The following is a 49,813-nucleotide window of genomic DNA, read 5'->3' as shown; positions in this document are numbered from 1 at the left end:
GCGCGTCGTCGTCGACGCCCCCGGGTGGGCCGGCCGCCGGGCGCCTGTTGTATCCAGGCGTCGGGCGGCTGTCGTTGTTGGAACGGGATTGTACCTCCGGCTTAAAGTTATCCACAAAGGATAAGTCTGTGGATAACCTGTGGGCAAGTTGTGGGTTGCGGTGGACAACCGATGGTGTCCGTTGTTCGAAAACCCAATGGTGGAAAGGGTTTCCGTGGGGTAGCCCAGGCCGCACAAGCTGTTGGGGAAAACTTTCTGGAAAGTGGACTTCTCTGCGCGGAGGGTGTTTATCCCCAGACAATGCGGCTTGACAGGCGCGTCAAACATCGCTTAAATGGCGGGTTCTGCGATGCGCGGCAGGGGAGCGCACGCTTGTTCGCGTCAGACGCGGTGCCGGGGTGCGTCCCGGCGCGCCTGATCCGGTCGGGCTCGTCGATCCAGACGCCCGGTTCCCGGCAACGCCCTCGACTTGAACAACTCAGCGCACGGCGGTCTGCGTGGGCGGTTTCCCTAACGAATCGACACCAGGTCTGGCCCGCGCCCGGCCCGGCGCGTGCGGCGACGTCCGCACCCATTAACCAGAGAGTGCATCATGAAACGTACCTATCAACCTTCCGTTACCCGTCGCAAGCGCACCCACGGTTTCCGTGTCCGCATGAAGACCCGCGGTGGCCGTGCCGTGCTGAACGCACGCCGCGCCAAGGGCCGCAAGCGCCTGGCCATCTAAGACTGCCGCGCCGTGCGGTGGCCTGACGGCTGTCGCCAACGGTGTTCGCGGCAATTCGGCGATGGGCCCGCACGCCTACCCCAAGGCCGCAAGGCTTGTGAAAACGGATGAGTTCTCATCCGTTTTTGCTTTGCGGCCGGTCCGGCGTAGCCGTCACTTCGTGCTCTACGTGCGGGCCAATGGCCATCCCCAGGCGCGCCTGGGGATCGTGATCGGCAAGAAGTTCGCCCGTCGCGCCGTCGAGCGCAACCTGATCAAGCGTCAGTGCCGCGAGCTGTTCCGCTTGCGGCAGGCTGCCCTGGGCGGCCGCGACGTGCTGATCCGCCTGCAGACCAAGTTTCCGCGCGAAGACGTGCCCACCGTGGCCGCCTTCAAGCGCCTCTGCCGGGAAGAGCTCTCGTACCTGTTCGAGATCGCGGCGCGCCCGCTGCCCGCGCCACCGGTGCCCGGCCCTGCCGCCGCGCCGGTTCCCTCCGACGGAGCCGCGCCATGACGCGCGTGCTGCTGTTCCTGCTGCGTGTCTACAAGGTGGCGTTCAGCCCCTTCGTCGGCGCGCAATGCCGCTTCCTGCCGACCTGCTCCGACTACGCGCGCGACGCTGTGCTCACCCACGGGCCGGCGATCGGCAGCTACCTTGCGGCAAAACGCCTGTGCCGCTGTCATCCGTTCGCGCAAGGCGGGTATGATCCTGTGCCGCCCGCCGCTGGCGACGCTGCGCTGCGCTCCACCGATTCCGCATCGACCGAGACGACCGCAGCCGACGCACCGGCCGCGCGGCCGTCGATTCACCTTCCCAGACCGTAATCCGACATGGATATCAAACGCACCATTCTCTGGGTGATCTTCTCGCTGTCGGTTGTCCTGCTGTTCGACAACTGGCAACGCGCGAACGGCCACCAGTCGATGTTCTTCCCGACGCCGCAGACGGCCACCACGACCGCCGCCGCACCGGGCGGTACGCCCGCGGGCGATGTGCCCAAGGCCGCCGCGCCGGCCGCCGCCGGCAGCCAGGCGGCCCCGGCCACCGGTGCCGTCTCGCAGACGCCGGCTTCGGAAAAGATCGTCGTCACGACGGACGTGATCCGCGCGACGGTGGATACGGCCGGTGCCATCGTCACCAAGCTCGAGCTGCTGACGCAGAAGGACCACGACGGCAACCCGATGGTGCTGTTCGACCGCAGCCTGGAGCGTACCTATCTGGCGCGCTCGGGCCTGATCGGCGGCGATTTCCCGAACCACACCACGGTGTTCACGGCGTCCGCCGGCCCGCGTGACCTGGGCGCCGGCGGCGAAGTCTCGCTCACGCTCACCGCCGACAAGGGCGGCGCCAAGCTGGCCAAGACCTACGTCTTCAAGCGCGGCAGCTACGTGATCGACACGCGCTTCGACGTGACCAACGACGGTGCCGCGCCGATCAACCCGACGCTGTACATGGAACTGGCGCGCGACGGCGGCGCGGTGGAGCAATCGCGCTTCTACAGCACGTTCACCGGCCCGGCCGTCTACACCGACACCGACCACTATCACAAGATCACCTTCGCCGACATCGACAAGAGCAAGGCACACGTGCCGGCCCCGACCGACAGCGGCTGGGTGGCAATGGTGCAGCACTACTTTGCATCGGCATGGATTCCGGCGGCCAGCGCCAAGCGCGAGTTCTACGTCGACCGCATCGACACCAACTTCTACCGCGTCGGCATGCAGCAGGCGCTGGGCACGGTGGCGCCGGGCGCGAGCGTGTCGGCCACGGCACGCCTGTTCGCCGGTCCGCAGGAAGAGCGCATGCTCGAGGGCATCACCCCGGGCCTGGAACTGGTGAAGGACTACGGCTGGCTGACCATCATCGCCAAGCCTCTGTTCTGGCTGCTCGAGAAGATCCACAAGCTGCTGGGCAACTGGGGCTGGTCGATCGTGGCGCTGACCGTGCTGGTCAAGCTGGTGTTCTTCCCGCTGTCGGCCACCAGCTACCGCTCGATGGCCAAGATGAAGGACCTGCAGCCGCGCATGACGGCCATCCGCGAGCGCCACAAGGGCGACCCGCAGAAGATGAACCAGGAGATGATGACGCTGTATCGCACCGAGAAGGTCAATCCGCTCGGCGGCTGCCTGCCGATCGTGATCCAGATCCCGGTGTTCATCGCGCTGTACTGGGTGCTGCTGTCGTCCGTGGAAATGCGCGGCGCGCCGTGGCTGGGCTGGGTGCACGACCTGGCCTCGCCGGACCCGTTCTACATCCTGCCGATCCTGATGGCCGTGTCGATGTTCGTGCAGACCCGCCTGAACCCGACCCCGCCGGACCCCGTGCAGGCCAAGATGATGATGTTCATGCCGATCGCGTTCTCGGTGATGTTCTTCTTCTTCCCGGCCGGCCTGGTGCTGTACTGGGTGGTCAACAACTGCCTGTCGATCGCGCAGCAGTGGTCGATCAACCGCATGCTGGGCACCAATAAGAAGGCCGCGGCCGCCAAGTAAGGCCGATCGGCCGCAGCAGGAAGGGCACCCTCGGGTGCCCTTTTTTCATGCCGGTGCGCGGCGGGCTGTCGTGCATCGTATCGAATGGACGCTGACACTTGCGCGTGCGGCTGCCGCACAATACCGCCCATGACCGCCTCTTCCCACGCCATGACTTCGCCGACTGTTTCCGATGCGGCCTCCGCGCCGATCCGTACCGTGCCCATCGCGGCGATCGCCACGGCGCCCGGGCGCGGCGGCATCGGCGTCGTGCGGGTGTCCGGCCCGGATGTGCGCGCCGTGATGCAGGCCGTGTGCGGGCGCCTCTTGCCGCCGCGCCAGGCAACCTACCTCCCCTTCCTCGACGCCGATGGCGCGGCCATTGATCGGGGCATCGCGCTGTGGTTTCCGGCGCCGCATTCCTACACCGGCGAGGATGTGCTCGAGCTGCAGGGCCACGGCGGCCCGGTGGTGATGCAGCTGCTGCTGTCGTGCTGCCTGCGGGCCGGCCACGGCATCGGCCTGCGCGTGGCCGAGCCCGGCGAGTTTACGCGCCGCGCCTTCCTCAACGACAAGCTGGACCTGGCCCAGGCCGAAGCCGTCGCCGACCTGATCGAGGCCAGCACCGAAGCCGCCGCGCGCTCGGCCGCGCGTTCGCTCGACGGCGTGTTCTCGCAGACCGTGCATGCGCTGGTCGAGCGCGTGATCCACCTGCGCATGCTGGTGGAGGCGACGCTGGATTTTCCCGAGGAGGAAATCGACTTCCTCGAAGCCGCCGACGCGCGCGGCCAGCTCGCCGACATCCGCGCACGGCTGGACGGTGTGCTGGCGCAGGCGCGCCAGGGGGCGCTGCTGCGCGAGGGCCTGCACGTGGTGCTGGCCGGGCAGCCCAACGTCGGCAAGTCGTCCCTGCTCAATGCGCTGGCCGGCGCCGAACTCGCCATCGTCACGCCCATCGCCGGCACCACGCGCGACAAGGTGCAGCAGACCATTCAGATCGAGGGCATTCCCCTCAACATCGTCGATACCGCCGGCCTGCGCGACACCGAAGACGAAGTCGAGCGCATCGGCATCGAACGCACCTGGGCCGCCATCGCCCGCGCAGACGTCGTGCTGCATCTGCTGGATGCGGCCGACTACCGTGCCCACGGCCTGTCCGCCGAAGATGCCGCCATCGACGCCCGCATCGCCGAGCACGTGCCGTCGGGCGTGCCCACGCTGCGCGTCATCAACAAGATCGACCTGGCGGGCGCGGCTGTCCCGGGCCGCGTCGATGCGCAGCCTCCCGAGGTCTGGCTGTCGGCGCGCGACGGCAGCGGCATCGAGTTGCTGCGTGCGGCGCTGCTGGAGATCGCCGGCTGGCAAGGCGGCGGCGAAGGCCTGTATCTGGCGCGCGAGCGGCACCTGTCGGCGCTGCGCTCGGCCAGGGAGCACCTGACCATCGCCGCCGATCACGCGGACCAGCGGGCCCAGTCGCTCGACCTGTTTGCCGAGGAATTGCGGCTGGCGCAGGAAGCGTTGAACAGCATCACGGGGGCGTTTTCCAGTGATGATTTGTTGGGGGTGATTTTTAGCCGGTTTTGTATTGGAAAGTAGTGAGCTGATGCAGCTCGGAGGACGACGGGCGCGGTTCGGGTGGCGTCTACCCGTCCGTTTCGACGGCTGCGTCAGCGTCTGGAAGATCGATGCGTGCACTGTTCATCTGCAGCCGCAACCGGCTGCGCAGTCCCACCGCGGAATCCATATTCGCGCACTGGCCGAATGTCGACACCGATTCGGCAGGCCTGGCGCCCGATGCCGACGTCCCACTGACGGCCGATCAGCTCGAGTGGGCAGAGGTCATTTTCGTCATGGAGCGCTCCCACCGCCGGCGCCTGTCTCAGCGGTTTGGTCCGTGGCTGCGTGGCAAGCGGGTCGTCTGCCTGGATATCCCCGACGACTACGCGTTCATGCAGCCCGAGCTGGTCGCGTTGCTGGAGCGACGTGCGGGCCCGTATCTGCGGTCGTGAAAGGCGTTCGTCGCAGCGGCTTGTCGGCGCCATGCCGTGGGCGACCTGTTGACGGTGCGCTCACGTCATTTCCTCTCAGTCACGTCTGAACTTGGCTGTTTTCGATCATGGGCCGGGGCAATGACTACACCTGGTGGCGCAAAGCTGGCGAAGCCGCCGAAGCGCTTTTCTACGCCAACGGCTGGGCTGCTCGCGCCGCCTATGCATTGGGTTTGCAAGGCCGCCTGCGGGTCGATCGCCTCGGACTTCCACGCGGGGCCGCTCACCGATCCTCGTCTGCTCGATGCGGTCGTGCGGACGATCGATGCGTTCGCGCCGCACATCTTGCTGCTGGGTGGGGATTTCGTTTCGCTGCATCACCGGCATGTCTCGTCGCTGGCGGTCCGGCTCGGCGAACTGCGTGTCCCGGCCGGCATGTTCGGTGTCTACGGCAAACGCGGCAAACCGGAGTGGGCTGCGTGGCGTGGCCGCGCGTTCAAGGCGCGCGAGCATTGCCGGTACGCAGACCGGCATGCCGCTCGGCTTCCCGATTACGCCGCGCCGCCCGCATCTCGCCGCTGTATTCGACGGCGAACAGCGCGATGATGGCCAGCACGACGCCGGCTCCCAGCAACCATTGATGGATCAGGCTCATGGCCGTGCGGCGCTTGCCGCCCAGGATTGCTCACGTCTTCAGCGTACGGTCTCGCCCGTCAAAAAGTCGTAAAGAACCATGGGCGCGAAACAAAATTCGCGTCAAGGCCGGCGGGCGTGGCGGGGTGCCTGGAAAGCCGTTCGACAAACGCCAACAGCCAGCCGGTCTATTACCGCTGGCGGAAGTCGTTTGCAACGAAAGCGGCGCCACGCGGGCGCACCGAAGCCGCGGAGAATGGCTGGAAGGCCATTGACCGCCGTGTTGCTAGCTTCTGTATCGGGAGGGTGTGAGCCGTGGCCATTGATGGGGTGTCGAGGCGCACCGCTGAGGGTGCAGGGACGACACGAGGCCGGGCTCGGCGGAACGGAGATCGATTGACTTCACGCCGCCAACGGCAGCACCCAGCTGGTGCTACCGCAACAATCGCACGATCTTAGTAGAGCTTCTTCGGCAGCATTTGCGAGCGCAGGCGTTTGCGCGTGCGCGACACGGCGGCAGCCTTCTTGCGCTTGCGCTCGGTCGTCGGCTTTTCGTAGGCGGTGCGTGCGCGCAGTTCCTTGATCAGGCCGGTGCGCTCGATTTCACGGCGGAAGCGGCGCAGCGCGACTTCGACCGGCTCGTTTTCTTTCAGGCGGATGGTGGTCATCGTGTCCCTTGCTCAATATTCGGGTTGGACGGCGAAACAGCAAAGTATATACCGCCCAGAGGGCGTGCAGTGTAGTTGAATCCGTTTACCGATGCAAGAGGCCGCAAAGTGTGGCGAAAAAGGCATTTCTCTGCCGAATTCGTGGCTTGCGCGTGGTCCGGATACTACGCCGCGCCGGCCGTTTCGGGAACGCCCGCATCCTGGCGCGTCGCAGCGCGCGCGTTCAGCGCCCTTCCCTGCTCGGTGGCCGGCCAGCTGACCCGTTTACCGAAGCATTTGCCGGTCTCACAGCAATCCGTGGCCGACGCCCGTCTTCGTATGCGCCGCTGCTGACTTTGACCCCCGCGGCGCGCCCTTTGCCGATGCCGTTGATGCGCAGCGAGATGGCCCTGCAGTACCTGGCGGCAGCAGCGGCAACCGGGCCGAGGGTGAAAAAAAGCCCGCCGGGCGGCGGGCTTGGTACTCGGCTGCGCTGGCGCGGCTTATTTGGCCGGCGTTGTCATGTCCGGCGACGCGCTGGGCGTGGTGCCCGGTGCGGCGGTCGGCCGGGCCTGCTGCGCGGCCACGGTGGTGCTGTGCTCCTGCAGGCCGCCGCCCAGCGCCGTGTACAGATCGACGGCGTTGGTCAGGCGGGCCAGGCGGGTCTGCACCAGGGTCTGGTCGGCGCTGAACAGGTCGCGCTGCGCGTCTAGCACGTCGAGGAAGCTCGACACGCCGTTGCGGTAGCGCTGGTCCGACAGGGTGAGGCGCTCGGCCGTCGCGTCGCGGAAGCGCTTCTGCGCGGCCACTTGTTCGTCCAGCGTGCCGCGCGCCACGAGGGCGTCGGACACTTCCTGGAAGGCCGTCTGGATGGTCTTCTCGTAGTTGGCCACCGCGATCTTCTGGTTGGCCTTGGTCAGGTCCAGGTTGAAGACGTTGGTGCCCCAGTTGAAGATCGGCAGCGTCAGGTTCGGCACGAACGACCACAGGCCCGTCCCGCTCTTGAACAGGTCATGCAGCGCCGTGCTGGCCGTCCCCACGTTCGACGTCAGCCCGAGGCTCGGGAAGAACGCCGCGCGCGCCACGCCGATGTTGGCGTTGGCGGCGACCAGCTTCTGCTCGGCCTGGCGGATGTCGGGGCGCTGCTCCAGCAACTCGGACGGCAGCCCGGGCGGGATGTCGGCGACGATCTTCTCTGACGACACCGTGGTCGGCGGCGGCAGGTCGGCCGGCAGCGGCGAGCCCACCAGCAGCACCAGCGCGTTGGTCGCCTGGGCGTACTGGCGCGTCAGCTGGGCCACCGACACGCGGGCCGACTCGACCAGCGTCTCGTTCTGGCGCAGGTCCAGCGCGGAGGAGGCCCCCACGTCGAAGCGCTGCTTGGCGAGCTTGTAGTAGTCCTCGCGGCCCTTGAGCGTCTGCTGGGCCAGCTCGAGCTGCTCGGCGTAGGCGCGCTCGTTCAGGTAGGCCTTGGCCACCTGCGAGATCAGGCTGATCTGCGTGGCGCGCTGGCCCTCCTCGGTGGCGAGGTAGCTGGCGCGCGCGGACGACGTCACATCGCCCACGCTGAACAGGTTGACCTGGTAGTTGCTGATACCGACACCCAACTGATACTGCTTGGTGTTGATGTCCTGGCCGGTCTGCGAGATCGACTGGGGTGTCAGGCTGCGCGTGTAGGTGGCGGTCGCGTTGATCGGCGGCAGCAGGTCGGCGATCTGCTGGCGGTATTGCGCGCGCGCCGCCTCGATATTGAGGATGGCGACGCGCAGGTCGCGGTTGTTCTCCAGCGACAGGCCGATCAGTCTCTGCAGGCGCGGGTCGGGGAAAAACTCGCGCCAGCCGAGGTCGGTGGCGCGCGGCGCGGTCTCGCCGGGCTTGGCGGTGTCCGCGGACACGCCGTAGCCGGCCGGCGCCTGCGGGTAGTCGCCGGCCACGGGGGCGGCCGGGCGCTCATAGCGCGGCGCCAGCGAACAGCCGGACAGCACGCCGGCCGCCAATAGGAGCGCCGGCAGCAGCGCGGGCAAACGGAAAGTCATGGGTTTGTGCATGTTCAGATTTCCTCGTCCAGCGGGAGGTGTGCGGCATCCAGGCGGCGCTGGCGTTCACTGCCCTTGAATATGCGGCGCACCACCACGAAGAACACGGGCACCAGCACCACGGCCAGCACCGTCGCGGTGATCATCCCGCCCATCACGCCGGTACCGATGGCGCGCTGGCTGGCGGAACTGGCGCCGGTGGCGATCGCCAGCGGCAGCACGCCCAGGATGAAGGCGAACGACGTCATGATGATCGGGCGGAACCGCAGGTGCACCGCTTCCAGTGTCGCTTCGATCAGGCCCTTGCCTTGCGCCTGCAGGTCCTTCGCGAATTCGATGATCAGGATGGCGTTCTTGGCCGACAGGCCCACCACCGCGATCAGGCCGACCTTGAAGTACACGTCGTCGGGCATGAAGCGCAGCGTCACACCCAGCAGCGCGCCGAGCACGCCCAGCGGCACCACCAGGATCACCGCGGCCGGGATCGACCAGCTCTCATACAGCGCGGCCAGCACCAGGAACACCGCCAGCAGCGACAGCGCGTACAGCGCGGGCGCCTGCGAGCCGGAGGACTTTTCCTGCAGCGACTGGCCCGTCCACTCGAAGCCGATGCCGGCCGGCAGCCTGGAGGCCAGGTGCTCCATCTCGTCCATGGCGTCGCCCGTGCTGGCGCCGGTGGCGGCGTCACCCGAGATGCGGACTGACGGATAGCCGTTGTAGCGCACCAGCTGCACCGGGCCGACCATCCAGTGACCCTTGGCGAACGCCGACATCGGCACCATGCTGCCCTGCGTGTTGCGCACGTACAGGTTCATGATGTCTTCCGGCTGCATCCGGTTGATCTTGTCCGCTTGGACGATCACCCGCTGCTGGCGGCCGTAGTTCGGGAAGTCATTCGCGTAGGCCGAGCCCAGCGCCGTCGACAGCACGTTGTTGATGTCGGCGAACGCCACGCCCAATGCGTTGGCCTTTTCGCGGTCGATGTCGACCTGGTACTGGGGCGAGTCTTCCAGGCCGTCCGGGCGCACGTTCTTCAGGACCTTGCTCTGGCCGGCCATGCCCAGGAGCTGGTTGCGCGCGGCCATCAGCGCGTCGTGGCCGAGGCCGCCGCGGTCCTGCAGGCGGAACGTGAAGCCGGTCGCGTTGCCCAGTTCCGGGATCGGCGGCGGGTTCAGCGGGAACACGATCGCATCGCGGATGCCGCCGAACAGCGCGCCGAAGGCGCGGCCGGCCACGGCGTCGGCGCTCTGGTCGGCGCCGCGCGAACTCCAGTCCTTGAGCGTGGTGAACACCAGCGCGGCGTTGGGACCGTTGCCCGAGAAGCTGAAGCCCTGCACCGCCACGATGTTCTCGACGGCCTTCTCGTGCTGGTAGTAGTTCTCGACGTGCTTGATCACCTCCAGCGTGCGGTTGGCGGATGCCGCCGGCGGCAACTGGATGTTGGTGATGATGTAGCCCTGGTCTTCGTTCGGCAGGAACGACGACGGCAGGCGCATGAACAGGAACACCACCGCGGCGATCAGCGCGCCGTAGATCACCATGTAGCGGAAGGTCTTTTTCAGCACGCGCTCCACGAGGCTCTGATAGCGGTCCGTGGTGCTGGTGAACATGCGGTTGAACCAGCCGAAGAAGCCCTTCTTCTCATGGTGCGAGCCCTTCTCGATCGGCTTGAGCAGCGTCGAGCACAGCGCGGGCGTCAGCGTCAGGGCCATCAGCGCCGAGAAGAAGATGGAGGCCACCATCGACAGCGAGAACTGGCGATAGATCGCGCCCACCGAGCCCGAGAAGAACGCCATCGGGATGAACACGGCCATCAGCACCAGCGTGATGCCGATGATGGCGCCGGTGATCTGGCCCATGGCCTTGCGAGTCGCTTCGCGCGGGGGCAGGCCCTCCTGGCTCATGATCCGCTCGACGTTTTCCACCACCACGATGGCGTCGTCGACGAGGATACCGATCGCCAGCACCAGGCCGAACATGGTCAGCACGTTGATCGAGAAGCCCAGCGCGTTCATGGTGGCGAAGGCGCCCAGCAGCGAGATCGGCACCACGATCGACGGGATCAGGGTGTAGCGGATGTTCTGCAGGAACACCAGCATCACCAGGAACACCAGCGCCATGGCCTCGAACAGCGTCTTGACCACTTCCTCGATCGAGATCTGCACGAACTTGGAGGTGTCGTACGGGATCTTGTACTCGACGCCGGCAGGGAAGTACTTGGAGAGCTCGTCGAGCTTGGCCTTGACCGCCTTGGCCGTGCCCAGCGCGTTGCCCGTCGGCGAGAGCTGCACGCCGATGGCCGAGATCGGCTGGCCGTTGATCCGCGCGGAAGTCGCGTAGGTCTGGCCGCCCAGCTCCAGGCGCGCCACGTCCTTGATGCGCACCTGCGAGCCGTCCGGCTTGGACACCAGCACGATGTTGCCGAACTGCTCGGTGGTCGTCATCTGCCCTTCCACCACCACCGTCGCCGCGATGGGCTGGTCGGAGGTGGACGGCAGGTCGCCCAGCGTGCCGGCCGAGACCAGTGCGTTCTGGTTGCGGATGGCGTTGTAGACGTCGGTCGGCGTCAGCTTGTAGCCGACCAGCTTGGCCGGGTCGATCCAGATGCGCATCGCGCGCTCGGTGCCGAACAGCACGGCCTGGCCGACGCCGGGCACGCGCTTGACTTCGTTGAGCACGTTGCGCGAGATGTAGTCGCCCAGGGCGACCGGGTCCATCTTGCCGTCCTTCGAGATCAGCGTGGCGAACAGCAGGAAGTTGGAGCGGGTCTTGTCGACCTGCACGCCCTGCTGCGTCACCGACGACGGCAGGCGCGCTTCCACGCGCTTGAGGCGGTTCTGCACGTCCACCTGCGCCAGCGCCGGATCGGTGCCGGGCTTGAACGTCACGGTGATGGTGGCCTGGCCGTTACCGGCCTGGCTGACCGACTCGATATAGAGCAGGCCGTCCGCACCGTTCATTTCCTGCTCGATGATACTGGTGACGGCGTCGTCCAGCGTCTTGGCGCTCGCGCCAGGGTAGGTTGCCGTGATGATGATCGAGGGCGGCGCGATGGTCGGGTACTGCGCGATCGGCAACTGGGTGATCGAGATGGCCCCAGCCACGATGATGAACAGCGCGAGCACCCAGGCAAAGACCGGGCGATCGATAAAAAACTTTGCCATGCGATGGCTCCTTGTTTACTGCGGCTTACTGCTTGGCTGCGGGGGCGCTGGCGGCAGCACCCTGACCCTGCGCGCCGCCGGCCTGCCACGCCACCGGCTTGACCGGCGCGCCCGGCCGGACTTTCTGCAGGCCGTCGACGATCACCTTGTCACCGGCTTTCAGGCCGCTGGAGACGATCCAATCCGTGCCGACGGCGCGATCGGCCTGGACCGGGCGTGGGGCGACCTTGCCTTCCGCGTCGACGATCATCACCGAGGCGCCGTCCGCGCCGCGCGACACGGCCTGCTGCGGCACCGTGATGGCCTGCTGGTCGACCGCCTGCTCCAGCCGCGCGCGCACGTACATGCCCGGCAGCAGGGTGCGCTCGGCGTTCGGGAAGATCGCGCGCAGCGTGATCGAGCCGGTGGTCTGGTCCACCGTCAGGTCGGAGAAGTACAGCTTGCCCGTCTGCGCGTAGACGCGGCCGTCCTCGGTCACCAGCGTGACCTTGGCGGCGGTGTCGCCCGCGGCCGCCAGCTTGCCGGCCTTGAGCGCTTCCTGCAGGCGCATCACTTCGGTGCTCGACTGGGTGAAGGTCAGGTAGATCGGGTCGATCTGCTGCACGGTCGCCAGCAGCGTGGCGTCGCTGCCCTGGCCGACCAGCGCGCCTTCGGTGACCTGCGCCAGGCCTGCGCGGCCCGAAATGGGTGAAGTGACGGTGGCGTAGCCGAGGTTGAGCTTGGCGGTCTCCACGGCCGCGCGCGCCGCGCCGACGTCGGCGGTGGCCTGCTTGGCGGCGGCGACGGCGTCGTCGTAGTCCTGCTTGCTGATGGCATTGGTGGCGACCAGCGGCTTGTAGCGCTCGGCCTTGAGCTGCGCCTGGGTCTGCGTGGCTTCGGCGCGGGCCAGCTGAGCCTTGGCGCTATCGAGCGAAGCCTGGTATTGCGCCGGATCGATGCGGAAGAGCACGTCGTTCGCCTTCACATCGCTGCCTTCCTGGTACGTGCGCTTGAGCACGATGCCGGCCACCCGTGCACGCACCTGCGCCACGCGCGTGGCTTCCAGGCGGCCCGGCAACTCGGTGGTCAGGCCCACCGAGTGCGGCTGCACGGTCACGACACCGACCTCCGTCGGCGGCATGCCGCCGCCCGGCCCTTGTGCCTGCTTGTTGCCGCAGGCTGCAAGCGCCACGACCGTGAGCCCGGCAGCAGCGAGTTGGTGATAACGGCGGGTGTTCGACATAGATGACCCCATGTGGCGATAAGCGGTGTGCCCGGGCGGCGCACTAACAAATGCACCGCGGGTAGGGTCCGGGCGACCTGAAAACACGATCCGAAAACGTTCGATGCTAGCCGTAACCGGCGGCATGCGATACGGCTATTGCGACGAAGTCGCAACAAAACGGCCGCTACTGCTGGAATCACGGCGCGGTTTGCTGCTGCGCTCCATCCGTCCGATGTGATCGGCCCATGCGCAGCGGGCGCGGCAATGGGCAAGTCACGGAGTGCGCGCTATTATAGATACGTTCGCGCATGTATGTATAAACGCCATCCTTACGGAATGGGCCTTTGTTGACACTTTGTCCGGCTTCGTTGCAATGGCGGCAGCATGCGGGGTGGCGGCAGATTGGCCTGCGCGTCGGCTGTGTCGGCGTGGGCGGGCGCTCAAGCGTTGTGCAATGCGCAACAGTCAGTTGTCAGTATTTGTGCGCTGCACAAAAGCGGAACGAAAGCTGCCGGCCGTGCTGGAGCCGGCTTCCCGAAGGGCATCATGGTCAGACGAACCAAGGAAGAAGCGCTGGAAACGCGCAACCGCATCCTCGACGCGGCGGAAGAGGTGTTCTATGTGCGTGGCGTGGCGCGCACGTCGCTATCCGACATCGCGCAGGCGGCCGGTGTCACGCGCGGCGCCATCTACTGGCATTTCCGCAACAAGGCCGATGTGTTCGCCGCCATGTGCGAGCGCGTCAAGCTGCCGATGGAGACCCTGTGCTCGCCGCTGGGCGTCGAACCCAACGATCCGCTGGGCGAGCTGCGCAATGTGGCCAATTTCGTGCTGCAGCAGCTGGTGGAAGACATGCACTGGCGCCGGGTCTTCGAGATCATGTTCAACAAGTGCGAGTTCGTGGAGGACACGAGCCCGATCCTCAAGCGCCAGCAGGAGTCCTTCGAGGAGGGGCTTGCACGCCTGACCCACATCATCGGGCAGGCGGCCCGGCGCGGGCAGTTGCCGCCCGACCTGGATGTGCCGCTGGCGGTGGCGCATTTCCACGCCTCGTTCGGCGGCATCATGGGCGACTACCTGTTCTATCCGGACGCCTCCAGCCTCGCCGTCAAGCGCGAGCGCTTCGTCGATGCCTGCATCGACACGCTCAAGTACTCGCCCGCGCTGCGCCTGGCGCAGCCCGTCGTCGCCGAGGCTTGTGCATGACCCTGCCCGCCTTCGACCAGATGGTGTTCGCCGGCGGCGGCAATCGCTGCTGGTGGCAGGCCGGCTGGTGGGACACCGTGCAGCCCGGGCTGGGCCTGCGGCCGCGCGTGATCGCCGGCATCTCGGCGGGGGCGTCGACGGCCTGCATGCTGCACGCATGGAATGCCGCGGACCTGATGGCGTACTACGCCGAAGCCCTGCGCGGCAACACCCGCAATGCCCACTGGGGCAACCTGCTGCGCGGCGAGCGTGTGTTCCCGCACTACGGCATGTACCGTGCGGCGCTGCTGACGGTGTTCGGCGAGGGCCGCCTCGCGCGGCTCGGCCAGGCGCCCGAGATCCGCGTCGGCCTGGCGCACATCCCGCGCTGGATGGGCGCGCGCACTGCGGTTGCGGCCGGGCTGATCGCATACAACGTCGAGAAGCACATTCGCAAGACGCTGCACCCGACGCTGGGCCGGCGCCTGGGCTTCCGGCCGGAATTCGTGCGTGCCCAGGACTGCGCCACGCCGGATGCGCTGGCCGACCTGCTGCTGCAATCGGCCTCCACCCCGCCCTTCACCCCAGTGCTGCGGCGCGGCGGCCGGCCGGTGCTGGACGGCGGCATGGTGGACAACGTTCCGGTGCAAGCACTCGATCCCACGCCCGGTGACGTGCTGGTGCTGGTCACGCGCCTGTACCCGCGGCCGACCTACTTCCGCATCGACGCCCCGGTCGAGGGCGGCGTGCAGCGCCGCTTTTACGTGCAGCCCTCGCGCAAGGTGCCGATTGCCAGCTGGGACTACACCAGGCCGGAGGCCATGCGCGACGCCTACCTGCTGGGCCGTCATGACGGCGAAACCTTCCTGCGCGAACTTCCACGCGGGTTTGCCGCGCTGATCGCCGCTTAGCGTGCGGTCCGCCGCAGCCGGTGGCGGGCGCGTGGCTTGCCGGGGCCGGGCGAGCCCGCCGACACGGCGTCATGGCGTCGCCGGTCGAACCCGACGGACGCCGCATGCGCGCACATTCCGCTGTTTCCTTTGATCTGATCGTGATCGGCGCCGGCTCGGCCGGCCTGGCCGCCGCCCGCCGCGCCGCGCAGCTTGGCGCGCGCACCCTGCTGATCGATCGCGCCGAAGTGGGCGGTACCGGTGTCAACCGCGGCTGCATGCCCAAGAAGCTGCTGGGCTACGGCGCCGCCTGGTCGCAGTCGGCCAGCCGTTGCCTGCACACCGCCGCGGCCCATGGCCGTGACGCCTGGCAGGATGCCGCGGCCCGCATCCGCACCGAGGTCGGGCGGCTGCACGGGGTTTATCGCGCGCATCTGGCCGAAGCGGGCGTGCAATGGCTGGCCGGCTCAGCGTCGCTGCGCGGGCGCGGCGCGCTCCGGCTGCTGACCGACGCCGGCAAGCGCACCATGCGCGCGCGCCAGATCGTGCTGGCGACGGGTGCCCGGCCGCAACCGCTGCCGGTGCCCGGCGCCGAGCTCGCCTGCACGCCGGAGGACGTGCTCACCTGGGACGCGCTCCCCGCCTCGCTGGCGATCGTCGGGGGCGGCGTGATCGCGGTGGAGATGGCTTCGACGCTGGTGCGCTTCGGCGTGCGCGTCACGCTGCTGGTGCACGATCCGCGCGTGCTGCCGGATTTCGATGTGGCCCTGTCGGAGGCGGCGTTCCGGGCGCTGGCGGCGCATGGCGTCGACGTCGTGCCGGATGCCGATGTGGTGCGCGTGGAGCGCGACGCCGTCAATGGCGACGGCGTGGCCGTCTACGTGGCCGGGCCGGACGGTACCGCTGCACGCGTGGTGCGCGCGCAGCGCGTGATGGCCGCCATCGGCCGTGCGCCGGCCACGGATGGGCTCGGCCTGGAGGCGGCCGGGGTCACGCTCGATGCGCGTGGCCATATTGCGGTGGATCGGCACTTCCGTACCCGCGCGCGCGGCGTGCATGCCATCGGCGATGTCAGCGGCAGCCCGCAACTGACGCCGGTGGCCGTCGCGCAGGGCCGCTATGTCGCCGAGCGGCTGTTCGGCAAGGGCGCCAAGCTGCCCGACATGGAGCATGTGCCGATGGCGGTGTTCTGCGAGCCGGCCATCGCCGCTGTCGGCCTGACCGAGGCCCAGGCGCGCGAGCGCTGGCCGGACCGACCGGAGCGGGACGCGCGTCCCGTGGCCGAGCGCATCGACGTGGTCGAGCGCCGCTTCGTCTCGCTGGAACAGCGCTTTGCCGGCACCGGTGCCGAGTCACTGATCAAGCTGGTCTGCAATGCACGCAGCGGGCGCGTGCTGGGCGCGCACGTGATGGACAACGCCGCGCCTGAGATCGTGCAGGCGCTGGCGGTGGCCGTGCGCATGGGCGTGCGGCTCAAGCACCTGCGGAGCACGGTCGGCCTGCATCCGACCGTGGCGGAGGAACTGCTCTGCATCTGAGCCCGGCCGACGGGGCGCCGATGCGGCATCGGCCCGTTTCCCGGCAGCTTGGCGTGCTGCTATTCAATTTTCCTGATGGCACTCTCCAAATCCATGCAGCCTAGTCGTGCGTGGGTGGCGCAGAATGGTGGCACCAAGTTCAGGAAATTTGACATGCTTCCCGTGCTCTATCTCTCCCATGGGTCGCCGATGCTGGCGGCTGATCCCGGTCCTGTCGGCGCGGCCCTGGCGGCGCTCGGGCGAGACGTGGCGGCGCTGTCGCCGCGTGCCATCGTGGTGGTGTCGCCGCACTGGATGACACGCCGCCCCGCCGTGACGGCACGCCCGCAGCAGGAGGCGTGGCACGATTTCGGCGGCTTCCCGCCGCAGCTGTACGCACTGGAATACGCCCCGCCGGGTGCGCCCGTGCTGGCCGAGCGCATCCGCACGCTGATCGACGGCAATATCGTGCCCGGGCTGGAGGAGCAGGCGTCCACCGTGCTCGACCCGCGCCAGCCGCTCGACCATGGCGCGTGGATTCCGCTGATGCTGATGCTGCCCGAGGCGACCATCCCGGTGGTGCAGGTCTCGCTGATGCCGGGCCTGTCGCCGGCCTGCCAGATGGCGATGGGCCGCACGCTCGCGCCGCTGCGCGACGAAGGCGTGCTGATCATCGGCTCCGGGAGCTTCACGCACAACCTGCGGGCGCTGATGCGCGGCGCCGGCATGGCACAGCACGGGGTGCCGGTCGAGCCGTGGGTGGAGGCCTTCCGTGAATGGATGGTCGAAGCCATGACCGAAGGCATCCGCACCGGCGATTTCGCCACCTTCTGCGACTACCGCGCGCGGGCGCCGCATGCCGCCCACGCCCACCCGACCGACGAGCACCTGATGCCGCTGTACGTGGCCCTGGGTGCCGCCATGGGCCAGCCGGAGCAGGCCACGCCGGGCGGCGTGCAGGCCCGGCACGTGGTCGACACCGTCACCTACGGCGCGCTGGCGATGGACAGCTTCCGCTTCGACGGCGCGGGCGCCAACCAGCCGCAGCTGCGCGCCGCGGCCTGACTCCGGGGCCGCGCGACGGCTGACCTCAGGCGCGGATCAGCGCCGGCGCCAGCGCGGTCGGGTTGGCCACGCTGTCGACATTCCCCTGCAGGATGTCGAGGATGTTCTGGAAGGCGATGCCGAAGTACATCTCGTAGCTTTCGCGCTCCACGTAGCCGATGTGCGGCGTGCAGATGCAGTTCTCCATGCGCAGCAGCGTGTGGCCCTGCAGGATGGGCTCGGTCTCGAACACGTCGATGGCCGCCATGCCCGGGCGGCCGCGGTTGAGCGCCGTCACCATGCCGTTCTCTTCGACCAGTTCGGCGCGGCTGGTGTTGACGAACAGCGCGGTCGGCTTCATGCGGGTCAGGTCCGCCACGGTGACGATGCCGCGCGTCTCGTCGTTCAGGCGCAGGTGGACGGACAGCACGTCGGACTGCTCGAACAGCGCGTCCTTCGACTCGGCCACGGCAAAGCCGTCGGCGCGGGCGCGCTCCTTCGAGTTCTCGCGCCCCCACACCAGGACGTTCATGCCGAAGGCGCGGCCGTAGCCGGCCACCAGCTGGCCGATCTTGCCGTAGCCGAAGATGCCCAGCGTCTGCCCCTTCAGCACGCGGCCGATGCCGAAGTTGGGCGGCATCGTGGTCGATTTCAGCCCCGACTGCTGCCACGCGCCATGCTTGAGGCTGGCAACGTACTGCGGGATGCGGCGCTGCGCGGCCATCACCAGCGCCCAGGTCAGCTCGGCCGGCGCCACCGGGGAGCCCTTGCCTTCCAGCACGACGACGCCCTTGTCGGTGCAGGCCTCCAGGTCGATGTGCCCGCCGGCGTCGCGTGACACGCGACCGGTCTGGCTGATGATCTTGAGCTTGGGCAGCCGGTCAAGCAACTGGCGCGTCACACGGGTGCGCTCGCGGATCAGCACGATGGCTTCCACGTCGGCCACCCGTGCGGCCAATTGCCCCACGCCTTTGACGGTGTTGTTGAATACTTTGACTTCGTGGTCTTGCAGCAGGCTGAAGCAATCCAGCTTGCGAACGGCGTCTTGGTAGTCGTCCAGTACGGCAATCTTCATCGACATCTCACTTCGGACAATGGTGCGCAGCAAAAAACAGCGGTCCCTTGCGGTGGTATTCTTCCCATCCCTCGTCGCATGACAATCTTGCACGACGTTCGGATTGCCCGCCGCGGGCACGCAAATTGCGCAGCCCCGCTTGTGACGAGTCCTATTTTTGTGTGTGTCGTCACTTTAGCGCACGCGGCCACCGCCGCCCGGAAAAATCCCCGTTCCCGTCGCGCTTCGCTTTGTAACTGAATGTGAAATCAGCACGGCCGCCGTTCCTCCACCCGTCTCGCCTCTTCGCCTGGAAACCGCTGATCCGGCACGCTCGCGCTGTGCCGTCGATCGCTTTCCGGTCCGCTGACGCGGGGGTGTGCCTGGCCTGCCGTGTGGATCTTCCACCGCTTTCCTTTTCACTTCCATTGGAGTTTGAGTCATGAATCAACCCGTGATGCAGGGTGTTCCCGCATTGAACGTGCCCGCCTATGTGAAACACGCGCGGCTGGTGGCGTGGGTCAGCGAGATCGCTGCGCTCACCAAGCCGGAGCGCGTGGTCTGGTGCGATGGCTCGCAGGAGGAATACGACCGCCTGTGCGCCGAGATGGTCGCCGCCGGCACGCTCAAGCAGCTCAATCCCGCCAAGCGCAAGAACTCGTACCTGGCGCTGTCCGACCCCTCGGACGTGGCGCGTGTGGAGGATCGGACCTTCATCTGCTCGCAGAAGCAGGAAGACGCGGGCCCGACCAACAACTGGACCGCCCCGGCCGAGATGCGCCAGACGCTGAACGGCCTGTTCGACGGTTGCATGCGCGGTCGCACGCTGTACGTGGTGCCGTTCTCGATGGGCCCGCTGGGCTCGCCGATCGCGCACATCGGCGTGGAGCTGTCCGACAGCCCGTATGTGGCCGTCAACATGCGCATCATGACCCGCATGGGCCGTGCCGTGTACGACGTGCTGGGCGCCGACGGCGAGTTCGTGCCGTGCGTGCATACCGTCGGCAAGCCGCTGGCCGCGGGTGAACAGGATGTGCCGTGGCCGTGCAACCCGACCAAGTACATCGTGCACTTCCCGGAAACGCGCGAGATCTGGTCGTTCGGCTCGGGCTACGGCGGCAACGCGCTGCTGGGCAAGAAGTGCTTCGCGCTGCGGATCGCTTCCACCATGGGCCGCGACCAGGGCTGGCTGGCCGAGCACATGCTGATCCTGGGCGTGACCTCGCCCGAGGGCAAGACCTACCACGTGGCCGCGGCCTTCCCGTCGGCCTGCGGCAAGACCAACTTCGCGATGCTGATTCCGCCGGCCGGCTTCGACGGCTGGAAGGTCACCACCATCGGCGACGACATCGCCTGGATCAAGCCGCGCCAGGACGCCAACGGTCAGACGCGCCTGTACGCCATCAACCCGGAAGCCGGTTTCTTCGGTGTGGCGCCGGGCACGGGCGAGAAGACCAACTTCAACGCGATGGCCACGCTCAAGGAAAACGTCATCTTCACCAACGTCGCGCTTACCGATGACGGCGACGTGTGGTGGGAAGGCATGACCGACACGCCGCCCGCGCACCTGACCGACTGGCAAGGCCAGGACTGGACCCCGGCGATCGCCAAGGAAACCGGCCGCAAGGCCGCGCACCCGAACTCGCGCTTCACGGCGCCGGCTGCGCAGTGCCCGTCGATCGATCCGGAGTGGGACAACCCGGCCGGCGTGGCCATCGATGCGTTCATCTTTGGCGGCCGCCGCTCGACCACCGTGCCGCTGGTGACCGAAGCGCGCGACTGGACCGAAGGCGTGTACATGGCCGCCACGATGGGCTCGGAAACCACCGCCGCCGCCGTCGGCCAGCAGGGCGTGGTGCGCCGCGATCCGTTCGCCATGCTGCCGTTCTGCGGCTACAACATGGCCGACTATTTCGCGCACTGGCTCAAGCTGGGCGACCAGCTGGCCAAGAGCGGCGCCGAGCTGCCGAAGATCTTCTGCGTCAACTGGTTCCGCAAGGATGAGCAGGGCCGCTTCGTGTGGCCGGGCTTCGGCGAGAACATGCGCGTGCTGAAGTGGATGATCGACCGGATCGAAGGCCAGGCTCGCGGCGACGAGCATGTCTTTGGCGTGTCGCCGCGCTACGAGGAGCTGCGCTGGGATGGGCTGGACTTCTCCGCCGAGCAGTTCGCCAAGGTGATCTCGCTGGATGCGCAGGCCTGGCAGCAGGAACTGACGCTGCACGCCGAGCTGTTCGCCCAGCTGGCGCATCACCTGCCGCAGGCGCTGCCGGAAGCCAAGGCACGTCTGGAGGCCCGCCTGCAGGGCTGATCGCCGATCGCTGCCGGATAGATGGGCTGAGCCCGCGCGTTGCGCGGGCTTTTTTTTTGCCTGGCCCGCCCTTTTTTTGGGCAGTAATACGAAAGGCTTAGATTTCTCGAATTACCCCTTTTAAGCAAAAAAGATTGCTTGATTTAAGTTTCGTAAAAGTGAGTTGTAAAGATTCCCGTATTGGCGCCGGGAATTCATTATGGTTCAAAGAGCATAATAAAAGACTGGTTATGCATTTTACGAATCCTTAAGGCGGTGGATTCGTGGAAAGCCGCGCCGGATAAGGGTTTGTGAAGTGCGTGTGTCAGCCGTATTGGTCTCGGTGGACATTTCTCAACAAGATGATGAAAATGTAAAAAATCCTACTGACGAATGCAGAGTGGATTCTTATAATTTCGAAAAACTGGTTTTCGCCATTCTAGAATCCAAGGATGAAAACCGGACAACAGACTCGGATCAGGGAAGGCGGGTCAAGTCTTCGAGCGGATGGGCCATGCGCCTGTCCCCCGGTGCGCGGGGGCGCGCCGGCCGATAGGCGGGTGCCGTCACGGTCGCTGTGCAAACGATTGTATGCGCGGCGGCATCGGCATCCGTGCCTCGGGACCCAATCACCCGTCCGAGTCACCCTGGTGGTCACGGTCAGACCGCGGACCGTCGTCGACGGGACAGGCAGCATTTCGACGACCTCCCGACGGCCCGCAAGGGCCGGCGGACTGCCGTGGACATGCGGGCGAACGCGCAACGCCCGCATGGCTTCATAACAACGCGCACCGCAGACAGAAGAGCGCGGCCTCAGGCCGCTCGCCGGATATTTGTCGGCTGGGTTAGACGGGAGGTTTTACAAGTGGGCATTCAGATCTTGCTGGTTGAACAGGACCAGGCTGAGGGGGAGCGACTGTCGTTGTCCCTGCGCGATGGCGGACACCACGCCCAGCGCGTCGACAGTCCGGCGCAGGCGCAGGCCGCGATGCAGGCATCGCAGCCGGACCTGCTGCTGATGGAGTGGAACTGGCCGGAATGCGAGTCGATCGACATGCTGCTGGTCCTGCGTGCCAGCGCGCACACGCGCAGCCTGCCGGTCATCGTGCTGTCGCGCCACGGCGACGCGCGCGCCAAGATCGCGGCACTCGATGCCGGCGCCGACGATTACGTGGTCAAGCCCTGCGATGTGGGCGAGCTGCATGCCCGCATTCGTGCCGTGCTGCGCCGCCGCTCGCCGCAGCAGGGGGACGAGATCCTGCAGATCAACGGCCTGCGGCTTGACCCGCTCACGCTGGGCGTGACCGCGCAGACGGACGAGGGGCCGCGGCCGATCGCGCTGAGCCCGCTGGAATTCCGCCTGCTGCATTTCCTGGTGGCGCATCCGCAGCGCGTGCATTCGCGCACCCAGCTGCTCGACCGCGTCTGGGGCAACCAGGTCTTCGTGGGCGAACGCACGGTCGATGTGCACGTCCGCAAACTGCGCGTGGCGCTGGAGGGCACGCTGTGCGATGGCCTGATCCAGACCGTGCGCGGCGGCGGTTATCGCCTGCTGGTCGGCAATGGTGTCCACCAGGGGCCATCCGGCGAGGCGATCGACGCGCAATTCGAGGTCGCGGCGCGCGAGCATGATGAGTCTTCGGCTTATGAAGGCCCTTCGGCCCGTACCCGCGCTGCCCGGGAGCCGGCCCGCCTGAACGCCTGAGCTGAGCGCCGGTTTGGCCAACAAGACAGGATCGTATCGACAACGCCCTTCGCCTCGCAGGCCGCGAGATGAAGGGCGTTGGCGTGTTTATTTGTGTCAAGCAATCAATATCGAGGGGAATCGATGATGAAGTGGTGGTGGAGCGGCATGGTGCTGGCCGGACTGGCCGTGGGCGCGCAGGCGCAGGAAATGACGCCGGGTCAGTGGGAAGGGCAGATGTCGTTCAGCATCAATGGGAAGCCGGTTTCCATGCCCGACGAGCAGGGCCGGCAGCATGCTTCCGTCACGCATACCGACTGCATCGCACCCAAGGATGCGGCCGACGTCCGCGCGGCCTTCGAGCGTTCGTTCGTCCGCGACATGCCGGGGTGCCGCATCACCCGCTGGAGCCACACGCTTGGCACGCTGAAGGTCGCCGTGTCGTGCGACGCCACGCACACGGGCGGTCCGGGCACCATGGAAGCGAGCGGCCCGCTGTCGGCGACGCGCTTCGACATTGCCGGCACCAGCCGGGTCCAGCATCCGCAGTTCGGTCCGGTGACCAGCGGATTCCGTTATCAGGGCCGCTACCTGGGCGCCTGCAAGTCGTAACCCGGCACGGTGTGCCAGACCAGCGCGGCCGGCCTGTGCAGACAGTGCCGGCCGCTGCTTTTGCCGGGCGCGGTCAGCGCTGGTGCGCGCGCCAGCGCCTGAACCATTCCAGTCCTTCGCTGGTGCCGGCGCGCGGCCGGTATTCGCAGCCGACCCAGCCGCGGTAGCCGAGCGCATCCATCAGCGCGAAGAGGTGCGGATAGTTCAGCTCGCCCTCGTCCGGCTCGTGGCGATCGGGGACGCCCGCGATCTGCACGTGGCCGATGCCGTCGATGTACTCGCGCAGCTTGACCGACAGGTCGCCCTCCATGATCTGCGCGTGATACAGGTCAAACTGCACCTTCAGGTTGGGCGCGCCGACTTCCCGGCAGACCGCGTGCGCCTGGGCCTGGTGCGTGAGGAAGAAGCCCGGCATGTCGCGCGTGTTGATCGGCTCCAGCACGATGGTGATGCCGGCGCTGGCCGCCTCGCGCGCCGCATGGGCGAGGTTCTGCACGTAGGTGGCGTGGTGGCGGGCACGATCGTCGTGCGGGCCGATCAGGCCGGCCACGACGTGCACGCGCGTATTGCCGAGCGCCTGTGCGTAGTCGAGCGCGGTGGCGATGCCGCGCTTGAATTCGTCTTCGCGGCCGGGCAGCGAGGCGATGCCGCGCTCGCCGCCCGCCCAGTCGCCCGGCGGTGCGTTGAACAGCGCCTGTGCGAGGCCGTTGTCGTCCAGCCGCGTTCGCAGCTCGGTCTTGTCGTAGTCGTAAGGGAACAGGAATTCCACGCCTTCGAACCCATCGCGCGCGGCGGCGGTGAAGCGGTCGAGGAACGCATGTTCCGGGTACATCATCGTCAGGTTGGCGGCAAAGCGTGGCATGACAGGGGCTCCTCGGATCGGGTGGCGGCGATGGGCTGATGAGCGGCGAGCCTCAGCGCTCCTTGCCCGCTTCCACCGCGAACTTCACCAGCTCGGCCTGCCCTTCGATGCCCAGCTTGCGCTTGAGGTTCAGGCGGTGCGATTCGACGGTGCGCACCGATAGGCCGAGCTCATCGGCGATGCGCTTGTTCGACCACCCCTGCGCGACGCCGTCGAGGATGTCGCGCTCGCGCGGCGTGAGCGCCTCCGCCGGCGTGGGGGCCACGGCCTGCTCGGCCATGCGCATCGCCAGCTGAGCGCTGTAGAACGGGCGTCCGGCGAGTACCGCGTCGATCGCTTCGACCAGCTCGCGGGCGGGCGCGTCCTTCAGCACATAGCCGCGCGCGCCGGCACGCATGACCTGCCGCACGTATTCCAGGTTGTCGTGCATCGACAGTACCAGCACGGCGATCTCGGGAAAGCGCTCGCCGAATTGCTCGGTCAGCGCGATGCCGTTCATGCCGCGCATGCCGATGTCCATCAGTACGAGGTCGGGTGACAGGGTCCGGGCGGCCTCCAGTGCGCCATCGGCCTCGCCCGCTTCGCCCACCACGGCGAAGTGCGGCACGGCCTCGAGCCGTACGCGTACGCCATCGCGCACCAGCGGGTGATCGTCGACCAGCAGAAGTTTGACGGGCGTGTTCATGCGGACGGGGAAGCGGAAACGGAAGCGGATGAGGACGCGGCGGCCGAGGCCAGCCGGGCGATCACGAGATGCGGCAACGCCACGCCGACTTCGGTGCCGTGCGGGCCGGAGACGATGGTACAGGTGCCGCCCAGGGCGGCCATGCGCTCGCGCATGTTGCGCAGGCCGATGCCGTGCTCGGGGTCGACCTGGACCGATTCCACGTCGAAGCCCGGGCCGTTGTCGCGGATCGACAGGCGCACCGCATCGAGATCGTTCTCGAGCAGCAGGCCGATGCGCGTGGCGCCCGTGGCGTGGCGCTCGATGTTGGAGACCGCCTCCTGCGCGATGCGGAAGAAGGCCGTGTTGCACGCGTCCGGCAACTGCACCGGCGGGCCGGCGGTCTCCAGGGTGATGGCGAAGCCGGGCTGGCGGTCTTCGTGGGCTTCGCGGGTCTCGCGCACCAGCAGCTCCAGCGCGGCGGCCAGGCCGAGATCGTCCAGCAGCGCGGGGCGCAGGTTGTGCGATACGCGCCGCACCTCGCCCAGCGCCCCGTTGAGGCGGTCCAGCGCCCGGCGCAGCATGCCGGCGGCCTTGTCGGTCGCGGGCGCGCCCGGTGGCGTCGCGTGGCCGGGCGGCGGCTCCAGGTGGCCGTGCGCGGTTTCGAGCAGCAGCTTGGTCGAGACCAGCACCTGGCTGATGCCGTCGTGCAGCTCGCGCGACACGCGCGCGCGCTCGTCCTCCTGCGAGTGCACCACCTGCTGCGCCAGCTGGCGCAGCTTGGCATCGGCCTCGCGGTGGTCGCTCACGTTGAGCGCCAGCCCGCTGCCGGCCACCAGCAGGATGCACACCGCGGCGATGGCGACGACCCACGCCAGGGTCTGATCGATATTGGCCTGCGCGCGCCGGTCGATCTCGCGCAGGGTCTGCTCGACATCGTCCAGGTACAGGCCGGTGCCGACCATCCAGCCCCATTGGGGAATCGGCTCCACATAGCCGAGCTTGGCCACGCTCTGGTGGCTGGAGGGCTTGTCCCACAGGTAGCGCACGAAGCCGCCGCCGGTCTGCGCGGCGGCCACCAGTCTCTGGATGGTGGGCTGGCCGCGCGCGTCGGTCAGGCTCCACAGGTCGCGGCCGACCAGTTCGGGCTGGCGCGGATGCATCAGGTTGCGGCCGCGCAGGTCATAGAGGAAGAAGTAGCCGTCCGGCCCGAAATCCAGGCGGGCCAGCGTCCGCATGGCTTCGTCGCGGGTGGCCTGGTCGCTGCGGCCGGAGGCCAGCAGCGGCGCGATCGCGCTGCGCGCCAGCTTCACGTGGGCGCGCAGCTCGGCCTCCTTGGCCTGCAGGTAGGCCGATTCCACCAGTTGCCGCTCGTGCTGCGCCAGGGCGATCGACTGGTGCCGCACGGTCAGCATGATCGCCAGCATGGCGATGGTCAGCGGCGCGACGGCGAGCAGCAGGATCTTTTGGCGAAGCTTCATGACGGACGCGCTGGGATCGTGCACCGCAGCACGACAGCGCGATTGCGCAATCTACAATGCATGGGAAAGGGGTCTGCGTAGTACTACGGAGCAGTGCTGCGTAGTTCTCCGCTTGTGGTGCAGGGCCAGGCTGGCAAATACTACACGGCCTCCCCGTCGACAGATAGGCGGGGAGACCATGCTTGCGGCCGCGCAAACGAAACCGGGGAACGGATTTCGCCTTGTGTCAGGCACGCCGGCCGGCAGGGGTGAACCAACACCCCGCATCCAGCAACTTCGACCAAGGTTCGAGGAGACCGACATGAGCTTCGTCAGGCAACACCTGATCTGGCTGGTTGTCGCCATTCTTGGCGCGTTTGCCTTTGCCACCGTCGCGCTTGCGCGCGGGGAGGCGGTCAGCGCGCTGTGGGTGGTGGTGGCCGCCGTATGCATCTACCTGATCGCATACCGTTACTACAGCCGCTACATCGCCGACAAGGTGCTCGGCCTGGACGGCACTCGCAAGACGCCGGCCTGGCGTCACAACGACGGGCTCGATTACGTTCCCACCAACAAGTACGTGCTGTTCGGCCACCACTTCGCGGCCATCGCCGGCGCCGGCCCGCTGGTCGGCCCCGTGCTCGCCGCGCAGATGGGCTACCTGCCGGGCATGCTGTGGATCCTGGCCGGCGTCGTGTTCGCCGGCGCGGTGCAGGACTTCATCGTGCTGTTCATCTCCAGCCGCCGCGACGGCCGCTCGCTGGGCGACCTGGTGAAATCGGAGATGGGCACGGTGCCCGGCCTGATCGCGCTGTTCGGCGCGTTCCTCATCATGATCATCATCCTCGCCGTGCTGGCGCTGATCGTGGTGAAGGCGCTGGCCGGTTCGCCGTGGGGCACCTTCACGGTGGCGGCGACGATCCCGGTCGCCATCTTCATGGGCCTGTATGTGCGCTTCATCCGCCCGGGCCGGGTCGGCGAGGTGTCCATCATCGGCTTCGTGCTGCTGATGCTCGCCATCATCGGCGGGCAGGCCGTGCACGAGAGCGCCACGCTGGCGCCGCTGTTCACATACGACGGCAAGGCGCTGACCTGGATGCTGATCGGCTACGGCTTCGTCGCCTCGGTGCTGCCGGTGTGGCTGCTGCTGGCGCCGCGTGACTATCTGTCGACCTTCCTGAAGATCGGCACCATCATGGCGCTGGCGATCGGCATCCTGATCGTCGCGCCGCAGATGCAGATGCCGTCGCTGACGCAGTTCGCGGCGGGCAACGGTCCGGTGTGGTCGGGCAACCTGTTCCCGTTCCTGTTCATCACCATCGCGTGCGGCGCGGTGTCGGGCTTCCACTCGCTGATCTCGTCGGGCACCACGCCCAAGATGCTGGAGAACGAACTCCAAGCGCGCTTCATCGGCTACGGCGCGATGCTGATGGAATCGTTCGTCGCCATCATGGCGCTGGTGGCCGCCTCGGTCATCAACCCGGGCGTGTACTTTGCGATGAACGCGCCGGCCGCGCTGGTGGGCACCACCGCCGACGCGGTGGCGCAGACGCTGTCGACGTGGGGCTTCGTCGTCACGCCGGACGTGCTGCTGCAGACCGCCAAGGACGTCGGCGAGAACACCATCCTGGCCCGTGCGGGCGGCGCGCCGACGTTGGCGGTCGGCATGGCGCACATCCTGCACCAGGTGGTGGGCGGCCAGGCCATGATGGCGTTCTGGTACCACTTCGCCATCCTGTTCGAGGCGCTCTTCATCCTGACCGCCGTGGACGCGGGCACGCGTGCCGGCCGCTTCATGCTGCAGGATCTGCTGGGCACCTTCGTGCCGGCCCTCAAGCGCACCGAGTCGCTGACGGCCAACCTGATCGCCACGGCGGCGACCGTCGCGCTGTGGGGCTACTTCCTGTACCAGGGCGTGGTCGATCCGCTGGGCGGCATCAATACGCTGTGGCCGCTGTTCGGCATCTCCAACCAGATGCTGGCGGCGATCGCGCTGACGCTGGGCACCTGCGTGCTGATCAAGATGAAGCGCGACCGCTACGTCTGGGTGACGCTGCTGCCGACCGCGTGGCTGCTGGTCTGCACGCTGACGGCCGGCTGGCAGAAGCTGTTCCACCCGGATCCGAAGATCGGCTTCCTGTCGCACGCCAACAAGTTTGCCGACGCCATTGCCGCCGGCAAGCTGCTGGCCCCGGCCAAGTCGATGGCGCAGATGCAGCAGATCGTGCTGAACGATCGCATCGATGCCTTCCTGTGCGGCCTGTTCGTGCTGGTGGTCGTCAGCATTGCCTGGTACGGCTTGCGCACCGTGCTGAAGGCGCGCACCCAGGCTCGCCCGACGGTCAACGAAACGCCGTACGAAGCGCTGGGCGCCACGCACTGACGCCCGCATCCGAGGGCGGCATGCCGCCCTCGCTCAAGGAGACACGACCATGCGCGAAGAGATCGAATCCCTCGGCCGGTACCTGGGCCAGGCGATGCGCCTGATGGTCGGCGTGCCGGACTACGACACGTATGTCCGGCACATGCAGGAAACCCATCCCGACCAGCCGGTCATGACGTACGAGGAATTCTTCCGCGAACGCCAGGACGCACGCTACAAGGGCCGCGTGGGACGGTGTTGTTGACGACGAACGTGTCGGGTAGACCCAGAGAGCAGGACGACCGCCGCGGCATGGCGACATGCCCGGCGGTTTTTTCTTGGCGGGTGCGCTACATGGCGGGGCGTGCGGCCGCGGGCGGATCGCCGTGCTTGGCGCGGTAGGTCTTCTCCACCAGCTCGCGCAGCTTGGCCAGCGCCCCGGGGTCGCCCTGCGCCGCGGCGCGGCCGTACCAGAGCTTGGCCTGTTCGATGTCCTGCGCCACCACGCCGGGCTCGCCGCGCTCGTAGTAGCTGCCGACGATGTATTGCGACGGCCCGTCGCCGGCTTCCGCCGCTTTCTTGTACCAGGTGAAGGCGCGGCCGTAGTCGCGCGGCACGCCGCGGCCGGTGAAGTAGTTGGTCGCCAGCGCGCGCTGCGCCTCGATGTGCCCGCCGGCGGCGGCGCGCTCGTACCACTTGTTGGCTTCCGGCAGGGAGCGCGGCACCAGCTCGCCGCGCTCGAACAGCTCGCCGTAGGCGAACTGCGCGTGCGTCATCTGGTTGTCGGCGGCGCGGCGCAGCCATTTGACGGCCGCCTCGGGCTGCGCGACGGTGCCTTCGCCGCGCATCAGCATCATCGCGTAGTTGAACTGGGCGAGGCGGTTGCCGCGCTGAGCGGCTTCGGCGAACTCGTCGATGGCGCGGCCGAACTCATTGTGCTCGTAGTGCGCGATGGCGATCTGCGTGAGGGCGGCGGCATCGCCCTGGGCGTCCGCCGGCGAGGTGGCGGCACGGGCCGGCGCGGTCCATTCGGCGGCCGCCAGCATGATCGCGGCCAGCGTCATCCTGGTGGTGCGCGGGGTGCCGTGCTGCTGCGTTCGCCTGCCCATCGCCCGCTCCTCTTCGCGAAGATGGGCCCAGTGTAGCGCGCCCCGCCGGTCTGCGTCGGCGCGGTGGCCGGGTCACCTGCCGGCGCGGGCGATCCGGCGCGGGCAAAAGAAAGGCCGCGGCATCGGGGGATGCCGCGGCCTTTCAAATGCGTTCAACTCTTGCGATTAATCGCCGGTTTTCTTGGCGATTTTGGCGCCGGCTTGCAGGGCATTATCCATCAGGTGAATCGCGTGGGCGGAGGCATCCTGCCAGGCGTCGCAGGCGCGCTGGGTGGCGGTAATGGTGGTGCGCATGAAGGAAATCGCCGGCTCCGAGCCCGGTACGGCCTGCTTGGCATAGTCGTCCACCCAGGCGAGGGCGATGCGGCATTGTTCATTGGCGCGCGTCTGCGCCACCTTGCGCCACTCCGCGTGCGTGCCGGCGGCGATCTGGTAGAGGTGGCGGCCATAGGCCACCAGCTTTTCCGTCGGCTGCGACACTTCGCTCTGCAGCGCGGTCAGTTCGTGCAGGCTGCGCGCGTCGAAGACCCGCTTGCCCTGCTCGGTGCTGTCTTCCAGCGAGGCGCGGACCGTCTGGAACTGCAGTTCGCTCAGCTTTTCCACGCTATTGAGCGCGGCGCCGGTCAGTTCGGCCAGGGCGTCCAGGCCGGTCTTGTGCGTGGCGGCCACGTGTTCGCTTTTCAGCATTAAGACTCTCCTTCGGGTAGGGTGCCTCGCATAATCGGGTCTCGATTATGAACGGATAGCAATGCATTGATTTACAGGATCGGCTGCGCTACGGAGTTTCGGAAATCGGCCGCGCAACGTCAAGCTGGATAATCGAAAATCCGTGAATTCTGCGATAAATAAATCCGGAAACAAAATAAAAGAGGCGCCTGAGCGCCCCTTTTTGCTTCCGCCATGGCGGGCCGGATCAGCCCGCGCGCACGCGATAGACCGCCACGTTGCCGCGCCAGTTGGCCCCCCAGTGCACCGCCCTGCCCTCGTGCAGCACGACGCGGTCGAGGATCACCAGCCCGACCTTGGGCGCCAGCGCCTCGAAGTCGCGGATGGTCAGCACGCGCACGTTGGGCGTGTCGTACCACTCGTACGGCAGCGATTTCGATACCGGCATGCGCCCGCGGAAGATCGACAGCCGGTGCGGCCAGTAGCCGAAGTTCGGGAACGACACGATGCACTCGCGCCCCACCCGCAGCATCTCGCGCAGCACCTGCGCGGTGTTGTGGATGGTCTGCAGGGTCTGCGAGAGGATCACCATATCGAAGCTCTTGTCTTCGAACAGCGCCAGGCCGCCTTCCAGGTTCTGCTGGATCACGTGCAAGCCTTTCTGCGTGGCGGCCAGCACGCCGGCGTCGTCGATCTCGATGCCGTAGGCCAGCACGTCCAGCTCGTTTTGCAGTACGCGCAGCAGGCTGCCGTCGCCGCAGCCCAGGTCGAGCACGGTGGAGCGCGGTTCGATCCAGCGGGCGATGGCGCGGAAGTCGGCGCGGTCGGCCAGGATGTCGGGCACCGCCGCGGCCGTCGATGCGGCGGCGATGGCGTTGAGCGTCTGCGGGGTCATGCGCCGATCTCCTGGGCGATGCGTTCGTAATAGGCGCGCACCAGCGCGTGGTAGCGCGCGTCTTCCAGCAGGAAGGCGTCGTGGCCGTGCGGCGCGTCGATCTCGCCGTAGGTGACGGGGCGCTTGTTGTCGAGCAGCGCCTTGACCAGTTCGCGGCTGCGCGCGGGGGCGAAGCGCCAGTCGGTGGTGAAGCTGACGACGAGGTAGCTGGCCCGCGTGTGCGCCACGGCGCGGGTCAGGCTGCCCTCATAGGCCAGTGCCGGGTCGAAGTAGTCGAGCGCGCGCGTGATCAGCAGGTAGGTGTTGGCGTCGAAGTATTCGGCGAACTTGTCGCCCTGGTAGCGCAGGTAGCTTTCCACCTGGAACTCGACGTCGAACGAGAAGCGGATGTCTTCGGCCTTGAGCTCGCGGCCGAATTTCTCGGCCATGTCCTCGTCCGACAGGTAGGTGATGTGGCCGATCATGCGCGCCACGCGCAGGCCGCGCTTGGGTTTGACGTTGTGCGCGTAGTAGTCGCCGCCGTGGAAATCAGGGTCGGACAGGATCGCGCTGCGCGCCACTTCGTTGAACGCGATGTTCTGCGCCGAGAGCTTCGGCGTCGACGCCACCACCACGCAGTGCCGCACGCGCTCCGGGTACATCAGGCTCCACGCCAGGGCCTGCATGCCGCCGAGGCTGCCGCCCATCACCGCCGCGAACTGGCGGATGCCGAAGCGGTCGGCCACGCGCGCCTGGGCGTTGACCCAGTCTTCCACCGTGACCACCGGGAAGCGCGCGCCGTAGGGCTGGCCGGTTTGCGGATGCGGGCTCATCGGGCCGGTCGAGCCGAAGCACGAGCCGAGGTTGTTGACGCCGATGACGAAGAAGCGGTTGGTGTCGACCGGCTTGCCCGGCCCGACCATGTTGTCCCACCAGCCGACCTCGCCCTCGGCATGCACGCCCGCCACGTGGTGCGAGGCGTTGAGCGCGTGGCAGATGAGCACGGCGTTGGAGCGCTCGGCATTGAGCGTGCCGTAGGTCTCGACCATCAGGTCGTAGCCGACGAGCTGCGAGCCGTTGCGCAGCGGCAGCGGCTCGGCGAAGTGCATGCGCTCGGGTACCACCAGCCCGACCGAGTCGGGCGGCAGCGTGGCGGCGGGATGCCGGGGGGTGTCGGCAGCGGCCGCCGGATCTGCGGAAGCGGCGGGATCCACCTGGAGTTCTGTCATGGCGCCAAAGAAAAAACCCGACCGGCAACGCTGACAACGCAACCAATCGGGCTCTGTGTGGCGCACGGCGGACTCATGCCCCCGTTCTGACCGAACCTCTTTAGCCGCATTTGTAATGAGAGCCCGGGCACACACCGAACCGGTGATCGGCCAAGGCTCCCGCGCGCCCGCAAGCCAGTCGTCAAATCGGCGCGTCAGGAAGTGGGGATTATAGAGCAAGCGGGGGCGGACGCATCACCATGGGTTGATGCGCCCGATGCGTCCCGCGCCCGCCCGGGCTCAGCCGAGCCCGGCCATGCAGACGTACTTGATCTCCAGGTACTCGTCGATGCCGTACTTGGAGCCTTCGCGGCCCAGGCCCGATTGCTTGACGCCGCCGAACGGCGCCTCGGCCGTCGAGATCAGTCCGGTGTTGACGCCGACCATGCCGCTCTCCAGCGCTTCCGACACGCGCCACGCGCGGCCCAGGTCGCGCGTGTAGAAATACGCGGCCAGGCCGAACTCGGTGTCGTTGGCGGCGGCCACGGCTTCGTCTTCGGTGTCGAACGGGATCAGCGCGGCCAGCGGGCCGAAGGTCTCCTCGTGCGCGACCAGCATGCCGGGCCGGGCATCCACGATGACGGTCGGCTCGAAGAAGGCCCCGCCCTGGGCCGACAGCGCATGCGGCTTGCCGCCGACGAGCACGCGGGCGCCCTGCGCGACGGCGTTGTCCACGTGGGCGCGCACCTTGTCCATCGCGCGCTGGTGGATCAGCGGGCCATGCTGCACGCCCGGCTCGGCACCGTTGCCCACGCGCAGCGCGCGCACGGCCTCGCTCAGCCTGGCGGCGAAGGCGTCATAGATGCCGCGCTGCACGTAGAAGCGGTTGGCGCACACGCAGGTCTGGCCGGCGTTGCGGTATTTGGCCACCATCGCGCCTTCCACGGCGGCATCGAGATCGGCATCGTCGAACACGATGAAGGGCGCGTTGCCGCCCAGCTCCAGCGACAGCTTCTTCACGTCGTCGGCGCACTGGCGCATCAGCAGGCGGCCGACGGCCGTGGAGCCGGTGAAGCTCAACTTGCGCACGACGGGGTTGGCGGTCAGCTCGCCGCCGATGCCCTGCGCGTCGCCGGTGACGATGGACAGCAGCCCCGCCGGCACGCCCGCGCGCGCGGCCAGTTCCGCGAAGGCCAGCGCGGAGTAAGGCGTCTCCAGCGCGGGCTTGACCACCATCGCGCAGCCGGCCGCCAGCGCCGGGCCGACCTTGCGCGTCATCATCGCGATGGGGAAGTTCCACGGCGTGATCGCCGCCGTCACCCCGATCGGTTCCTTGTTGACGACGATGCGGCGGTCGCCCTGCGGCGCGGGGATGGTGTCGCCGTAGACGCGGCGGGCCTCTTCGGCAAACCACTCGATGAACGAGGCGGCATAGGCGATCTCGCCCGTGGCCTCGGGCAGCGGCTTGCCCTGCTCGGCGGTCAGGATACGGGCCAGGTCCTGCTGGTGCTCCAGCATCAGGTCGGCCAGCTTGCGCAGGATCCGGGCGCGCTCGCGCGCGGTCACCTTGCGCCAGGCGCGCTGCGCGGCCTGCGCGGCCTCGATGGCGCGGCGCGTCTCCGCGGCGCCCATCGCGGGCACCGTGCCGATCACGCGGCCGGTGGCGGGGTCGGTCACGTCGCGGGTGCTGCCGTCATCGGCATCGGTCCACGCGCCGGCCAGGAAGGCTTGCGTGCGCCACAGCGCCGGGTCGTTGAGCGTGATCGGTGCCGGTGGCAGATCGGTGCGGGTCATGGTGTCAGCCCTCCAGTGCGTGTTTCAGGATGGCAAGGCCCTCTTCGAATACCGCGTCTTCGATGGTGAGCGGGAACAGGAAGCGGATCACGTTGCCGTACACGCCGCACGATAGCAGCAGCAGGCCGGCTTCGAGCGCGCGCTGCTGCACGGTGCGGGTGAAGTCGGCATCGGGCTTGCCGTCGGGCGTGTTGAATTCAATAGCAACCATCGCGCCCACGCCGCGCACTTCGGCGATGCGCGGCTGGCCGGCCTTGGCGGCGTCGAGCGCATCGACCAGGCGCCGGCCCAGCGCGGCGGAGCGCTCGCACAGCTTTTCCTCGTCAATGATGTCGAGCACTGCGTGCGCGGCGGCCACGGCCAGCGGGTTGCCGGCGTAGGTACCGCCCAGGCCGCCGGGGGCGGGCGCGTCCATGATCTCGGCGCGGCCGGTGACGGCCGACAGCGGCAGGCCGCCGGCCAGGCCCTTGGCCATCGTCACCAGGTCGGGCAGCACGCCGGTGTGCTCCATGGCGAACAGCTTGCCGGTGCGGGCAAAGCCGGTCTGCACTTCGTCGGCGATCATCACGATGCCGTGCTCGTCGCACAGGGCGCGGAGGGCGCGCACGAAATCGGCGGGCATCTGGTAGAAGCCGCCCTCGCCCTGCACCGGCTCGAAGATGATGGCCGCGACCTGGCGCGGGTCGATGTCGGCCTTGAGCAGGCGGCCGATCGCATCGAGCGAATCCTGCGTGCTGACGCCGTGCAGCGCGATCGGTGCCGGCACGTGATAGATGCTGCCCGGGAACGGACCGAAGCCGGTCTTGTACGGCACCACCTTGCCGGTGAGCGACATGCCCATGAAGGTGCGGCCGTGGAAGGCGCCCGTCAGCGCGATCACGCCGGGGCGGCCGGTATGGGCGCGCGCGATCTTGATGGCGTTCTCCACGGCTTCGGCACCGGTGGAGAAGAATGCCGTCTTCTTGGCATGCGCGCCGGGCGTGAGCGTGTTCAGGCGCTCGGCCAGCTCGACGTACGAGGCGTACGGCACGATCTGGAAGGCGGTGTGGGTGAAGCGCTCGAGTTGCTCGCGCACGGCCTGCACCAGGCGCGGATGGCGGTGGCCGGTGTTGACCACGGCGATGCCGGCCGCGAAGTCGATGTAGCGCTTGCCTTCCACGTCCCAGAACTGGGCGTTCTCGGCGTGTTCCGCGTAGCGGTCGGTCATGACGCCGACGCCGCGCGGTGTGGCGGCCAGGCGGCGGGCGTTCCATTGGGCGTTGTGCTGGGGGTCTCGGGCGTTCATGGCGTTCGGGCGTCGGAAAAAGGTGCGATGCGGGCCAGTGTGGCAGCCATTGGCCCCGTACAATGAGACCCAATCGAGTTTTTCTAATGGAGCCAATCCGGCGCCACGCTCCTTGCCATGGCAGAACATTCCCCCGCCCATCGCGCCAGCATGCTGGTGGACTACCTGCAGCGCCGCTTCGACCGTGCCGGCCCCGGCGGCGAGCCCGACCACCGCCGCCTCTACCGCATGCTGCAGGAAGGCATCCTGCGCGACGAGCTGCAGCCCGGCACGCGCCTGCCCTCCTCGCGGCAGCTGGCGGCGGAGCTGGGCATCGCGCGCAACACCGTGATCCATGTCTACGAGCAACTGGGCGTGGAGGGCTATGTGTCGGCGGGCGTGGGCAGCGGCACCTTTGTCGCCGATACCGTGCCGGACCGGCTCGATGCCGCGCCGCCGCCGGCCGCCGCGCCCGTCAGCATCAGCGAAGCGGCGATGCCCGCGGCGCCCATGCTGTCTTCGCGCGGCCGGGCGCTGGTGCGCGATGCCGGTGCGAGCTCGCGCCAATGGGGCGCCTTCATGCCGGGCGTGCCCGAGGTGCGGATGTTTCCGGCGCGGACCTGGTCGCGGCTGCACAACCGGCTGCTGCGCAAGCCGTCGCCGGCGCTGCTGACGTACCCGGTGGGCGCCGGCTACCTGCCGCTGCGCACGGCGCTGGCCGACTACCTGCGCACCGCGCGCGGCGTGCGCTGCGAGCCGGAGCAGATCATCATCACCGCCGGCATTCACCCGTCGCTGCAGCTGATCGCGCAGTTGCTGTGCGACGCCGGCGACAGCGCGTGGATCGAAGACCCCGGCTACTGGGGCGTGCGCAGCGTGCTCACCGCGGCCGGCGTGCGCACCGTGCCGCTGCCGGTGGACGACGAGGGCATGCGCTTCGAGGCCGCCGGACGCCGCCAGCGCGGCAGGCCGCCCAAGCTGATGGTGGTGTCGCCCTCGCACCAGTACCCGCTCGGCTCGGTGATGAGCCTGGCGCGCCGCCGCCAGCTGCTGGCCACCGCGCAGGCCACCGATGCGTGGATCGTCGAGGACGACTACGACAGCGAGTTCCGCTACGGCAGCCGCCCGCTGCCGTCATTGCAGGGGCTGGACGAGGGCGGGCGCGTGCTCTACATGGGCACTTTCTCCAAGGTGCTGTTCCCCAGCCTGCGCATCGGCTACCTGGTGGTGCCGCCTGCCTTGGCCGAGGCCTTTGCGACAGGGCTGTCGGAGATGTTCCGCGGCGGGCAGATCCTGACGCAGGCAGTGCTGGCCGAGTTCATCGCCGAGGGGCATTTCGTGTCGCACATCCGGCGCATGCGCGGCGTCTATGCCGAGCGGCGCGAAACGCTGCTCGAGGCCATTCGCCGCGAGTTCGGCGAGGCGCTGCCGGTGCACGACGGCGCGTCCGGCCTGCACCTCGTGCTGGGCCTGCCGCCGGGCACCGACGATGTCGCCGTGGTGGAAGCGGCGCTGGCGCGCGATGTCGTCACACGGCCGCTGTCGCGCTATTACCAGGATGACGCGCGCCGCCAGCCCGGGCTGTTGCTTGGCTATGGGCATGTGGAGACTGAGGCGATCGGGGGGCGCTTCGCGGTGCTGGCCGAGGCGATCCGCGCGGCGGGGTGAGCCGCGTCCGGGCGCAAAAAAAGCCCCGCATGGCGGGGCGTTCCTTCGGGCGGCCGGGTCAGCCCAGCAGCACCCGCAACTGCGCCTCCGCCCCTTCCACCGGCGACCTGCGGAAGCCGCTCTTGGCGTAGCGGTGCCAGCGCCCCAGCACCACGCAGACGATCAGGTTGGCGCGCGATGCGATGTCGGCGTCGGCCGGCCAGGCGCCCTGCGTGACCGCCACGCGCAGGCTCTGCTTGAGCGAGGCCTCGATGCGGTCCATGCACTGCGCCATGCGCTCGGGCAGGCGTTCGTCCTCGCCGACCAGCGCGTCGCCCACCAGCACGCGCGTCATGCCCGGGTTCCTGTCGGCGAACGACAGCAGCATGTGGGCGATGGCGTGGGCCTGGCGCAGGCCGTGCTCTTCGCGCAGCGTGATCTGGTTGATCAGGCCGAACACGGTTTGCTCGATGAATTCGATCAGCCCCTCGAACATCTGCGCCTTGCTGGCGAAGTGCCGGTAGAGCGCGGCTTCGGAGACATCCAGCCTGGCGGCCAGACCGGCCGTGGTGATTTTTTCGCCACGCGGCTGCTCCAGCATGCTGGCCAGCGTCTGCAGGATCTGCACGCGGCGCTCACCGGGGCGCGGGCGCTTGCGGGCGGGCGTTGCGGGCGTTGCGGGTGCTTCGGCGGCTGGCTGCGGCTGCGGCTGTAGCTCGGCCGGCGGAAAGCCTGTCTGCGCGTTGCTCATGAGTTGTCGGGCCCCTCTCCCGTCCGCGCGGCTTGTCGCTAACCACGACCGTGGCGGACAAGCCTTCGTTGTAGTTGAAGCACCGATTTTACTTTCACGCTCACATAGCCGGGCCGGTTGGCGAACAAAATCGGCGCGGCGGGTTGCCGTTGTGGCGAATTTGCACGCGCGCCGAGCGCGGCGGCCTGCATCGGGTGCAGTGCATCGGCGGCCGCTGCCGGGACCACGCCGGGCGCCACGCGCCGCAGGTAGCCGGTGACCCACACCGTGCTCAACCCCAGGCGCCGGTAGCGCTTGAGGTGCGAAAGCGTGTCTTCGACCAGGATGGCGCGCGACGGCGCGATGCGTTCGCGCGCCAGCAGCCGGCGCAGCATCAGCGGATCGGGTTTGGGGCGCAGGCGCCGGTGCACCCACATGTGCTCGACGGCGATCTCGCGTGCGAAGGCGCGCCGCAGGCCGATGTGGCGCACCACCTCGCGCGCGTACGCGGCCGGAGCGTTGGTCAGCAGGATCTTGCGCCCGGGCAGCGCGCGCAGCAGCTGGGCCAGGCCGCGTTCGGCGCGTACCATGGCGCGCAGGTCGTCGAAGCGGTGGGCCTGGGCAAGGAAATCGTCGGGATCGACGCCGTGATGGCGCACCATGCCGAGGATGGTGGCGCCGTAGCGGCGCCAGTAGTCGACGCGGACCCGGCTGGCGGTGGCCTCGTCGGTGCCGAGCACGCGCGCCACGTAGGCCGTCATCAGACGGTTGATCTGCGGGAAGATCGCGTGCGAAGCGTGGTGGAGGGTGTTGTCGAGGTCGAACAGCCAGACCGGCTGCCGCCGCGGCAGGCCGGGCGCCGGAACCTCTCGCGGCCAGGCGCGCCCGGCATGGCGCGCCCGGGGCGCCCGGGCCGGGCGCATCAGTGCGAGCGGATCATCGTGCCGAACGCCTGTTCGGTCAGGATTTCCAGCAGCAGCGAATGCTCGATGCGGCCATCGATGATGTGCACCGAGTTCACGCCGCTCTTGGCGGCATCCAGCGCCGACGAAATCTTCGGCAGCATGCCGCCCGAGATGGTGCCGTCGGCGAACAGCTCGTCGATCTCGCGCGCCGACAGGTCGGTCAGCAGGTTGCCCTGCTTGTCCATCACGCCGGGGATGTTGGTCATCATCACCAGCTTCTCGGCCTTGAGGATCTCGGCCATCTTGCCGGCCACCACGTCGGCGTTGATGTTGTAGGCCTGGCCGTCGTCGGAGAAGCCGATCGGCGAGATGACGGGAATGAAGGCGTCGTCCTGCAGCGCGCGGACCACGGCCGGGTTGATGGTCTCGATATCGCCCACGAAGCCGATGTCGATGAACTGGCCGGGCTGTTCGCGGTCCGGCATCTTCAGCTTCTTGGCGCGGATCAGGCCGCCGTCCTTGCCGGTCAGGCCGACCGCCTGGCCGCCGTACTGGTTGATCAGCATGACGATGTCCTGCTGGACTTCGCCGCCGAGCACCCACTCGACCACTTCCATGGTCTCTTCATCGGTCACGCGCATGCCCTGGATGAAGGTGCCGGTCTTGCCGACCTTCTTGAGCGCATCGTCGATCTGCGGACCGCCGCCGTGCACCACCACCGGGTTCATGCCGACCAGCTTGAGCAGGATCACGTCGCGCGCGAAGCCGTGCTTGAGCTTCTCTTCCGTCATGGCGTTGCCGCCGTACTTGATGACGATGGTCTTGCCGTGGAACTTGCGGATATAGGGCAGCGCCTGCGCGAGGATCTCGGCCTTGAGCGCGGGCGCGATATGGGCGAGTTCGGGATCGAGGCCAGCAGGGTCGGGGGCGGCGGCAACAGAAGCGGTCATGACGGTGACATCCGGATTGGGCGGGGTATGATGGAACGCCGAATGTCGCGCGCTGCACAAAGCGGCGCCGCCTTTTTTCGGCAGGCGGGATTTTACAAGAAAAGCCGGCGCGGTCCCGGGCGCGATGCGCGTGTCCGGCACGATCGTTGCCGGCGGCAGACACCCGTGGGGAAACATGACCATCGCACCCGAGCAGCTCGACGCCCTGCGCCCGCACCTGCTGCGCTTTGCGCAGTTGCAGCTGCGTGATCCGGCACTGGCCGAGGACGTGGTCGCCGATACCGTCCTCGCCGTGCTGGAGCACCCCGAGCGCTTCGCCGGCAACGCCTCGCTCAAGACCTACGTGATCGGCATCCTCAAGCACAAGATCATCGACGCGATCCGCTCGGGGCGGCGCGAAGTACGCGTCTCGCTGCTTGCGGGCGGCGCATCCGACGAGACCGACCAGCGCACCGACGAGGCCGTCTTCGATGCCCTGTTCGCCGCCGACGGCCACTACCTGACGCCGCCGTCCGACTGGGGCAACCCCGATGCAGCGCTGTCGCGGCGCGAGTTCTTCGACATCCTGCAGATGTGCGTCGACCGCCTGCCGCCGCGCGTCGGCCGCGTCTTCATGATGCGCGAGTGGCTGGAGCTGGAGACGGACGAGATCTGTCAGGAATTGGAGATCACGGCGACCAATGCCTGGGCACTGCTGTACCGTGCCCGCATGCGCCTGCGCGCGTGCCTGGACCTGCACTGGTTCGGCAACCAGGGCGCGGCCGCATAACCGGGGAAGACCATGCCGAATCGTTGGGGAATGCTCACCTGCAAAGAAGCGCACCGCGTGGTGGTGAGCGGCCTGGACCGCGATCTGTCCGCCGGCGAGCGCCTGCGCCTGCGCGTGCACCTGTTCGCGTGCGATGCGTGTACCCGGTTCTCGTACCAGATGCGCTTCCTGCGGCAGGCGATGCATCGGCTGGGCCACGAAGACGACGCCGAGGGCGGTCCGCGCTGATGGCCGCGCCGGCCCCCGTCCTCGCCGCGCCGGGGCAGCCGGCGCTGGCCAATGCGGTCTGCGCGGCCTGCGGGGCGGCGCTGCGCTGCGGGGCCATTGGCGACGGCATGCAGCCGGACGCCGCCTGCTGGTGCCGGCTCGAAAAGCACCTGCCGACCGGTGCGTTGCAGTCCGGCCAGGGCTGCCTGTGCCCGCGCTGCCTGCGCGAGGCGATCGCGCGGGCCGGGGCGGCGCGCGGCTGAGCCGGCGGCGAGACGGTGCCGATGGCCGGCGCCCGTTTCGCCTATTCCTTGTCGTCTTCGTTCATCGTGCGTAGCGCGCGGCGCACATCGGCGCAGCCGCGCTGGCGTTCGGCGTGGTCGCCGTCGGTGTGGGCGCCGGCCTTGCGGCCGCGTGCCAGCGGTACCAGGATGTTGCGCGGGCGCGCGGTGCCGGCCCGCGTGGACGGCTCGATGCGGAAGGTCAGTTTCTGGCGGGTGCCAAGTGTTTTGTTGGCCATGTGGGTCTGCAGTCGGTCATGGCCCGCAGCGACACCCGCCGCGGGTCATCAGTGTTGGTGTTCGCCGCCGTGGTCGTGGTTCATGGCGGGCATGTTGCCGGCGGTCAGGTCGCGCACCTTGGCGTCGACCTTCTGCTCGACGATGCGGTGGTCGGCCAGCTCGACCTTGAGCGTGAGGGGCACGGTAGCGTCCTTGGCCAGCGGCTGCTTCAGGTCCTGCAGCATCACGTGATAGCCGCCCGGCTTGAGCTGCACGGTCTCGCCCTTGGGCAGCGGCAGCGCCGGGATGGCGCGCATGCGCATCACGTCGCCTTCCATCTTCATCTCGTGGATCTCGGCCCTGGCCGCGGCCGGCGTGGAGATGCCCACCAGCCTGGCGCCGTCGGCCGCCTGCAATGTCATGAACGCGCCGGTCGCGGTCTGGCCCGGCACGGTGCCGCGCACCCAGGCGTCCCGCACCGTCACCTGGGCCAGCGCGGCGGCGCTGGCGAACACGCCGGCGGCCAGCACGGCCAGGCGCAGGGACGATGGGATCGGATCGGTCTTCAGCATGAAAGGCTCCTGATCGGGACAAATGTGCCGCGCATTAAAGCACAGCGCTGATCGCGTGGGGCGTTGGGTGCACAATTGTGCGTCTGATTGACGCATGACGTGGCCAGAACTTGCGTGCTGGCGGCGTTTACACTTGTTCTCCATGCTCTCTACCCTGCCGCTCGCCGCTCCACCGCTCGACACGTCCAGTCTACGCCGCCTGTTCTGGCTGCGATGGAGCCTGCTGGCCACGCAGCTGATCCTGATGCTGCTGGCGCCGCTCATCTTCGGCGTGCAGCTGCCGGTGGCGGTGCTGCTGAGCGTGATGGGCGTGCACGCGCTGTTCAACCTGCTGACCGGCTGGCAAGTGCGGCGCGACCGTCCGGTGCGGCACATCGAGATCACCGTCCAGCTGCTGGTGGATCTGACCGCGCTGTCCGCGCTGCTGTATTTCACGGGCGGCGCGACCAACCCCTTCGTGTCGTTCTATCTGCCTGCGCTGGCGATCGCCGCGGCCATGCTGCCGATCGCGCATGTGGTGGGGCTGACGCTGTACGCGCTGGCGGCCTACAGCGTGATGCTGGGCAACTACATTCCGCTGGATCTGCTGGACCAGGCGGATGCGGTGCCTTATCACCTCGCCGGCATGTGGATCGACTTCGTCGCCAGCAGCGCCATGATCGCCGGGTTCACCGCGCGGCTGTCGGCGGCGCTGCGCGAGCGCGAAGCCGAACTCGCCGACGCGCGCGAGCGCCTGCTGCGCGAGCAGCGCATCGAGGCGCTGGTGTCGCAGGGCGCCAGCGTGGCGCACGAGATGGGCACGCCGCTGTCCACCGTGGCCGTCATCACCGGCGAGCTGCAGCACGACGCCCGCCAGCCCGATTCGCCGCTGGCGCCTTACCGCGAAGACCTGCGCGCCATCGAGCAGCAGCTGGAGCTGTGCCGCGCCGCGCTGGCGCGCCTGCAGCGCAAGCCGAACGACGGCACGCCCGAGCCGCTCGGCCTGTGGCTGCCGGCCTTCACGCAGACGTGGCAGCTGCGCCATCCGGACATCCGCCTGCACACCGAGAGCTCGCCGGCCGCGCAGGCGGTGGAACTGGACGCGGTCAGTGTCGGCCAGATCCTCACCATCCTGCTCGACAACGCGGCGCGCAGCCAGCAGCAGGCCGGGCGCGATCAGGTGCCGCTGCTGCTGACCGCCAGGATCGATGCCAACGTGGACACCGTGCGCGAGGCGCCCCGGCAGATCGTGCTGTCGGTGGTCGATACCGGCCTGGGCGTGCCGGACGACCTGCGCACCGCGCTCGGCCGCACGCCCGTGCCGAGCCGCCACGGCGGCCATGGCATCGGCCTCTACCTGGCGGCGACCACGGCGCGCCGGCTGGGCGGCACCGTCGAGCTGCGTTCCAACCCGCCGCAGGGCGCGATCGCAGAACTGCGGCTGCCCGCGGCGGGTCCTAATGCACAACCGGCCGCACCCGCCATCGGTGCGCCGACCCTGTTGACCTGATTGACGATCTGATGAGGCCGCGGTCAGCGCGGTCCGGAGAAACACCATGCAGCAACCCGCCCCCTTCCTGATCCTCGACGACGATGACGTGTTCGCGCAGACGCTCGCGCGTGCCCTGACCCGCCGCGGCTTCGCGCCGCAGATCGCCCATACCGGCGGCGAGGCGCTGTCGCTGGCCCGCCAGACGCCCTTCGCGTACGTGACGGTCGACCTGCACCTGGCCGCCAGCGACCGGGGCCTGATGCCGCACGGGGGCACCGATTCCGGCCTGCACTGGATCGCCCCGCTGCGCCAGGCGCTGCCCGAGGCGCGCATGCTGGTGCTGACCGGCTATGCCAGCATCGCCACCGCCGTGCAGGCGGTGAAGCTGGGCGCGGACGAATACCTGGCCAAGCCGGCCAATGTCGATTCGATCCTGCTCGCGCTGCAGGTGGGCGTGTCCGAAGCGGTGGCCGAGCAGACCATGGAGAACCCGGCGCCGCTGTCGGTGGCGCGGCTGGAGTGGGAGCACATCCAGCGCGTGCTGTCCGAGCACGGCGGCAACATCTCCGCCACCGCGCGCGCGCTGAACATGCACCGGCGCACGCTGCAGCGCAAGCTGGGCAAGCGCCCGGTGGCCAAATAGGTCGGTCCGGCTATCCGCGCCGTCTGCAACAGCAGCGGCCGCGGACAGCCGGCACGCGCCTCCGGTTCCGCTGCGCATGGCCTCGGAGCCGAAAAACTTCGTCGCCAGGCGAAGGGCTTTCGCACGCGTCTTGCGGCCAGGAACGATCTCACAGAGTCTGAAATGTCTATTCAACCGAATATGACATAGGTGTACGGATGCCTCTTACCAAGATCAATCCTTCGGCCAGCGCCGATACCACCTTGCCTGCTTCCCCTGTACCCGAGGTGGAGGCCAGCCAGGATCACCCCCCAGCGGCGCGCGCCAAGACTGCCGAGCTTTCCGCGCTGGCCAAGGCCCGTCTCAGGAACGCAGCAGGCGGGACGGTGTTTCCGCTGCGAGCGAAACTGCGCCGCGTCGCGCATCAGGTCGGCAAGGATGCGGTGCATTACCGCAACGTCCAGCATCGCCTCAACGCCCAGATGAAGCAACTGCGTCCCGAGACCGGATTCCAGGATCAGCTGCATTTCTCCGATGCGTCGCTTGCGGAAGTTGAAAGCATCCTCCGGCACATTGCCGTCAGCCCGGCGCTCCTCAGCGCATCCCGCAGCAAATCGGCCGTGACGGCGTTATTCACCAAGACGTTCCTGATGCCGCTGCTGGATGGCGGACAGTTGCGCCTCCATGAGTTCCGCTCCGGCGGCAGGGCGCAGGAAGATGAGGAGGATCCGCACCGGCACCGATGGAACCTGAAGACCGAGCATCTGAAAGGGGCCTACGTCCAGCAGGTCCACGAGGAGACGCACGCGGACGCTCCTGGCGCGCGGCTGTATCAGAAGCACCAGCTCGAGGCCACGCCCAAGGACAAGACGGAGCGCCGGTTCACGCATCTGGGCGAGGTTCACGTGCGGCAGTCGGCGACCAAGCTGTATAGCGAGGAGCAGAGGCCGCACGACTTTCCGCTCGCGGAGACGCACAGCGTGGCCGACCTGAGCCGGCATGCCGGCATGACACTGACGCTGGCGCGTACCGGCAAGGCGATCTATGCGGACTCGATCGCGTACAACGCTGGCACGGAGATCCTGACGACCGCTCCGCTGGGCCGCGCGCCGGACGAGCAGGCGTTTATCGAGCGCCTGCATCGCAGCATTGCGATCCTCCAGCTCGTGCAGTTGCAGCGCGAGCTGGAAGCGTACCTGCGGGGGAAGGCCCCGGCATCGCTGACGGCTGGCGAGCAGCGCCACCTGGAGGACGCCAAGGCGCCGAACTACTTCGAGACATCGCTGCTGCCGGCTCTGGCGACGCTCGATCTCGCGACGGCAGCCGGTCAGGCCAGCGACGAGTTCTCGCCCGAAACGGTGGCCTACCTGGACAGCGCACTCGATCGCATCAGATCGACATCGCTGCGCCAGATCATTGCTGACAACGACGCACATCTGCAGGCCGGACACTTCTGCGCCGAATTGAGCAACTTTGAGCAGCTGAAGTCCTTGATCCGGACGACCGAGTGACGACCTGAAAGGCCGGCCTGTGCCCGCTCGGCGCACGGAGCGGGCACGGCATGCGTTCGGGTTACTGCGCACCTTGCCAGCCGGATGGCGGATCCGACGCCCGCGCACACCGCGCCATGCGCGATATGGATCGCCTTGATTGCATCCGATACGACAACGGGCCGCATCGTCACCGATGCGGCCCGTTGTGCGTGACGCGGCTGTGTGGCGCGGTGCTTACAGCACGTAGCGCGACAGGTCTTCGCTGCCGGCCAGCTCGTTCAGGCGGCTGTCGACATAGGCCGCGTCGACGGTCACCGTCTCGCCCGACGACTTGTGCGCGTGGAACGACAGGTCTTCGAGCAGGCGCTCCATCACCGTGTACAGGCGGCGCGCGCCGATGTTCTCGACCTTCTCGTTGACCGAGAACGCGATCTCCGCCAGGCGGCGGATGCCGTCGTCGGCGAACACGAGCTCGACGTCTTCGGTCTTCATCAGCGCCTGGTACTGCTTGGTGAGGCTCGCGTCGGTCTGCGTCAGGATGGCCTGGAAGTCATCCACCGACAGCGAATCGAGCTCCACCCGGATCGGGAAGCGGCCCTGCAGTTCGGGGATCAGGTCGCTCGGCTTGGACAGCTGGAACGCGCCCGAGGCGATGAACAGGATGTGGTCGGTCTTGATCATCCCGTACTTGGTGCTCACGGTGGTGCCCTCCACCAGCGGCAGCAGGTCGCGCTGCACGCCCTGGCGCGACACTTCGCCGCCGCCGTGTTCGCTGCGGCTGGTGATCTTGTCGATCTCGTCGAGGAACACGATGCCGTTCTGCTCGACATTGGCGATGGCCTTGTGCTTGAGCTCCTCTTCGTTGACGAGCTTGCCGGCCTCTTCCTCCACCAGCAGCTTGAAGGCCTCGTGCACCTTCATCTTGCGGCGGTGCTTCTTGCCCTGGCCCAGGCCCGCGAACATCGAGCGGATCTGCTCGGTCATCTCTTCCATGCCCGGCGGGCCCATGATGTCCATGCCGGGCATGCCGGCCGCGACCTCGAGCTCGATCTCCTTGTCGTCGAGCTGGCCCTCGCGCAGCTTCTTGCGGAAGACCTGGCGCGCGTTGGAGTCCTTCTCCTCCGGCTGCGCGAAGCCGATGTCGCGCGGCGGCGGGATCAGCACGTCCAGCAGGCGGTCTTCGGCGGCGTCCTCGGCCTTGGCGCGCACCTTCTTCATCTCGGATTCGCGCGTCTGCTTGACGGCCATCTCGGCCAGGTCGCGCACGATGGTGTCGACGTCGCGGCCGACATAGCCGACCTCGGTGAACTTGGTCGCCTCGATCTTGATGAAGGGCGCGTCGGCCAGCTTGGCCAGGCGCCGGGCGATCTCGGTCTTGCCCACGCCGGTCGGGCCGATCATCAGGATGTTCTTGGGCGTGATCTCCTGGCGCAGCGGGTCGGCCACCTGCTGGCGGCGCCAGCGGTTGCGCAGCGCCACGGCCACGGCCTTCTTGGCCTTCTGCTGGCCGATGATGTGCTTGTCGAGTTCGGAAACGATTTCCGACGGGGTCATGGTCTCGGGCATGGATGTTCTGTCGATGCGTGCGGTCGAGCCGGGCTTATTCCAGCGTCTCGATCACGAAATTGGTGTTGGTGTAGATGCAGAGCTCGCCGGCGATCCTCAGCGATTTCTCCACCACGTCGCGCGGCGCAAGCTCGGTGTTCTCCATCAGCGCCTTGGCCGCCGACTGCGCGTACGCGCCGCCCGAGCCGATCGCGGCGATGCCGCCTTCCGGGTCCAGCACGTCGCCGTTGCCGGTGATGACCAGCGTCGATTCACGGTCGGCGACGATCAGCATGGCCTCGAGGTGGCGCAGCGCGCGGTCGGTGCGCCAGTCCTTGGCGAGGTCGACGGCGGCACGCAGCAGGTGGCCCTGGTATTTCTGCAGCTTGGCCTCGAAGCGGTCCAGCAGCGAGAACGCGTCGGCCGTGGCGCCGGCAAAGCCCACCAGCACCTTGCCGTCGTAAATGGTGCGCACCTTGCGGGCCGTGCCCTTCATCACGATGTTGCCCAGCGTGACCTGGCCGTCGCCGCCGAGCGCGACCTGGTTGCCGCGCCGCACGCTGACGATGGTGGTGCCGTGATACTGTTCCATGCGCTTGTTCCTTGGGTCCTGCAAAGACCGGGCCCCCAGCGGGCTGGTCAAAGCGTCCCATACTTGACGCCGGCCGTCAGGATTTCAAGCCTCGATTCCCGTGCGCCGCGCGTGGATTTGTGCGCCATGAGCCGCTTCGATGCGGTTAGCGCGTCACCTCGAAGGCGTGGGTGCGGTCGTCCAGGTGCGGCACCACCGTGTAGCCCTTGCGCGCCGCCCAGGCGTTGATGTTGAAGTAGAGCGGAATCACCCCGGCCTCGCGCATGCCGATCTCCGTCGCCTCCTGCAGCAGCTTCTCGCGCCTGGCGTCGTCGAGCGTCTGCAGGGCCTCGGCCAGCTTGGCGTCGAGCGCGGGGCTGGAGTAGCGGCCCCGGTTGGAGGCGCCCCAGCCGCGCGCCGGGTCGTAGGTGGCCAGCAGGGCCTTCAGGCAGGAGCTGGCCTCGCCCGTATCCGCGCCCCAGCCGGCCAGCAGGAACGAGAACTCCAGCTTGTTGGCGCGCATGAAGAACGTGGCCGACGGCATGGTCTCCACCCGGGTGGCGATGCCCACGCGCGTGAGCATCGACGCGATCGCCTGCGCGACGCGGTGGTCGTTGACGTAGCGGTTGTTGGTGGCGTGCAGCGTGATGCCGAAGCCGTCGGGGTAGCCGGCCTGGGCCAGCAGTGTCTTCGCGGCGGCCACGTCGGCCACCGGCGCCTTCAGGCCGGGCACGTGGCCGAACAGCGTGCTGTTGATGAGCTGACCGGTCGGCTCGGCCGCGCCTTCCATGACGTGGTCGGCGATGGCCTGGCGCGAGATCGCCAGCGAGATCGCCTGGCGCACGCGCACGTCCTTGAGCGGGTTCTTCGCCAGCGGCCGGCCGGCCTTGTCGGTCACGAACGGCGAGACCTCGCGCGCCGAATCCATGTGCAGGTACATCAGGCGGAACGCCGGCATCTTGAACACCGAGACCGCCGGATTGGCCGCCAGCCTTTTGATGTCGGGCGGCGGCACGCTCTCGATGACCTGCACGTCGCCGGCCAGCAGCGCGGCCACGCGCGAGGCGTCGGCGGTCAGGATGCGCAGCGTCACGCGATCCCATTGCGGCTTCTTGCCCCAGTAGGCGTCGTTGCGCGCCAGCTCCAAGCGGTCGCCCTTGGTGAACGAGACGAACTTGTACGGTCCGGTGCCGATCAGCGCGCGGCCGTTGTTGAAATCGTCGGGGCCGGCTTTCTCGGCGGCCTTCTTCGACACGATGTAGAGGGTCGACAGGTCGTTCGGCACCAGCGGGTACGGTCCGTTGGTGGTGATGCGCACGGTCAGCTTGTCGAGCGCCGTGACGTCCTTGAAGCCGCGTGTGTAGATGGTGTACGGCGACGGGCTGTTCTTGATGGTGGCCGGCCGGGCCAGCGAGTACACCACGTCGGCCGAGGTGAATTCGCTGCCGTCGTGGAACTGCACGCCGGGGCGCAGCTTGAGCTCCCACACGGTGTCGCTGACGGCCCGCCAGGAGATCGCCAGGCCGGGCCGCATGCGCATCTTGTCGTCCTTGGCGACCAGCGTCTCGAACAGGTGCTCGGCGACGTTCGCGTTGGGGGTGACGTTGTGGAAGTGCGGGTCGAGCGAGGTGATGTCGCCCGACAGGCCGACCACCAGCGTGGACGGCGGCTGCGCGTGGGCCGTGGCGGGTGCGAGCGCCATGGCAAGGGACAGCGTGGCGACCGCACTCGCGGCGCGCAGCAGACGCAGGACCAGCATGACGACTCCCCGAAATGTTAAAACGTGTTCAAGCGCTCGGGGGATTGTCGGGACCGGGCGACACCGGTGTCAATGCTGGTGAAGCGGGGGCAACCCCGATTTAGTGGGGATGACCGCAGTCGCAGTCGTCGCCGTGCTCGTGGTCGTCTTCCGCTTCGCCGTGGTCGTCGTCGAAGCCCCAGTCGGGGAACGGGTCGGGCAGCTCGGCCCAGGCCGCGGGGCCGGCGGCGAATTCGGCGTCGGTCAGCAGGCAGGCGTCCAGGCTCGCCGCCAGCGCGGCCTCGTCCAGGTCGATGCCGATGAAGACCAGTTCCTGGCGGCGGTCGCCCCACGGCGCGGGCGCGCCGTTGTCGAGCATCTTGTCGGCGATGTCGGTACGGGCTTCGTCCTCGTCGGGCCATTCGGCCGTGTCGACGGCGGCCCACCAGGCACCGGCGCCGCCGTGACGCATCACGCCGCCGGCCTGCCCCCAGCTGCCGGCCACGTCCATGCGCGGCGCCAGCCAGAAGTAGCCCTTGGAGCGCAGCACGCGGCCGTGCTCGCGCAGCCATTCGGTATGCATCAGGTCCCACAGGCGCTGCGGGTGGAAGGGCCGGCGGCGGCGGTAGACGAAGCTGCGGATGCCGAGCGCTTCGGTCTCGGCCACGTGTTCGCCGCGCAGTTCGGCCAGCCACGCGGGCGCA

General features: G+C 68.1%; 46 protein-coding genes (1 of these 46 cut by a window edge). 22 read left to right on the top strand and 24 right to left on the bottom strand.

The features are described from left to right. The first annotated feature begins 592 nt into the window (after positions 1-592). The 6 genes from rpmH (at position 593) to GO999_RS16680 (ending at position 5,187) form a co-directional block, all read left to right on the top strand. Positions 593-727, top strand: a complete 135-nt coding sequence (gene rpmH / locus GO999_RS16705) for a 50S ribosomal protein L34 (RefSeq protein ID WP_003262958.1) — start codon at positions 593-595, stop codon at positions 725-727. Positions 728-788: 61 nt separating this feature from the next. Next, positions 789-1,220: a ribonuclease P protein component gene (rnpA, locus tag GO999_RS16700; protein ID WP_016722651.1), complete on the top strand. Its 432-nt coding sequence runs from the start codon at positions 789-791 to the stop codon at positions 1,218-1,220. Then, complete coding sequence (gene yidD, locus GO999_RS16695; RefSeq protein ID WP_010999971.1) at positions 1,217-1,531, top strand: membrane protein insertion efficiency factor YidD; 315 nt, start codon at positions 1,217-1,219, stop codon at positions 1,529-1,531. Before rnpA ends, yidD begins: the two co-directional genes overlap by 4 nt. A 6-nt stretch (positions 1,532-1,537) precedes the next feature. Beyond that, on the top strand, positions 1,538-3,199 hold the full coding sequence (yidC, locus tag GO999_RS16690) for a membrane protein insertase YidC (RefSeq protein ID WP_071507849.1): 1,662 nt from the start codon (positions 1,538-1,540) through the stop codon (positions 3,197-3,199). 150 nt (positions 3,200-3,349) lie between these two features. After that, entirely contained in the window at positions 3,350-4,774 is a 1,425-nt protein-coding gene (gene mnmE / locus GO999_RS16685; protein ID WP_408004890.1) for a tRNA uridine-5-carboxymethylaminomethyl(34) synthesis GTPase MnmE, read from the top strand. 89 nt (positions 4,775-4,863) lie between these two features. Next, on the top strand, positions 4,864-5,187 hold the full coding sequence (locus GO999_RS16680; RefSeq protein WP_020750108.1) for a low molecular weight protein tyrosine phosphatase family protein: 324 nt from the start codon (positions 4,864-4,866) through the stop codon (positions 5,185-5,187). A gap of 475 nt (positions 5,188-5,662) precedes the next feature. Here GO999_RS16680 and GO999_RS16675 read toward each other — a convergent pair whose 3' ends face one another. The 5 genes from GO999_RS16675 to GO999_RS16655 all read right to left on the bottom strand — a co-directional run bounded on the left by GO999_RS16675 (position 5,663) and on the right by GO999_RS16655 (position 12,868). Further along, positions 5,663-5,821 carry a hypothetical protein gene (locus tag GO999_RS16675; RefSeq protein WP_197343214.1) on the bottom strand — a complete coding sequence of 53 codons (159 nt, stop codon included), beginning with the start codon at positions 5,819-5,821 and terminating at the stop codon, positions 5,663-5,665. A 433-nt stretch (positions 5,822-6,254) separates the two neighbouring features. After that, positions 6,255-6,467, bottom strand: a complete 213-nt coding sequence (gene rpsU / locus GO999_RS16670) for a 30S ribosomal protein S21 (protein WP_003262970.1) — start codon at positions 6,465-6,467, stop codon at positions 6,255-6,257. Between the two features lie 482 nt (positions 6,468-6,949). Then, positions 6,950-8,494 (bottom strand): efflux transporter outer membrane subunit, encoded by a 1,545-nt coding sequence (locus GO999_RS16665; protein ID WP_020829446.1) that lies wholly within the window; start codon positions 8,492-8,494, stop codon positions 6,950-6,952. Positions 8,495-8,496: 2 nt separating this feature from the next. Continuing rightward, entirely contained in the window at positions 8,497-11,646 is a 3,150-nt protein-coding gene (locus GO999_RS16660) for an efflux RND transporter permease subunit (RefSeq protein ID WP_197368619.1), read from the bottom strand. 25 nt (positions 11,647-11,671) lie between these two features. Continuing rightward, entirely contained in the window at positions 11,672-12,868 is a 1,197-nt protein-coding gene (locus GO999_RS16655) for an efflux RND transporter periplasmic adaptor subunit (protein ID WP_010999978.1), read from the bottom strand. A 528-nt stretch (positions 12,869-13,396) separates the two neighbouring features. Between GO999_RS16655 and GO999_RS16650 the strand changes: the two genes are divergently transcribed. From GO999_RS16650 to GO999_RS16635, 4 genes are all read left to right on the top strand, one after another. Further along, entirely contained in the window at positions 13,397-14,056 is a 660-nt protein-coding gene (locus tag GO999_RS16650) for a TetR family transcriptional regulator (RefSeq protein WP_010999979.1), read from the top strand. Next, positions 14,053-14,946, top strand: a complete 894-nt coding sequence (locus GO999_RS16645; RefSeq protein ID WP_020829448.1) for a patatin-like phospholipase family protein — start codon at positions 14,053-14,055, stop codon at positions 14,944-14,946. The genes GO999_RS16650 and GO999_RS16645 overlap by 4 nt, the downstream gene beginning before the upstream one ends. 104 nt (positions 14,947-15,050) lie before the next feature. Continuing rightward, positions 15,051-16,463 (top strand): dihydrolipoyl dehydrogenase family protein, encoded by a 1,413-nt coding sequence (locus GO999_RS16640; RefSeq protein WP_028860014.1) that lies wholly within the window; start codon positions 15,051-15,053, stop codon positions 16,461-16,463. A gap of 153 nt (positions 16,464-16,616) precedes the next feature. Next, positions 16,617-17,507 (top strand): DODA-type extradiol aromatic ring-opening family dioxygenase, encoded by an 891-nt coding sequence (locus GO999_RS16635; RefSeq protein ID WP_010999982.1) that lies wholly within the window; start codon positions 16,617-16,619, stop codon positions 17,505-17,507. Positions 17,508-17,532: 25 nt separating this feature from the next. On the opposite strand, the gene GO999_RS16630 is transcribed toward GO999_RS16635, so the two are convergent. Beyond that, positions 17,533-18,561, bottom strand: a complete 1,029-nt coding sequence (locus GO999_RS16630) for a D-2-hydroxyacid dehydrogenase family protein (RefSeq protein ID WP_019717307.1) — start codon at positions 18,559-18,561, stop codon at positions 17,533-17,535. A gap of 421 nt (positions 18,562-18,982) precedes the next feature. On the opposite strand from GO999_RS16630, the gene GO999_RS16625 reads away from it, so the two are divergent. The 3 genes from GO999_RS16625 (at position 18,983) to GO999_RS16615 (ending at position 23,126) form a co-directional block, all read left to right on the top strand. After that, entirely contained in the window at positions 18,983-20,851 is a 1,869-nt protein-coding gene (locus GO999_RS16625) for a phosphoenolpyruvate carboxykinase (GTP) (protein ID WP_010999984.1), read from the top strand. A gap of 844 nt (positions 20,852-21,695) precedes the next feature. Then, the gene (locus GO999_RS16620; protein WP_019717308.1) at positions 21,696-22,535 is read left to right on the top strand and encodes a winged helix-turn-helix domain-containing protein; all 840 of its coding nucleotides are present in this window, start codon (positions 21,696-21,698) and stop codon (positions 22,533-22,535) included. A gap of 126 nt (positions 22,536-22,661) precedes the next feature. Next, positions 22,662-23,126: a DUF3617 domain-containing protein gene (locus GO999_RS16615; RefSeq protein ID WP_019717309.1), complete on the top strand. Its 465-nt coding sequence runs from the start codon at positions 22,662-22,664 to the stop codon at positions 23,124-23,126. A 73-nt stretch (positions 23,127-23,199) separates the two neighbouring features. On the opposite strand, the gene otnI is transcribed toward GO999_RS16615, so the two are convergent. The 3 genes from otnI to GO999_RS16600 are packed head-to-tail and all read right to left on the bottom strand — an operon-like array spanning position 23,200 to position 26,133. Continuing rightward, the gene (gene otnI, locus GO999_RS16610; protein WP_211906419.1) at positions 23,200-23,988 is read right to left on the bottom strand and encodes a 2-oxo-tetronate isomerase; all 789 of its coding nucleotides are present in this window, start codon (positions 23,986-23,988) and stop codon (positions 23,200-23,202) included. 52 nt (positions 23,989-24,040) lie between these two features. Beyond that, on the bottom strand, positions 24,041-24,673 hold the full coding sequence (locus tag GO999_RS16605) for a response regulator (protein ID WP_016722636.1): 633 nt from the start codon (positions 24,671-24,673) through the stop codon (positions 24,041-24,043). Next, positions 24,670-26,133, bottom strand: coding sequence for a cache domain-containing protein (locus tag GO999_RS16600; RefSeq protein ID WP_028860016.1), 1,464 nt, complete (start codon positions 26,131-26,133; stop codon positions 24,670-24,672). Before GO999_RS16600 ends, GO999_RS16605 begins: the two co-directional genes overlap by 4 nt. A gap of 301 nt (positions 26,134-26,434) precedes the next feature. Between GO999_RS16600 and GO999_RS16595 the strand changes: the two genes are divergently transcribed. Further along, positions 26,435-28,495, top strand: a complete 2,061-nt coding sequence (locus tag GO999_RS16595) for a carbon starvation CstA family protein (RefSeq protein WP_019717313.1) — start codon at positions 26,435-26,437, stop codon at positions 28,493-28,495. Positions 28,496-28,544: 49 nt separating this feature from the next. After that, a complete protein-coding gene (locus GO999_RS16590; protein WP_010999990.1) occupies positions 28,545-28,739 on the top strand; it encodes a YbdD/YjiX family protein in 195 nt (64 codons plus the stop codon). 85 nt (positions 28,740-28,824) lie between these two features. On the opposite strand, the gene GO999_RS16585 is transcribed toward GO999_RS16590, so the two are convergent. The 6 genes from GO999_RS16585 to gabT form a co-directional block, all read right to left on the bottom strand. After that, complete coding sequence (locus GO999_RS16585) at positions 28,825-29,583, bottom strand: tetratricopeptide repeat protein (protein ID WP_165591710.1); 759 nt, start codon at positions 29,581-29,583, stop codon at positions 28,825-28,827. Between the two features lie 165 nt (positions 29,584-29,748). Then, positions 29,749-30,270 carry a phasin family protein gene (locus GO999_RS16580; protein WP_016722634.1) on the bottom strand — a complete coding sequence of 174 codons (522 nt, stop codon included), beginning with the start codon at positions 30,268-30,270 and terminating at the stop codon, positions 29,749-29,751. Positions 30,271-30,496: 226 nt separating this feature from the next. Further along, positions 30,497-31,144, bottom strand: coding sequence for a methionine biosynthesis protein MetW (gene metW / locus GO999_RS16575; RefSeq protein ID WP_010999993.1), 648 nt, complete (start codon positions 31,142-31,144; stop codon positions 30,497-30,499). Continuing rightward, positions 31,141-32,352, bottom strand: a complete 1,212-nt coding sequence (gene metX, locus GO999_RS16570) for a homoserine O-succinyltransferase MetX (RefSeq protein ID WP_010999994.1) — start codon at positions 32,350-32,352, stop codon at positions 31,141-31,143. The genes metW and metX overlap by 4 nt, the downstream gene beginning before the upstream one ends. A 279-nt stretch (positions 32,353-32,631) precedes the next feature. Further along, a complete protein-coding gene (locus GO999_RS16565) occupies positions 32,632-34,125 on the bottom strand; it encodes an NAD-dependent succinate-semialdehyde dehydrogenase (protein WP_211906418.1) in 1,494 nt (497 codons plus the stop codon). Between the two features lie 4 nt (positions 34,126-34,129). Beyond that, positions 34,130-35,410 carry a 4-aminobutyrate--2-oxoglutarate transaminase gene (gene gabT, locus GO999_RS16560; RefSeq protein ID WP_211906417.1) on the bottom strand — a complete coding sequence of 427 codons (1,281 nt, stop codon included), beginning with the start codon at positions 35,408-35,410 and terminating at the stop codon, positions 34,130-34,132. A gap of 117 nt (positions 35,411-35,527) precedes the next feature. Between gabT and pdxR the strand changes: the two genes are divergently transcribed. Further along, the gene (pdxR, locus tag GO999_RS16555) at positions 35,528-37,057 is read left to right on the top strand and encodes a MocR-like pyridoxine biosynthesis transcription factor PdxR (protein ID WP_010999997.1); all 1,530 of its coding nucleotides are present in this window, start codon (positions 35,528-35,530) and stop codon (positions 37,055-37,057) included. A gap of 58 nt (positions 37,058-37,115) precedes the next feature. On the opposite strand, the gene slmA is transcribed toward pdxR, so the two are convergent. The 3 genes from slmA to argB are packed head-to-tail and all read right to left on the bottom strand — an operon-like array spanning position 37,116 to position 39,621. Then, positions 37,116-37,787, bottom strand: coding sequence for a nucleoid occlusion factor SlmA (gene slmA / locus GO999_RS16550; protein WP_211906416.1), 672 nt, complete (start codon positions 37,785-37,787; stop codon positions 37,116-37,118). Positions 37,788-37,825: 38 nt separating this feature from the next. Beyond that, positions 37,826-38,689 carry a pyrimidine 5'-nucleotidase gene (locus GO999_RS16545; protein ID WP_211906415.1) on the bottom strand — a complete coding sequence of 288 codons (864 nt, stop codon included), beginning with the start codon at positions 38,687-38,689 and terminating at the stop codon, positions 37,826-37,828. Continuing rightward, a complete protein-coding gene (gene argB / locus GO999_RS16540) occupies positions 38,689-39,621 on the bottom strand; it encodes an acetylglutamate kinase (protein ID WP_011000000.1) in 933 nt (310 codons plus the stop codon). Before argB ends, GO999_RS16545 begins: the two co-directional genes overlap by 1 nt. 175 nt (positions 39,622-39,796) lie before the next feature. Here argB and GO999_RS16535 point away from each other — a divergent pair, with 175 nt between their 5' ends. From GO999_RS16535 to GO999_RS16525, 3 genes are read left to right on the top strand one after another with little or no spacing between them, the layout of a single operon-like run. After that, complete coding sequence (locus GO999_RS16535) at positions 39,797-40,390, top strand: sigma-70 family RNA polymerase sigma factor (protein ID WP_011000001.1); 594 nt, start codon at positions 39,797-39,799, stop codon at positions 40,388-40,390. Positions 40,391-40,402: 12 nt separating this feature from the next. Continuing rightward, positions 40,403-40,618, top strand: coding sequence for a zf-HC2 domain-containing protein (locus tag GO999_RS16530; RefSeq protein ID WP_028852417.1), 216 nt, complete (start codon positions 40,403-40,405; stop codon positions 40,616-40,618). Continuing rightward, entirely contained in the window at positions 40,618-40,860 is a 243-nt protein-coding gene (locus tag GO999_RS16525; protein ID WP_021155362.1) for a cysteine-rich CWC family protein, read from the top strand. The genes GO999_RS16530 and GO999_RS16525 overlap by 1 nt, the downstream gene beginning before the upstream one ends. 41 nt (positions 40,861-40,901) lie before the next feature. Here the strand turns inward: GO999_RS16525 and GO999_RS16520 are convergent, their stop codons facing one another. Beyond that, entirely contained in the window at positions 40,902-41,117 is a 216-nt protein-coding gene (locus GO999_RS16520; RefSeq protein WP_197369098.1) for a hypothetical protein, read from the bottom strand. 48 nt (positions 41,118-41,165) lie between these two features. Next, the gene (locus tag GO999_RS16515) at positions 41,166-41,669 is read right to left on the bottom strand and encodes a copper chaperone PCu(A)C (RefSeq protein ID WP_019717325.1); all 504 of its coding nucleotides are present in this window, start codon (positions 41,667-41,669) and stop codon (positions 41,166-41,168) included. Between the two features lie 142 nt (positions 41,670-41,811). On the opposite strand from GO999_RS16515, the gene GO999_RS16510 reads away from it, so the two are divergent. The 3 genes from GO999_RS16510 (at position 41,812) to GO999_RS16500 (ending at position 45,273) form a co-directional block, all read left to right on the top strand. Beyond that, positions 41,812-43,158: an ATP-binding protein gene (locus tag GO999_RS16510; RefSeq protein WP_028860020.1), complete on the top strand. Its 1,347-nt coding sequence runs from the start codon at positions 41,812-41,814 to the stop codon at positions 43,156-43,158. Positions 43,159-43,204: 46 nt separating this feature from the next. Then, the gene (locus GO999_RS16505; RefSeq protein ID WP_011000007.1) at positions 43,205-43,783 is read left to right on the top strand and encodes a response regulator transcription factor; all 579 of its coding nucleotides are present in this window, start codon (positions 43,205-43,207) and stop codon (positions 43,781-43,783) included. A gap of 197 nt (positions 43,784-43,980) precedes the next feature. After that, the gene (locus GO999_RS16500) at positions 43,981-45,273 is read left to right on the top strand and encodes a hypothetical protein (RefSeq protein WP_016726757.1); all 1,293 of its coding nucleotides are present in this window, start codon (positions 43,981-43,983) and stop codon (positions 45,271-45,273) included. A gap of 216 nt (positions 45,274-45,489) precedes the next feature. On the opposite strand, the gene hslU is transcribed toward GO999_RS16500, so the two are convergent. The 4 genes from hslU to zigA form a co-directional block, all read right to left on the bottom strand. Next, positions 45,490-46,821: an ATP-dependent protease ATPase subunit HslU gene (gene hslU / locus GO999_RS16495; RefSeq protein WP_028860022.1), complete on the bottom strand. Its 1,332-nt coding sequence runs from the start codon at positions 46,819-46,821 to the stop codon at positions 45,490-45,492. A gap of 34 nt (positions 46,822-46,855) precedes the next feature. Continuing rightward, positions 46,856-47,392, bottom strand: coding sequence for an ATP-dependent protease subunit HslV (hslV, locus tag GO999_RS16490; protein WP_011000010.1), 537 nt, complete (start codon positions 47,390-47,392; stop codon positions 46,856-46,858). A gap of 145 nt (positions 47,393-47,537) precedes the next feature. Further along, positions 47,538-49,130 carry an ABC transporter substrate-binding protein gene (locus GO999_RS16485; RefSeq protein WP_016722623.1) on the bottom strand — a complete coding sequence of 531 codons (1,593 nt, stop codon included), beginning with the start codon at positions 49,128-49,130 and terminating at the stop codon, positions 47,538-47,540. A gap of 100 nt (positions 49,131-49,230) precedes the next feature. After that, positions 49,231-49,813: the end of a zinc metallochaperone GTPase ZigA gene (zigA, locus tag GO999_RS16480; protein ID WP_111374655.1), read on the bottom strand. It continues 716 nt past the right edge of the window; the window shows 583 of its 1,299 coding nt (coding positions 717-1,299); the start codon falls outside the window, past its right edge; it ends in the stop codon at positions 49,231-49,233.

This window comes from Ralstonia nicotianae (genome assembly GCF_018243235.1).
GTDB classification, from domain to species: domain Bacteria; phylum Pseudomonadota; class Gammaproteobacteria; order Burkholderiales; family Burkholderiaceae; genus Ralstonia; species Ralstonia nicotianae.
This window is presented reverse-complemented; position numbering and strand designations above follow the sequence as displayed.

Bases quoted from the DNA above. Each gene is read 5' to 3' on its own strand.
- rpmH (WP_003262958.1), top strand. From the start codon at position 593: ATGAAACGTACCTATCAACCTTCCGTTACCCGTCGCAAGCGCACCCAC.
- rnpA (WP_016722651.1), top strand. From the start codon at position 789: ATGGGCCCGCACGCCTACCCCAAGGCCGCAAGGCTTGTGAAAACGGAT.
- yidD (WP_010999971.1), top strand. From the start codon at position 1,217: ATGACGCGCGTGCTGCTGTTCCTGCTGCGTGTCTACAAGGTGGCGTTC.
- yidC (WP_071507849.1), top strand. From the start codon at position 1,538: ATGGATATCAAACGCACCATTCTCTGGGTGATCTTCTCGCTGTCGGTT.
- mnmE (WP_408004890.1), top strand. From the start codon at position 3,350: ATGACTTCGCCGACTGTTTCCGATGCGGCCTCCGCGCCGATCCGTACC.
- GO999_RS16680 (WP_020750108.1), top strand. From the start codon at position 4,864: ATGCGTGCACTGTTCATCTGCAGCCGCAACCGGCTGCGCAGTCCCACC.
- GO999_RS16675 (WP_197343214.1), bottom strand. From the start codon at position 5,821: ATGAGCCTGATCCATCAATGGTTGCTGGGAGCCGGCGTCGTGCTGGCC.
- rpsU (WP_003262970.1), bottom strand. From the start codon at position 6,467: ATGACCACCATCCGCCTGAAAGAAAACGAGCCGGTCGAAGTCGCGCTG.
- GO999_RS16665 (WP_020829446.1), bottom strand. From the start codon at position 8,494: ATGCACAAACCCATGACTTTCCGTTTGCCCGCGCTGCTGCCGGCGCTC.
- GO999_RS16660 (WP_197368619.1), bottom strand. From the start codon at position 11,646: ATGGCAAAGTTTTTTATCGATCGCCCGGTCTTTGCCTGGGTGCTCGCG.
- GO999_RS16655 (WP_010999978.1), bottom strand. From the start codon at position 12,868: ATGTCGAACACCCGCCGTTATCACCAACTCGCTGCTGCCGGGCTCACG.
- GO999_RS16650 (WP_010999979.1), top strand. From the start codon at position 13,397: ATGGTCAGACGAACCAAGGAAGAAGCGCTGGAAACGCGCAACCGCATC.
- GO999_RS16645 (WP_020829448.1), top strand. From the start codon at position 14,053: ATGACCCTGCCCGCCTTCGACCAGATGGTGTTCGCCGGCGGCGGCAAT.
- GO999_RS16640 (WP_028860014.1), top strand. From the start codon at position 15,051: ATGCGCGCACATTCCGCTGTTTCCTTTGATCTGATCGTGATCGGCGCC.
- GO999_RS16635 (WP_010999982.1), top strand. From the start codon at position 16,617: ATGCTTCCCGTGCTCTATCTCTCCCATGGGTCGCCGATGCTGGCGGCT.
- GO999_RS16630 (WP_019717307.1), bottom strand. From the start codon at position 18,561: ATGAAGATTGCCGTACTGGACGACTACCAAGACGCCGTTCGCAAGCTG.
- GO999_RS16625 (WP_010999984.1), top strand. From the start codon at position 18,983: ATGAATCAACCCGTGATGCAGGGTGTTCCCGCATTGAACGTGCCCGCC.
- GO999_RS16615 (WP_019717309.1), top strand. From the start codon at position 22,662: ATGAAGTGGTGGTGGAGCGGCATGGTGCTGGCCGGACTGGCCGTGGGC.
- otnI (WP_211906419.1), bottom strand. From the start codon at position 23,988: ATGCCACGCTTTGCCGCCAACCTGACGATGATGTACCCGGAACATGCG.
- GO999_RS16605 (WP_016722636.1), bottom strand. From the start codon at position 24,673: ATGAACACGCCCGTCAAACTTCTGCTGGTCGACGATCACCCGCTGGTG.
- GO999_RS16600 (WP_028860016.1), bottom strand. From the start codon at position 26,133: ATGAAGCTTCGCCAAAAGATCCTGCTGCTCGCCGTCGCGCCGCTGACC.
- GO999_RS16595 (WP_019717313.1), top strand. From the start codon at position 26,435: ATGAGCTTCGTCAGGCAACACCTGATCTGGCTGGTTGTCGCCATTCTT.
- GO999_RS16590 (WP_010999990.1), top strand. From the start codon at position 28,545: ATGCGCGAAGAGATCGAATCCCTCGGCCGGTACCTGGGCCAGGCGATG.
- GO999_RS16585 (WP_165591710.1), bottom strand. From the start codon at position 29,583: ATGGGCAGGCGAACGCAGCAGCACGGCACCCCGCGCACCACCAGGATG.
- GO999_RS16580 (WP_016722634.1), bottom strand. From the start codon at position 30,270: ATGCTGAAAAGCGAACACGTGGCCGCCACGCACAAGACCGGCCTGGAC.
- metW (WP_010999993.1), bottom strand. From the start codon at position 31,144: ATGACCCCGCAGACGCTCAACGCCATCGCCGCCGCATCGACGGCCGCG.
- metX (WP_010999994.1), bottom strand. From the start codon at position 32,352: ATGACAGAACTCCAGGTGGATCCCGCCGCTTCCGCAGATCCGGCGGCC.
- GO999_RS16565 (WP_211906418.1), bottom strand. From the start codon at position 34,125: ATGACCCGCACCGATCTGCCACCGGCACCGATCACGCTCAACGACCCG.
- gabT (WP_211906417.1), bottom strand. From the start codon at position 35,410: ATGAACGCCCGAGACCCCCAGCACAACGCCCAATGGAACGCCCGCCGC.
- pdxR (WP_010999997.1), top strand. From the start codon at position 35,528: ATGGCAGAACATTCCCCCGCCCATCGCGCCAGCATGCTGGTGGACTAC.
- slmA (WP_211906416.1), bottom strand. From the start codon at position 37,787: ATGAGCAACGCGCAGACAGGCTTTCCGCCGGCCGAGCTACAGCCGCAG.
- GO999_RS16545 (WP_211906415.1), bottom strand. From the start codon at position 38,689: ATGCGCCCGGCCCGGGCGCCCCGGGCGCGCCATGCCGGGCGCGCCTGG.
- argB (WP_011000000.1), bottom strand. From the start codon at position 39,621: ATGACCGCTTCTGTTGCCGCCGCCCCCGACCCTGCTGGCCTCGATCCC.
- GO999_RS16535 (WP_011000001.1), top strand. From the start codon at position 39,797: ATGACCATCGCACCCGAGCAGCTCGACGCCCTGCGCCCGCACCTGCTG.
- GO999_RS16530 (WP_028852417.1), top strand. From the start codon at position 40,403: ATGCCGAATCGTTGGGGAATGCTCACCTGCAAAGAAGCGCACCGCGTG.
- GO999_RS16525 (WP_021155362.1), top strand. From the start codon at position 40,618: ATGGCCGCGCCGGCCCCCGTCCTCGCCGCGCCGGGGCAGCCGGCGCTG.
- GO999_RS16520 (WP_197369098.1), bottom strand. From the start codon at position 41,117: ATGGCCAACAAAACACTTGGCACCCGCCAGAAACTGACCTTCCGCATC.
- GO999_RS16515 (WP_019717325.1), bottom strand. From the start codon at position 41,669: ATGCTGAAGACCGATCCGATCCCATCGTCCCTGCGCCTGGCCGTGCTG.
- GO999_RS16510 (WP_028860020.1), top strand. From the start codon at position 41,812: ATGCTCTCTACCCTGCCGCTCGCCGCTCCACCGCTCGACACGTCCAGT.
- GO999_RS16505 (WP_011000007.1), top strand. From the start codon at position 43,205: ATGCAGCAACCCGCCCCCTTCCTGATCCTCGACGACGATGACGTGTTC.
- GO999_RS16500 (WP_016726757.1), top strand. From the start codon at position 43,981: ATGCCTCTTACCAAGATCAATCCTTCGGCCAGCGCCGATACCACCTTG.
- hslU (WP_028860022.1), bottom strand. From the start codon at position 46,821: ATGCCCGAGACCATGACCCCGTCGGAAATCGTTTCCGAACTCGACAAG.
- hslV (WP_011000010.1), bottom strand. From the start codon at position 47,392: ATGGAACAGTATCACGGCACCACCATCGTCAGCGTGCGGCGCGGCAAC.
- GO999_RS16485 (WP_016722623.1), bottom strand. From the start codon at position 49,130: ATGCTGGTCCTGCGTCTGCTGCGCGCCGCGAGTGCGGTCGCCACGCTG.